Annotated in this window: 47 protein-coding genes and 1 pseudogene (2 of these 48 cut by a window edge); 23 read left to right on the top strand and 25 right to left on the bottom strand. The window is 63.7% G+C overall.

Annotated features, from left to right (window positions below):
• The 7 genes from GA0004734_RS19680 to GA0004734_RS19650 all read left to right on the top strand — a co-directional run.
• Window positions 1–1,287, top strand: partial view of an ABC transporter ATP-binding protein gene (locus GA0004734_RS19680; protein WP_092937197.1) — the 3' portion only. The gene continues 243 nt to the left of window position 1, outside the view; only the last 1,287 of its 1,530 coding nucleotides appear in the window; its start codon lies beyond the left edge, outside the window; the stop codon is at window positions 1,285–1,287.
• Complete coding sequence (locus tag GA0004734_RS19675; RefSeq protein ID WP_245292553.1) at window positions 1,284–2,354, top strand: ABC transporter permease; 1,071 nt, start codon at window positions 1,284–1,286, stop codon at window positions 2,352–2,354. Before GA0004734_RS19680 ends, GA0004734_RS19675 begins: the two co-directional genes overlap by 4 nt.
• Window positions 2,342–3,340, top strand: a complete 999-nt coding sequence (locus GA0004734_RS19670) for an ABC transporter permease (protein ID WP_092937195.1) — start codon at window positions 2,342–2,344, stop codon at window positions 3,338–3,340. The genes GA0004734_RS19675 and GA0004734_RS19670 overlap by 13 nt, the downstream gene beginning before the upstream one ends.
• A gap of 25 nt (window positions 3,341–3,365) precedes the next feature.
• Entirely contained in the window at window positions 3,366–4,400 is a 1,035-nt protein-coding gene (locus GA0004734_RS19665; protein WP_092937193.1) for a nucleoside hydrolase, read from the top strand.
• 13 nt (window positions 4,401–4,413) lie between these two features.
• Window positions 4,414–5,355 carry a nucleoside hydrolase gene (locus tag GA0004734_RS19660; RefSeq protein WP_092937191.1) on the top strand — a complete coding sequence of 314 codons (942 nt, stop codon included), beginning with the start codon at window positions 4,414–4,416 and terminating at the stop codon, window positions 5,353–5,355.
• A gap of 54 nt (window positions 5,356–5,409) precedes the next feature.
• Window positions 5,410–6,630 carry an L-2-hydroxyglutarate oxidase gene (gene lhgO / locus GA0004734_RS19655; RefSeq protein WP_092937189.1) on the top strand — a complete coding sequence of 407 codons (1,221 nt, stop codon included), beginning with the start codon at window positions 5,410–5,412 and terminating at the stop codon, window positions 6,628–6,630.
• A 515-nt stretch (window positions 6,631–7,145) separates the two neighbouring features.
• Window positions 7,146–9,434: a TonB-dependent receptor gene (locus GA0004734_RS19650; RefSeq protein ID WP_092938192.1), complete on the top strand. Its 2,289-nt coding sequence runs from the start codon at window positions 7,146–7,148 to the stop codon at window positions 9,432–9,434.
• Between the two features lie 273 nt (window positions 9,435–9,707).
• On the opposite strand, the gene GA0004734_RS19645 is transcribed toward GA0004734_RS19650, so the two are convergent.
• Window positions 9,708–11,045, bottom strand: a complete 1,338-nt coding sequence (locus GA0004734_RS19645) for an MFS transporter (RefSeq protein ID WP_245292552.1) — start codon at window positions 11,043–11,045, stop codon at window positions 9,708–9,710.
• 320 nt (window positions 11,046–11,365) lie between these two features.
• Between GA0004734_RS19645 and GA0004734_RS19640 the strand changes: the two genes are divergently transcribed.
• Complete coding sequence (locus tag GA0004734_RS19640; protein ID WP_092937185.1) at window positions 11,366–13,927, top strand: GcvT family protein; 2,562 nt, start codon at window positions 11,366–11,368, stop codon at window positions 13,925–13,927.
• 24 nt (window positions 13,928–13,951) lie between these two features.
• Here GA0004734_RS19640 and GA0004734_RS19635 read toward each other — a convergent pair whose 3' ends face one another.
• Genes GA0004734_RS19635 through GA0004734_RS19625 form a run of 3 tightly spaced genes read right to left on the bottom strand, consistent with a single transcriptional unit; the run spans window position 13,952 to window position 16,787 of the window.
• The gene (locus GA0004734_RS19635; RefSeq protein ID WP_245292551.1) at window positions 13,952–14,968 is read right to left on the bottom strand and encodes a FecCD family ABC transporter permease; all 1,017 of its coding nucleotides are present in this window, start codon (window positions 14,966–14,968) and stop codon (window positions 13,952–13,954) included.
• A gap of 2 nt (window positions 14,969–14,970) precedes the next feature.
• Window positions 14,971–15,918 carry an ABC transporter substrate-binding protein gene (locus GA0004734_RS19630; RefSeq protein WP_092937181.1) on the bottom strand — a complete coding sequence of 316 codons (948 nt, stop codon included), beginning with the start codon at window positions 15,916–15,918 and terminating at the stop codon, window positions 14,971–14,973.
• A gap of 17 nt (window positions 15,919–15,935) precedes the next feature.
• Window positions 15,936–16,787: an ABC transporter ATP-binding protein gene (locus GA0004734_RS19625; RefSeq protein ID WP_092937179.1), complete on the bottom strand. Its 852-nt coding sequence runs from the start codon at window positions 16,785–16,787 to the stop codon at window positions 15,936–15,938.
• 234 nt (window positions 16,788–17,021) lie between these two features.
• Between GA0004734_RS19625 and GA0004734_RS19620 the strand changes: the two genes are divergently transcribed.
• Both GA0004734_RS19620 and GA0004734_RS19615 read left to right on the top strand, forming a co-directional pair.
• Window positions 17,022–17,399: a hypothetical protein gene (locus GA0004734_RS19620; RefSeq protein WP_092937177.1), complete on the top strand. Its 378-nt coding sequence runs from the start codon at window positions 17,022–17,024 to the stop codon at window positions 17,397–17,399.
• A gap of 146 nt (window positions 17,400–17,545) precedes the next feature.
• Entirely contained in the window at window positions 17,546–18,913 is a 1,368-nt protein-coding gene (locus GA0004734_RS19615) for a PepSY-associated TM helix domain-containing protein (protein WP_092937175.1), read from the top strand.
• 68 nt (window positions 18,914–18,981) lie between these two features.
• On the opposite strand, the gene GA0004734_RS19610 is transcribed toward GA0004734_RS19615, so the two are convergent.
• The 5 genes from GA0004734_RS19610 to GA0004734_RS19590 form a co-directional block, all read right to left on the bottom strand.
• Window positions 18,982–20,865 (bottom strand): bifunctional sugar phosphate isomerase/epimerase/4-hydroxyphenylpyruvate dioxygenase family protein, encoded by a 1,884-nt coding sequence (locus tag GA0004734_RS19610; protein ID WP_092937173.1) that lies wholly within the window; start codon window positions 20,863–20,865, stop codon window positions 18,982–18,984.
• Between the two features lie 44 nt (window positions 20,866–20,909).
• Window positions 20,910–21,815 carry a shikimate dehydrogenase gene (locus GA0004734_RS19605; protein ID WP_092937171.1) on the bottom strand — a complete coding sequence of 302 codons (906 nt, stop codon included), beginning with the start codon at window positions 21,813–21,815 and terminating at the stop codon, window positions 20,910–20,912.
• A 79-nt stretch (window positions 21,816–21,894) separates the two neighbouring features.
• A complete protein-coding gene (locus tag GA0004734_RS19600) occupies window positions 21,895–22,905 on the bottom strand; it encodes a TRAP transporter substrate-binding protein (RefSeq protein WP_092937169.1) in 1,011 nt (336 codons plus the stop codon).
• A 98-nt stretch (window positions 22,906–23,003) separates the two neighbouring features.
• Window positions 23,004–24,287: a TRAP transporter large permease subunit gene (locus tag GA0004734_RS19595; RefSeq protein ID WP_092937167.1), complete on the bottom strand. Its 1,284-nt coding sequence runs from the start codon at window positions 24,285–24,287 to the stop codon at window positions 23,004–23,006.
• 12 nt (window positions 24,288–24,299) lie between these two features.
• Window positions 24,300–24,866, bottom strand: a complete 567-nt coding sequence (locus GA0004734_RS19590) for a TRAP transporter small permease (protein WP_092937165.1) — start codon at window positions 24,864–24,866, stop codon at window positions 24,300–24,302.
• Between the two features lie 354 nt (window positions 24,867–25,220).
• On the opposite strand from GA0004734_RS19590, the gene GA0004734_RS19585 reads away from it, so the two are divergent.
• The 6 genes from GA0004734_RS19585 (at window position 25,221) to GA0004734_RS19560 (ending at window position 31,548) form a co-directional block, all read left to right on the top strand.
• Window positions 25,221–25,943, top strand: a complete 723-nt coding sequence (locus GA0004734_RS19585; protein WP_092937163.1) for a TetR/AcrR family transcriptional regulator — start codon at window positions 25,221–25,223, stop codon at window positions 25,941–25,943.
• 87 nt (window positions 25,944–26,030) lie between these two features.
• Window positions 26,031–27,176 carry an AAA family ATPase gene (locus GA0004734_RS19580; RefSeq protein WP_092937161.1) on the top strand — a complete coding sequence of 382 codons (1,146 nt, stop codon included), beginning with the start codon at window positions 26,031–26,033 and terminating at the stop codon, window positions 27,174–27,176.
• Window positions 27,177–27,317: 141 nt separating this feature from the next.
• Window positions 27,318–29,084 carry an alkaline phosphatase gene (locus tag GA0004734_RS19575; protein ID WP_092937159.1) on the top strand — a complete coding sequence of 589 codons (1,767 nt, stop codon included), beginning with the start codon at window positions 27,318–27,320 and terminating at the stop codon, window positions 29,082–29,084.
• A gap of 49 nt (window positions 29,085–29,133) precedes the next feature.
• Window positions 29,134–29,595 (top strand): hypothetical protein, encoded by a 462-nt coding sequence (locus tag GA0004734_RS19570; RefSeq protein WP_092937157.1) that lies wholly within the window; start codon window positions 29,134–29,136, stop codon window positions 29,593–29,595.
• A 4-nt stretch (window positions 29,596–29,599) separates the two neighbouring features.
• Complete coding sequence (locus GA0004734_RS19565; RefSeq protein WP_092937155.1) at window positions 29,600–30,283, top strand: ABC transporter ATP-binding protein; 684 nt, start codon at window positions 29,600–29,602, stop codon at window positions 30,281–30,283.
• On the top strand, window positions 30,280–31,548 hold the full coding sequence (locus tag GA0004734_RS19560; RefSeq protein ID WP_092937153.1) for an ABC transporter permease: 1,269 nt from the start codon (window positions 30,280–30,282) through the stop codon (window positions 31,546–31,548). The genes GA0004734_RS19565 and GA0004734_RS19560 overlap by 4 nt, the downstream gene beginning before the upstream one ends.
• A gap of 89 nt (window positions 31,549–31,637) precedes the next feature.
• On the opposite strand, the pseudogene GA0004734_RS26715 reads toward GA0004734_RS19560, so the two are convergent.
• Together GA0004734_RS26715 and GA0004734_RS19550 are read right to left on the bottom strand one after the other, a co-directional pair.
• Window positions 31,638–31,901 (bottom strand): annotated as a pseudogene (locus tag GA0004734_RS26715) (hypothetical protein); the annotation flags it as partial.
• Window positions 31,828–32,298 (bottom strand): PaaI family thioesterase, encoded by a 471-nt coding sequence (locus GA0004734_RS19550; RefSeq protein ID WP_092937151.1) that lies wholly within the window; start codon window positions 32,296–32,298, stop codon window positions 31,828–31,830. The pseudogene GA0004734_RS26715 and the gene GA0004734_RS19550, both read right to left, overlap by 74 nt.
• A gap of 440 nt (window positions 32,299–32,738) precedes the next feature.
• Here GA0004734_RS19550 and GA0004734_RS19545 point away from each other — a divergent pair, with 440 nt between their 5' ends.
• A complete protein-coding gene (locus tag GA0004734_RS19545; protein ID WP_092937147.1) occupies window positions 32,739–35,114 on the top strand; it encodes a glycoside hydrolase family 3 N-terminal domain-containing protein in 2,376 nt (791 codons plus the stop codon).
• A gap of 24 nt (window positions 35,115–35,138) precedes the next feature.
• Here GA0004734_RS19545 and GA0004734_RS19540 read toward each other — a convergent pair whose 3' ends face one another.
• The 6 genes from GA0004734_RS19540 to GA0004734_RS19515 form a co-directional block, all read right to left on the bottom strand.
• Window positions 35,139–36,359, bottom strand: coding sequence for an MFS transporter (locus GA0004734_RS19540; protein WP_092937145.1), 1,221 nt, complete (start codon window positions 36,357–36,359; stop codon window positions 35,139–35,141).
• Window positions 36,360–36,490: 131 nt separating this feature from the next.
• Window positions 36,491–37,783, bottom strand: a complete 1,293-nt coding sequence (gene glcF / locus GA0004734_RS19535) for a glycolate oxidase subunit GlcF (protein ID WP_092937143.1) — start codon at window positions 37,781–37,783, stop codon at window positions 36,491–36,493.
• 6 nt (window positions 37,784–37,789) lie between these two features.
• On the bottom strand, window positions 37,790–39,034 hold the full coding sequence (glcE, locus tag GA0004734_RS19530; protein ID WP_092937141.1) for a glycolate oxidase subunit GlcE: 1,245 nt from the start codon (window positions 39,032–39,034) through the stop codon (window positions 37,790–37,792).
• Window positions 39,031–40,470 carry an FAD-linked oxidase C-terminal domain-containing protein gene (locus tag GA0004734_RS19525; protein ID WP_092937139.1) on the bottom strand — a complete coding sequence of 480 codons (1,440 nt, stop codon included), beginning with the start codon at window positions 40,468–40,470 and terminating at the stop codon, window positions 39,031–39,033. Before GA0004734_RS19525 ends, glcE begins: the two co-directional genes overlap by 4 nt.
• Before the next feature lie 110 nt (window positions 40,471–40,580).
• Window positions 40,581–41,657, bottom strand: coding sequence for an aldehyde dehydrogenase family protein (locus GA0004734_RS19520; RefSeq protein WP_092937137.1), 1,077 nt, complete (start codon window positions 41,655–41,657; stop codon window positions 40,581–40,583).
• Entirely contained in the window at window positions 41,654–42,112 is a 459-nt protein-coding gene (locus GA0004734_RS19515) for a GMC oxidoreductase (protein WP_280949525.1), read from the bottom strand. Before GA0004734_RS19515 ends, GA0004734_RS19520 begins: the two co-directional genes overlap by 4 nt.
• Before the next feature lie 2 nt (window positions 42,113–42,114).
• Between GA0004734_RS19515 and GA0004734_RS26485 the strand changes: the two genes are divergently transcribed.
• Window positions 42,115–42,435 carry a hypothetical protein gene (locus GA0004734_RS26485; protein ID WP_245292550.1) on the top strand — a complete coding sequence of 107 codons (321 nt, stop codon included), beginning with the start codon at window positions 42,115–42,117 and terminating at the stop codon, window positions 42,433–42,435.
• A gap of 378 nt (window positions 42,436–42,813) precedes the next feature.
• Here the strand turns inward: GA0004734_RS26485 and GA0004734_RS19505 are convergent, their stop codons facing one another.
• Both GA0004734_RS19505 and GA0004734_RS19500 read right to left on the bottom strand, forming a co-directional pair.
• The gene (locus tag GA0004734_RS19505) at window positions 42,814–43,422 is read right to left on the bottom strand and encodes a J domain-containing protein (RefSeq protein WP_092937135.1); all 609 of its coding nucleotides are present in this window, start codon (window positions 43,420–43,422) and stop codon (window positions 42,814–42,816) included.
• 121 nt (window positions 43,423–43,543) lie between these two features.
• Window positions 43,544–44,491: a DUF808 domain-containing protein gene (locus tag GA0004734_RS19500; protein ID WP_092937133.1), complete on the bottom strand. Its 948-nt coding sequence runs from the start codon at window positions 44,489–44,491 to the stop codon at window positions 43,544–43,546.
• Between the two features lie 267 nt (window positions 44,492–44,758).
• Between GA0004734_RS19500 and ppk2 the strand changes: the two genes are divergently transcribed.
• Window positions 44,759–45,724 (top strand): polyphosphate kinase 2, encoded by a 966-nt coding sequence (gene ppk2 / locus GA0004734_RS19495; protein WP_092937131.1) that lies wholly within the window; start codon window positions 44,759–44,761, stop codon window positions 45,722–45,724.
• Window positions 45,725–45,848: 124 nt separating this feature from the next.
• On the opposite strand, the gene GA0004734_RS19490 is transcribed toward ppk2, so the two are convergent.
• A complete protein-coding gene (locus tag GA0004734_RS19490; protein ID WP_092938190.1) occupies window positions 45,849–47,015 on the bottom strand; it encodes an esterase in 1,167 nt (388 codons plus the stop codon).
• A gap of 204 nt (window positions 47,016–47,219) precedes the next feature.
• On the opposite strand from GA0004734_RS19490, the gene GA0004734_RS19485 reads away from it, so the two are divergent.
• Window positions 47,220–48,662 carry a phospholipase D-like domain-containing protein gene (locus GA0004734_RS19485; RefSeq protein WP_092937129.1) on the top strand — a complete coding sequence of 481 codons (1,443 nt, stop codon included), beginning with the start codon at window positions 47,220–47,222 and terminating at the stop codon, window positions 48,660–48,662.
• Window positions 48,663–48,718: 56 nt separating this feature from the next.
• Here GA0004734_RS19485 and GA0004734_RS19480 read toward each other — a convergent pair whose 3' ends face one another.
• The 4 genes from GA0004734_RS19480 to GA0004734_RS19465 all read right to left on the bottom strand — a co-directional run bounded on the left by GA0004734_RS19480 (window position 48,719) and on the right by GA0004734_RS19465 (window position 50,878).
• The gene (locus tag GA0004734_RS19480) at window positions 48,719–48,982 is read right to left on the bottom strand and encodes a hypothetical protein (protein WP_092937127.1); all 264 of its coding nucleotides are present in this window, start codon (window positions 48,980–48,982) and stop codon (window positions 48,719–48,721) included.
• A 33-nt stretch (window positions 48,983–49,015) separates the two neighbouring features.
• Entirely contained in the window at window positions 49,016–49,441 is a 426-nt protein-coding gene (locus GA0004734_RS19475) for a DUF3429 domain-containing protein (protein ID WP_092937125.1), read from the bottom strand.
• Complete coding sequence (locus tag GA0004734_RS19470) at window positions 49,438–50,433, bottom strand: NAD(P)/FAD-dependent oxidoreductase (protein WP_092937122.1); 996 nt, start codon at window positions 50,431–50,433, stop codon at window positions 49,438–49,440. Before GA0004734_RS19470 ends, GA0004734_RS19475 begins: the two co-directional genes overlap by 4 nt.
• A 97-nt stretch (window positions 50,434–50,530) precedes the next feature.
• Window positions 50,531–50,878, bottom strand: a complete 348-nt coding sequence (locus GA0004734_RS19465) for a thiol-disulfide oxidoreductase DCC family protein (protein WP_092937120.1) — start codon at window positions 50,876–50,878, stop codon at window positions 50,531–50,533.
• 234 nt (window positions 50,879–51,112) lie between these two features.
• Between GA0004734_RS19465 and GA0004734_RS19460 the strand changes: the two genes are divergently transcribed.
• The 3 genes from GA0004734_RS19460 to GA0004734_RS19450 are packed head-to-tail and all read left to right on the top strand — an operon-like array spanning window position 51,113 to window position 55,839.
• On the top strand, window positions 51,113–52,759 hold the full coding sequence (locus GA0004734_RS19460) for a type I secretion system permease/ATPase (protein ID WP_175386563.1): 1,647 nt from the start codon (window positions 51,113–51,115) through the stop codon (window positions 52,757–52,759).
• Window positions 52,760–52,765: 6 nt separating this feature from the next.
• A complete protein-coding gene (locus GA0004734_RS19455; RefSeq protein ID WP_092937116.1) occupies window positions 52,766–54,274 on the top strand; it encodes an HlyD family type I secretion periplasmic adaptor subunit in 1,509 nt (502 codons plus the stop codon).
• A 2-nt stretch (window positions 54,275–54,276) separates the two neighbouring features.
• Window positions 54,277–55,839, top strand: coding sequence for a TolC family protein (locus tag GA0004734_RS19450; protein ID WP_175386561.1), 1,563 nt, complete (start codon window positions 54,277–54,279; stop codon window positions 55,837–55,839).
• A 15-nt stretch (window positions 55,840–55,854) separates the two neighbouring features.
• Here the strand turns inward: GA0004734_RS19450 and GA0004734_RS19445 are convergent, their stop codons facing one another.
• Window positions 55,855–57,671, bottom strand: the final stretch of a protein-coding gene (locus GA0004734_RS19445; protein ID WP_092937112.1) for a VCBS domain-containing protein. It continues 5,293 nt past the right edge of the window; only the last 1,817 of its 7,110 coding nucleotides appear in the window; the start codon falls outside the window, past its right edge; its stop codon occupies window positions 55,855–55,857.

Here is a 57,671-nt window from a genome sequence, read left to right as displayed (position 1 = left end):
GGCATGGTGCACCAGCACTTCAAGCTGGTGCCGTCGCTGACCGTGGCCGACAACATCTTTCTCGGCATGGAAATCCGCCGGAACGGGCTCATCGATCGCGCAGCGCAGGTGGAGCGCACCCGCGTTCTCTCGGAGAAATTCGGCCTGCGGGTCGATCCGCAGGAGCGGGTGGCGGGACTTTCGGTCGGCATCGAGCAGCGCATCGAAACCCTGAAGGTGCTGGCGCGCAACGCCCGTACCGTCATTCTCGACGAACCCACGGCCGTCCTCACACCCCAGGAAAGCCGCGACCTGTTCCAGACGCTGCGCAGCTTCGTTAATGACGGCATGACCGTGATCTTCATCTCGCACCATCTCGAAGAGGTGATGGCGGTGTCGGATACGGTTACGGTGCTGCGCGATGGCCGCGTCGTCGCCACGAAGCCGAAGAGCGCACTGACCAAGCGGGAGCTTGTCCGTCTTATGGTCGGCCGCGACGTCAGCTTCGACCGGCGTACCCGGACCCGGAACGAAGGCGCTGTGGCGCTTGAAGTCATCGACCTCTGGGCGCGGGACGACCGGCAGCTAACGGCATTGAAATCGGTGGATCTCACCGTTCGCGCCGGGGAGATCGTCGGCGTTGCCGGGGTCGCCGGCAACGGACAGACGGAACTTGCGGAGGTTCTCTCCGGTCTCAGGCCTGCAAGCCACGGCACCGTGCAGCTCCACGGACACGACATCCTCGACCGGACGCCGGCCGAAATCCGCAACCGTGGGCTTGCCCATGTCCCGGGCGACCGCATGGTGCGCGGCGTCGATCGCAACGCCTCGCTGTCGGCCAATATGCTGATGGGGCGCCAGAACAAGAGACCCTTCGCCCGCCTTGGCGTGATCGATTGGGCGGCCGTGCATGGAGCGATGCGCACTCTGATCCAGCGGTTCGATATCCGCGCCCGTGGCCCGAAGGATCCGGCGCGCAGCCTGTCCGGCGGCAATATCCAGAAGGTCGTGCTGGCGCGTGAGTTCACGGCCGGCGGGGACGTGCTGCTCATCGACCAGCCGACCCGTGGCGTCGATATCGGCGCTCAGGAGGCGATCCACGATGAGATCATGCGCCAGCGCGCCGACGGTCGTGCGATCCTCCTGATCTCCACCCAGCTTGACGAGTTGAAGGCTCTGGCCGACCGGATCCTCGTCATGTTCGACGGCCGCATCATGGGCGCGGTCGATGGGTCGGAGATGGACGAAGATGCAATCGGGTTAATGATGGCCGGGGTCGATCCGGCAGACATGACGGAGGCCTCATGACGAACCGAATGCCCTTCCGGGGGCTCTTCTCGAAAGGTCTGGGGCGAACGCTGGCGGGGCAGGCGCTAGCCTTCGCCATAGCCCTGGCGCTGGGCGCCATCATCATTGTTTTGATCGACGAAAGCCCGGTTGCCGTCTTCATGACGCTGATGCGCGGCGCCTTCGGCGATGCGGAGAAGATCGCCGGCACGCTCTTGCAGACGACGCCGATCCTCATCTGCGGCATCGCGGCCTGCATCGCGCTTCGCGGCGGCATGTTCAATGTCGGCATTGAGGGACAGCTCTTTCTCGGCGGGTTCGCCGCCGCCTGGGTGGGGTTCGCCTTTGCATTGCCGCCGGTGCTGCACGTGCTTGCCGCCGTGACTTTGGCGGTGGTCGCCGGTGCGCTCTGGGTGGCAATTCCCGCGTTCTTCCGCGTTCGCTTCGGCACCAACGAGGTGGTGTCCACGATTTTGGCCAATTACATTGCGACGCTGCTGACCTCCTATCTTACCATCTTCCTGTTCAAGCGCCCGGGCGGTTGGTCGGAAACGCCGCCGATCCTGACCAGCGCCTACCTGCCGGAACTCTTCTCCTTCTCGCGGCTCAACATCGGCCTTCTCATCGGTCTGGCGCTAGCCTTGGGCGTTGCCGCCTTCTTCCGCTGGACCTCTGCCGGCTATGCCGTGACCATGGTCGGCTCCGCGCCGAAGTTCGCCGAATATGGCGGCGTCGGCGTGCGCCGCGTCGGCTTCGGCGTCTTGCTCGTCTCCGGGGCCGTGGGCGGCCTTGCGGGCGGCGTCGAGACGCTCGGCGTGCATCACCGGTTCATGGAAGGCTTTGCGCCGGGCTTCGGCTTCGACGGGCTCATCGCGGCCCTGCTCGCCAACGGCTCGCCCATCGGCACCATCTTTACAGCACTCTTCTTCGGAGCTTTGCGCGCTGGTTCCCTACTGCTCGAGGTCGATACGACAGCCTCGCGCGAAATCATCACGGTCATCCAGGCGCTGATCATCCTGGCGGTTTCCGCCGATCTCATGATGCGCCGCCGCGGCGACCGCACGGGAGAGCGCCGATGGAAATTCTGACCAATCTGTTCAACGTCGCTTTGCTGGTCGCGATGATCCGCACCACGACGCCGATCCTGCTGGTGGCGCTGGGCGGCTCGTTCACCACCAAGGCGGGGATCTTCAACATCGGGCTGGAGGGCCAGATGCTGATCGCCGCCTTCTTCGCCGTCGTCGGCTCGATCTGGACAGGCTCGTCGGTGGGCGGCATGGTTATCGGCGTCGCCGCCGCGCTCGTCTTCGCCCTCATCTATGCCGTTCTCGTCGTCAGCTTCCGGGCAAACGAGGTTGTTGTGGGGTTGGCGCTCAACATCCTTGCCGGCGGCATGACCGTGTCTCTCCTCAAGGCGATCTTCGGGACACGCGGCTCTGTCGTCGGGCGAGGCATCGTTGGCCTGCCCAAGGTGCAGATCCCCGGTGCGCGCGATTTGCTCGGCCCCTCGACCGCGCAGTTGATCTCCGGCTATACACCACTCGTCTACGTTGCCTTCTTTGCCGTGCCGCTCCTCATTCTCTTCTACAACCGCACCCGGCTCGGCCTTTATATCCGCGTGGTCGGTGAGAAGCCGGAGGCAGCCGAGGCGCTCGGCATCTCGATCGTGCGGATTCGCTATGCCGCTTCGCTGCTGTGCGGCCTGTTCGCCGGTCTTGCCGGCGCCCATATGTCGCTCGGCTACATCACGATGTTCACCGAGAACATGTCCTCCGGGCGCGGCTTCATGGCGGTCGCAATCCTGATCTTCTCGGGCGGTGATCCGCTGAAGGTGCTGGCCGGCTGCCTGTTGTTCGGCTTTGCCGATGCCTTCTCGCTCCGCCTGCAGACCTTCGGCTTCCCGTCCTATCTGGTTCTGGCTGTGCCATATGCCGTGGCGCTCGTCGCTCTGTTCGCGCTCTCCTGGCGCGCACGGCCAAAGCGCATCCGCGAGACGGTCGAGACCATTCGCCGCGCTTTGTCCGTCCATCCCTCGGGGGACGCCGGCCGCGACGCGCCGCTTCCCCGTTCCTGAAAACCCGAGACCCCGAAGGCTTCCCATGCAGCGCATCATCCTCGACGTGGATTCCGCCGGCGACGACATTCTCGCCGTGCTGTTCGCCGCCGCCCATCCGGACATCAAGCTGGAGGGCGTCACCACCGTCACCGGCGCCGCCGGCCCGATCAAACAGGTGACCGACGTCGTGCTGAACACGTTGTCGCTGGCCGGTCGTGACGATATTCCGGTCCATGCCGGCGCCTGGCGGCCGATCGTCGGCCATGCCAAGGCGGCGATGGAAGCACCCGTCCATTTCGAGAAGCGGCTGACGGCGCGCTTCGGCGACCGTCTGAAGACGTTCAACCCGCCGGCGCCAGAGCCTCGCCGTAAGGCGAACCCCGGCCATGCGGTGGATTTCATCATCGACATGGCAAGGGCACATCCCGGCGAGATCACGCTGGTGACGACGGGGCCGACGACCAATGCGGCGCTCGCGATTCTGCAGGAACCGGCGTTGCCGTCGCTTCTGAAGAACATGCTGGTGCTCGGCGGCAACTTCACCGCGCCCGGCAACATGACGCCGCTGTCGGAGTACAATATCTGGGCCGATCCGGAGGCGTCGCGCATTGTGCTCAACGCCGATGTCGACAAGATCCTCGTGCCGCTCGATATCTGCGAGGACAACCGCGTGGCCGACAGCATGCTGACGCGCGACGACATCGCGGACATGGCGTCCTCCGGGGCGGACAATGCCGTCGTGGACATGATCGGGGAGGTGTTTCCGATCTACATCGATATCTGGCGCGAGTTCTTCGGGCTCGTGGGCTTTCCCATGGATGATGTCATTACCGTGGCGCTCGCCTTCGCGCCGGATCTCGTGACGACGACGGCGCCGCTCTTTGCCGATGTCGTCATCGAAAAAGGCGTCGCGCGGGGCCAGGTTGTGGCTTACCGCGGTCACCAGATCCTGCCCGGCGGTGACGGCCCGAGGACGACCCGTATCGCCACCGGCCTCGACGGCCGCCGCTTCCTTTCGATCTTCAAGACCACCATGGCGCGCTACGCCCGCGCCGGCGGTCTTGGCACTGCAGCCTGAAGGACCGTTTCCGATGCCGACACCCATCCTCTACGACTGCGACCCCGGCCACGACGACGCCATCGCCCTCGTCATGGCGCATCGCTCGCCCGATATCAAACTTCTGGGCGTGACGACCACCTGCGGCAATGCCGAGCTCGACAAGACCACCTCGAATGCCATTCGCATCCTCGACTTCATCGGTGCGGGAGACGTGCCGGTTGCGGCCGGCTGCGTCCGCCCGCTTGCCCGTCCGCTGGTGCTGGGAACGGCGGACGGCCCGAGCGGTCTCGAGGGCTCGCCCTACCTGCCCATGCCGCAACGCAAACCCCTGGCCCAGCATGCCGTCGATTTCCTCGCCGAAAGGCTTGCTGCAGCGCCAGAACCGATCATCGTGGTGGCCACCGGGCCACTGAGCAATATCGGCCTCCTCGTTCTCAAGCACCCGCAGGTGTTGCCGAAGATCAAGGAACTGATCTGGATGGGCGGGGTGTTCTATCGCAAGAGCGAGATCATCACGCCCACTGAATTCAACGCCTTCTGCGATCCCGAAGCCGTCCGGCTCGTGCTCGACAGCGGCGTGCCCGTTACCATGGTCGGGCTGGATGTGACCATGCAGGTTCTGGTCGAGGCAGAGCAATATGCGGAGCTCGCGACCATCGACACGGAACTCGGCAGGCTCGTCATGGACTGGCTACGCTTCTACGAGAAGCTGCATCGCAATTCCATGGGCGTCGGCGGCGCGATGCACGACCCTCTGGCGCTGGCGCTGGTGATCGACCCGACGCTGGTGCGCACCAGGCCCGTCCATATCGGCGTCGATCTCGATGGCACCTTTGCCTTCGGCGCGACGGTCGCCGATTTCTGGAAGGAGCGTGGCGAGCCCGATAATGCACGAATCGCCTATGAGGTGGACAGCGACCGCTTCTTCAAGCTGATGTTCGATCTGTTGCGCGATACACCGCTGGATCCGTGATCTCGTCGGTGCATCCTGCCAAGGAGGCGAGAGTGAGGAGCGGGGACAGCATCGGTGTCTTATGATCTTGCCATCATCGGCGGCGGCATTGTCGGTCTTTCCGCCGCCCTGGAAATCTCGACCCGCTGGCCCGGCCTTTCCATCGTCGTGCTGGAAAAGGAGGTCGAGGTTGCGACTCACCAGACCGGGCGCAACAGCGGCGTCATCCATGCGGGGGTCTATTATCAGCCGGGAAGCCTGAAGGCGCGTTTCTGCAAGGAAGGCGTCGAGGCGACGATCGGTTTCTGCCGCGAGCATGGCATTCCGTTCGAGCAATGCGGAAAGATACTCGTGGCAACCGCCCATGACGAGGTGCCGCGTCTTGCCGCGCTGGAAGACCGGTGCCGACAGAACGGCCTGCCGGTGGAACGGCTGGACGCCGCGGAGCTTGTCCGGCGCGAACCGCATATCCGCGGCGTCGGGGCGCTGTTCGTGCCGACCAGCGGCATCGTCGATTACGGGCTGATCGCCCGCACGATGGCCCGAATCCTCGCTGGTAGGGGCGTCGAAATTCGCACCAGCGCTACCGTGGAGACCTTGCGAGAGGAGGCGGACGGCGTTCGTCTCCAGCTTCCGCAGGAAGAGATCCGCGCCCGGCACGTCATCGCCTGCGCCGGCATCATGGCCGACCGGCTGGCGCGGCTTTGTGGCCTCGAACTCGACTTCCATATCGTGCCCTTTCGCGGCGAATATTTCAGGTTGGGCTCCGACAAGGACCGCATTGTCAACCATCTGATCTACCCGATCCCGGACCCTGCGCTGCCGTTTCTGGGCGTCCACCTCACGAAGATGATCGGCGGCTATGTGACGGTGGGGCCGAATGCGGTTCTTGCCTTTGCGCGGGAGGGCTACCGGTTTTCCGATGTCAATGTCCACGATCTCAGGGAAATGATCACCTACCCCGGCTTTCGCCGCCTGGTGCGCAAAAATCTTCGGTCCGGCCTGTCGGAAATGGGCAATTCGATCAGCAAGCGCCGCTACCTCGCGCTTTGCAGAAGATACTGCCCGGAATTGCAGCTCGACGACCTCAAGCCCTATCGGCCCGGCATCCGCGCCCAGGCGGTTCTCGCCGACGGCAGCCTCGTCCATGACTTCCTGATCCGCGAAACCCACAGGACCATCCATGTCTGCAACGCTCCATCTCCTGCCGCGACATCGGCGATGCCGATCGCCCGGGATCTCGCGGATCGCGCTGCCGCGCTGTTCGGATGGCAGGCAGAGGGCAAAAGGGTCTAGGCGAATCACCTTTTTCGCGGGGGACATCAATGTCTTTTAAAACTGCAAATCTTATGATCGCGCGTGATTTGCCGCGCCGTCGATCATCGGGTCCGCTTCGTTCCTCACCGACTTGAAGTGGTCCAGGTCGAGCACGGCGAGCGTGTGGCAGCCTTGGGTACGGTACCCTTCAGGATTCTGATCGAGCGCTCGCCGGTTAAGCAGCCCGGTCAGTTCAGAGCCTGACGGCGTACGGCATGCTTAGAAACGGATGTCGTCCCTCCTTAGAACGTCGAACGCATGACGCAATCCCCGAACGACAGGCGCATCCTGAGAGCGTCACGATCGTTGCTGCGATCAGATCAGGAGTCTCTGCGTCAGAGCACGTTTCATGACGTAGACTCAGCAATCTTGCCAATTCGAGAAAAATTTCTCGATCTGGATCGTCTCTCTGTCGTGGCAGCCGAATGGATCGGCGCCGAGTTCGAAGAACGATGCAGAGCGTCGTGCGTCAGACGCGTTACAGGGGGCATGGAATGTCAAGAGGTTGGATTGGCTGTGGATCGCGTTGGTGGGTCAACGCGGCTCTCACAAGTGTATCGTTACTCGCTATCTCCGCAGGGTCGGCGCAAGGGCAGGAAGCGCGCGATGAGCAGGCGAAACGCCAGCCCGAGGTCGCACGGTCCTCCGGTGCATCGCAGGCCACGACACTGGAAACGATTGTCGTCGTCGGTAGCTCGGGGGAGCAGGCGCCGGCGACAGGAATTATCGGTCAGCCTCCGGCACCTTATGCCGGCGGGCAGGTCTCTTCCGGTGCTCGTGTTGGTGTTCTGGGCAATCAGCCTGTTCTGAAAACGCCCTTCACCGTCACGTCTCTGACGTCGAAGTTGATCCGCGATCAGCAGGCGCGGACTGTTGCCGATCTCACGCTGAACGATCCATCCGTGCGCCAGGACGCCCCTGCGTTCAGCGAACGAGATGCTTTCATGATCCGTGGTTTCTCGGTCACCAATCTCGACACGCTCTATGACGGGCTTCCCTACATTGCCAATCCCCGGCGCAGTTTCCTTGAGGGCATCGAGCGTGTGGAGATCCTCAAGGGGCCGACCGCGTTTGCAAATGGTGGCCTCGGACGTGTCGGCGGCACGATCAATCTCGTGCCCAAACGTGCCGCCGACGAACCGCTGACACGCCTTACGACCGGCTATCGCTCCGACTCGCAACTTTGGTCGCATGCCGATGTCGGTCGCCGCTTCGGGCCGGGCGGAGAGTTCGGCGTTCGTGTGAACGGTTCCTACCGCGATGGCGATTCTCGGCTGGATAACAACGACAATCAGGTCGGTGTCGCATCGATCGGGCTGGATTATCGCGGTGACCGCGTCCGCGCTTCGCTCGATCTGAACCATTCCACGCAGAACATCGATGCGCCGACATCCCTGTTCAACGGTGCCGTACCCGGCATTGAGATACCGCGCGCACCGAACGGCAAGATCAATACGGCCAACCCGTTCGAATATCACGACAGTACATACAACATGATTTCCGGTCGCGTAGAGTTCGATGTGCTCGATAACACGACGCTTTATGCTGCCGGTGGTGCAAGCCGTTACCGCGAAGATTTCTTGACGTCGTCCTACACCATCGTCAACGCAAATGGAGATGCGACATCCAGCCTCGCCATTCAGCCGCAGCAGATCCAGGGATTTTCGGGCGAAATCGGTCTGCGCTCGGAATTCGATACTGGCCCCGTCGGTCATCAGGTCAACGTCGCGGTCGCACGAAATCTCAATGAAAACGATCGCGGCAGCTTCCTGCCGGGTAGATTGGGATTGCCTCCAGCCTATCCCACCAACATCTACAACCCGGTCTATCTGCCCGACGGCTCGGTGGATACGAGCGATTTCCCCCGCTCGGACGATCTCGTTCCCTTTGCAGATCTTCTTTCGACGAGCATCGCGCTCTCAGACACATTGTCCTTCCTAGACGAACGCTTTCTTTTAACTGTGGGCGGGCGCTATCAGGATATTCGCTCGAGAGGGTTCAATACACGTCCCGGAAATCCGCTTTTCCCGGTGGGAGACACAAACTACCTCTACGAGGAGGCGAAATTCAGCCCGGCGGTCGCCGCAGTCGTCAACGTCACCAACAATCTTTCGGTCTATGCCAACTATGTCGAGGCGCTGTCCGAGGGAGCGATTGCACCGGCGACGGTCGCGAATGCGAACGAGATCTTTCCGCCCTTCGTCCACGATCAGAAGGAAATCGGGGTAAAGTACGATTTCGGTTCATTCCTGCTGACAGCAGCCTTGTTCGAGATCCGGCAGGAGAGTGCCTTCACCGATGCGACGACGAATACCTTCTCGGTCAATGGCCTGCAGGTCAACCGCGGTCTTGAGCTTTCGGTATTCGGCGAGCCGCTTCAGGGCATCCGCGTCCTTGGTGGTGTGACGTTCATGGATGCCAAGCTTGACAGCACGGCTGCCGGCGCGTTCGACGGCAACAAGGTTCCCGGTGTCCCCACCACGACAGTCAGTCTCTATGGTGAATACGACACGCCGTGGGTCGAGAATCTGACGCTGACGGGTCGCGTGCTCTACAGTGGAAGCACGTATTACGACCGGGCAAACACGCAAAAGGTCGAGGACTGGACGCGTCTCGATCTGGGTGCGCGCTATGTCTTCGAGCGGGAAAATGGCAAGCCGATCGAAGTCCGGGCAAATGTCGAGAACGTTCTCGATGAGAAATACTGGGCGTCCTCTGCACGCGGCTTCCTCTCGGCCGGCGCGCCCCGCGCCGTTATGCTATCCGCATCGTTTGATTTCTGACAACATCGGGTTTTTTCAGTTTCAAACGAAGGTGATCCCCAAGAATACCTTGTCTCTGGTCGCACGCCTTGGCATGCGACCAGAGCTTTATTCGTTGCAGCCAACAACCGTCTTCCCACGTTCTCTGCAAAGGCAATCGCCAAGATGTCCGGCCCGGCGCCTGTTGGCGGGGCTTTCCGACCTTCGGGTTAGGCTGAAGGTGAGTATTTTCGACAATGCCGAGCGCCCCTGCCGTCCGACAGGAGCGCTCTTGGACGTGTTACACGTCGGAGTTCAGTCGCCAGCGCAGGCCGCGGCCACCTTCTTCATCGAAACAAGCCAGATGACCAGCCCGCAAAGCGCGAACCCTGCAAGGGTGAGGTAGGCGGCCGAAAAGCCGAAATGCGAGACGATGACGCCGGCGATCGCCGGGCTGAGCGAGGCGCCGATGCCCTGCACCGTCATGACCGCACCGAGACCTGCGTTGATATGGCCGGTTCCCTTGAGCATCCGTGCGACGAGACCGGGCACCGCGACACCGAGAAGGCCGGCACCGACACCATCCAGCATCTGCACCGGGATGAGGGCATAGGGGCTTGGCCATAGTCCGGCGATCAGCCCGCGAACCGGCAGTGCAACAAGGGCTGCGACGAGGAGCAGGAAGTAGCCGCGCCGCCCTGCGAAACCGGCCGCGAGAAGCGCGATCGGGATCATCGTCAGCTGGGCGATGATGACGGTCGCGGCGGTGTAGGAGACGGGATCCGACAGCAGGCTCTGGAGAGACGAATGCTGGCCGACCGGTTGCGCTGCGGGCTTCCCCGGCTTGCTCTGTCCGGGTGGCAGTGTGGTCGTGGTGCCGGTGTCCGTTGGCACGTCGGAGCTTGCCGCCTGTGTTGCCACCTGCTGTCCAAGCAGCGGAAGCATGGCGCCATTGCCGAAGTGGAACAGCATGAGCGTGGCAGCGAGGATCAGCAGTGGCGTAGACTTCCACAACACGCTGAAGCCCGAAGGCACCTCTGCGTCCTTGCCATCCTTCTTCTCGATGCCGCGTGCGGCATCGTGGTCGATATCCTCAGGTCTGATCATCATGACGGCGATGATCGACCCGACGGCCATGGCTGTCATGAGGATGAAGACCGCGGTCAGGCCGAACTCGTAGCCGAAGAAACCGGCGCCGGCGGCGGCAAAGACATTGCCGCCGTGGTTCCAGGCCTCGTTTCTCCCGAGCTGCGGGGCTAGTCCCTTCTGTCCCACGAGGCCCAGCGTCAGGCCGGCGACGGCCGGGCCGATGGCGGCACCGGCGATGCCGGTTGCGATCTGCGAGGCCGCCACGAAGGTCACGGTGGGGACGAACAGGATGGCGAGAGACGCCACGATGACGAGGGCCGCGCAGAAGCCGACCATGAAACGCTTGGCCTTGGAGGCATCCGCAAGTGCGCCGAGCGGTGTGGTCGCCAGCATGCCCGCAATGCCGCCGATCGTCATGACGACGCCGATGGTTGCCGTGCTCCAGCCCTGACCGATCAGGAAGATGCCGAGAAAGGGACCGAGCCCGTCACGGACGTCGGCAAGGAAGAAATTGACGGCGCTGAGGGCTTTGATCGACCGCGACCGGGGTTCTACAGGCGCCACGTGTGCGCTTGCCGCTATTGTACTCATCAAGGAGGTCCTGTGCTGGACGTGAAGTCGGTTCGGGAAATTCGCTTCGGAACGCGCGGCGTGATCAAAGGTTTCTCATAAAGCGCCCGTTTATCAATTATATGCTTTCATTGGAGCTTCATACCAAGCGTCGATGACAGGTTCCTATCATCGACGCTTGGTATGAGTGAAAGTTTCATGTCGTATTTGCTCCCGGCACGACCGTGATCGCGGCCAGTCCTTGTCGCTTTCAGATCAGGCGTTACGCGGCGCAGGCTCTACAATCACCCGATATCGGAGATACGAGGCAGGCAATGGCAGAGTTTCCAAGCAGAGCAAAGGTCGTCATCATCGGGCTGGGCGGCATCGTCGGCGCCTCCATTGCGCATCACCTGATCGAGCGTGGCTGGGACGACATCGTCGGTATCGACAAGTCCGGCATCCCCACTGATATCGGCTCGACGGCGCATGCCTCGGACTTCTGCTACACGACCAGCCATGATTACCTGTCGGTCTGGACAACCCAGTATTCTATCGATTTCTATGAGAAGATGGGCCACTACGCCCGCATCGGCGGTCTGGAAGTAGCGCGCACTGGCGATGATAGCTGGATGGAGGAAATCAAGCGCAAGCTCTCCTCCGCCAAGGCTTTCGGCACGCGCGCGCAATATGTCAGCCCCTCCGAGATCAAGCAGATGTTCCCGCTGATCGAGGAAGATCAGGTGCAGGGCGGCCTGTTCGACCCGGATGCCGGCCTCGTCATCCCGCGCTCGCAGACCGTTGCCGGCAAGCTGATCGATGCCGCCGAGAAATCCGGCAAGCTGAAGATCTTCGGCAATACGCCGGCGACTTCGCTGATCGTCGAGAAGGGCCGCATCAAGGGCGTCGTCACGCATCGCGGTACAATTCTGGCCGATCATGTCATCGTCTGCGCCGGCATCTGGGGCCGTCTGATTGCCGAAATGGTCGGCGAAGATCTGCCGGTCATGCCGGTCGATCATCCGCTGACCTTCTTCGGCCCCTATAACGAATTCGCCGGCACCGGCAAGGAGATCGGGTATCCGCTGCTGCGCGACCAGGGCAACTCGGCCTATATGCGCGATACCGGCGATCCGAACACGACCGAAGGCGGGCAAATAGAGTGGGGCTACTACGAGGCCGAAAACCCGCGCCTTTGCCACCCGCGCGAAATTCTTGAAAAGCACGAGGCGCGCCTGTCGCCCTCGCAGCGCGATCTCGACATGGAGCAGATCCTCGAGCCTCTGGAACGGGCGATGAAACTGACGCCGATCCTCGGCGAGCTCGGCTACAACGAGGGCCACTCGTTCAATGGTCTCCTGCAGGTCTCGGCTGCTGGCGGTCCCTCCTGTGGCGAAAGCCAGAAGGTGCGCGGCCTCTGGTACTGCGTCGCGATCTGGGTCAAGGACGGCCCTGGTTACGGCAAGTTGATTGCCGACTGGATGACGGACGGTCGCACCGAGATCGACCACAATTCCATCGACTATGCGCGCTTCTACCCGCACCAGCTCACCGAAGAGTTCATCGAAAGTCGCAGCTACGAGGCGGCGCAGAAGATCTACTTCCCGGCGATCCATCCGCGCGAACCCTATGCCTCGGGCCGCGGCGCCAAGCGCTCGCCCTTTTATGAACGCGAGGAAGAACTCGGCGGCTACTTCATGGAACTTGGCGGCTGGGAGCGCGCCCACGGCTACCAGGCCAACGAACACCTACTGGAGACATACGGCGACCGCGTCCCGGTGCGCGAGAACGAGTGGGACAATCGCCATTTCTGGCGCGTCTCGAATGCCGAGCATCTGGCGATGAGCGAGGATTGCGGGATCGTCAACCTCTCGCATTTCCACATGGTGGATATCGAAGGCCCCGACCATGTCGATCTACTCGAATGGCTCTGTGCCGCCAAGATCGGCGGCGATGGCAATATCGGCAAGGGCATCTATACCCACTTCCTCGATGACGAGGGCATGGTGCGGGCCGACTTCACCGTCATCCGCATGGCCGATCGCTGCCGCCTCATCAACGGCGCCGATGCCGGCCCGCGCGACTTCCACTACATGAAGCGCGTGGCGGAAGACCGCGGCCTCGATGTCACGATCACTGACGTCTCGGAAAGGTTCACAACCATCGGCATCTGGGGACCGAACGCACGCGAGACGCTGAAGAAGGTGGTCGCCGATCCGTCGGCGCTCGACCATGAGAACTTCGCCTTTGCCGCGATCAAGCCGATCGAGATCGCAGGCGTGACCGTCACCGCCTTCCGCATTTCCTATGTCGGGGAGCAGGGCTGGGAACTGCACATGAAATATGAGGACGGCCTTGCCGTCTGGGATGCACTGCGCGCGACCGGCGTCATGGCCTTCGGCGTTGAGACCTATGCCAACTCCCGCCGCATGGAAAAGAGCCTGCGCCTGCAGAACGGTGACCTCCTGACGCAATACAATCTGATTGAGGCGGATCTTGCCCGCCCCAAGGTCAAGGAAGCCGACTTCCGGGGCAAGGCGAAGCATCTCGAATACAAGGCCCGCGCCCATCAGCCGGCCATGCTCTGCACGCTGGTGATGACCGACAACACCGACGCCAGTGGCGTAAAGCGCTATCCCGTGGGCTCGCTGCCGGTCATCGATCCGGAAACGGGCGCGGTGCTGATCGACGACCTCGGCCGCCGCTCCTACACGACCTCGATCGCCTATGGCCCGACCATCGGCAAGAATATCGCGCTCGCCTATATCCCGCAGTCGCATTGCGAGGTCGGCCGCGCGCTGACGGTGGAATATTTCAACGAGAGCTTCCCGGTTGAGATCGCAGCCGTCGGCTACAAGCCGCTCTACGATCCGGAGAACCTGAAGCCCAGAAGCTGAGGTGTAGGTGCGGCTTTATCAACGTCAGGCCGTGCGACCTTTCTGCAGGATGACGATGACGACGAAGGCGGCGCCGATCGAGCTGGTGACGATGCCGACCGGGAGTTCCTGTGGCGGCAGGAGCGTGCGGGCGATGAGATCGCTGCCGAGGAGAAGCGCTGCGCCCAGAAGCGCGCAGAGGATCGTCAACCGCTTGTGCAGCGGGCCGACCAGCGTGCGGGCGACATGCGGGATCATGAGCCCGATAAAGCCAATGACGCCGGTGATCGAGACGAGGAGAGCGGTGGCGAAACTGGCCGCCAGAAACGTTTCACGCCGCAGGCGCCGTACGGAAACACCAAGGCTCTCGGCCGTCTGCTCTCCACCCAGCAGAGCGTCGAGATGCCGGTGGCGCGCGATTGCATAGCCGGTTGCGACGGCGGCACCCGTGATCCCGATGCCGATGTTCTGCCAGCTGGCAAGCCCGAGACCGCCCATGGTCCAGAACAATACGGAATGGGCAGCGCGCTGGTCGCCGGAGAAGACTAGGTAATTGGTCAGCGCCGTGAACAGGAACGAGACCGCGAGACCGGCAAGGATCAGCCGCTCGGGGCCAAATCCCTGCGCGCGGCGAATAAGCATCAGCACGATGCCGGTCGCACACATTCCTCCGACGAAGGCTGCAATGGGTAGTGTGAGAACGCCCAGCCGGTCTCCGAGCCGGGTGATGACGATGACCGCACCGGCCGCCGCACCCGCCGACAGGCCGAACAGGAAGGGATCGGCCAGATCGTTGCGCGTCACCGTCTGCAGGAGGAGCCCGATGACGCCAAGGCCCGCGCCCACGGCGATCGCGAGGATGGCGCGGGGAAGCCGGAGATCGACGATGATCCGGTCTATCACGCCGACCGGGTCCGTCTGGGCGATGCCGGCCGCCCGTGCGAGTGCTGTGAGAACCTGCGGCATCGGGATGACGGTGGAGCCATAGGCGATGGAGATGCAGGCAAGCGTCGCAACAGCCAGGCAGGCCGCCACGACACCCAAGGGAAATGCGGCTCGCACCGTCAGAAGGCTTCTGGGTGCAGCGCGCGGGCGATCTTGCCGATGGCCGCTATGTTGTCGGGTCCGGGCGTCAGTTCCTCGTATCGCAGCGCCACGAAGCGCTCGTTCTTCACGGCGTCCGTTTCCTTCATCGCGGGATGACTCTTCAGGAAGTCGAGGAGTTTTCGATAGCCGGTATCGGTCTGGTAGTCGAGAAGAACGAGAAACTGTGGATTGCGCATGGCGACCGTTTCCCAGTCCGTCGTGCCCCAGCTCGTTTCCATGTCGGCCATGATGTTCACGCCGCCGGCTGCCGAGATCATGGCGGTGGGAATGGCGAACTTGCCGGCGGTGAACGGCTTGTCCTCGCCGCTGTCATAGAGGAACACACGGGTGCCGTCGTTCGCCGCGACCTTGGCCTCGATACCCGCAAGCTCCCTCTTCCAGCCGTCGATCAAGGCATCGGCTTCAGTTTTGCGGTCGAAGATGATGCCGAGCTTTTCCACGTCGCCATAGAGCAGGTCCATGGAGGCGGCGGGGCGCGCCTTGTCGAGGTGGACGCAGCTTTCCGTCAGCACGAGCGTCTTGATGCCGTGGGGTGCCAGGGTCTCCGGCGTCACGTCGCCGCCGGGCTTCATGCCGTAGTACCAGCCCGCGAAAAAGAAATCGGGCTCGACGGCGACGAGATTTTCCAGCGTCGGATATTTCGGCGCGAGTTCGGGGATCGCGCCCTGTTCCCTGCGGAACGCGTCGTCCAGCTTGTACCAGCCGCTGATGCCGGTCACGCCGACCATCTGCGGCTGGAGGCCAAGCGCGAACGCCATCTTGGCCATATTGATGTCATGCACGACCGCACGCTTCGGCGCCGCGTCGAAGGTCAGCGCCTGCCCGCAGCTGTCGACCGTGACGGGAAAAGCATGGGCAGCAGAGGCTGCGAATGAGACAAGGGCGGCCAGGAGAAGACGTTTCATGGAAGAGGCTCCGAGGTTCAGAGAGGGGCTGCGATGTCGAAGACCGTGAGTTCGCGATCTTCATGCGGATGCGGCAGGCGCAGAAGATCGATGCCGAAGACGTCGCGGACGACGCTTCTCGACAGGGCGGCGGCAACCGGTCCGCTGGCCACAGGCCGTCCGTCTTTCAGCACCACGACATGGGTCGCGAAATCGGGAACGAGATGCAGGTCGTGAAGGACAGCAACGACCGTGACATCCAGTTCCGCGACCAGAGACAGCAGCGTGCGGCGTGCCAGAGGATCGAGATGGTTCGTCGGCTCGTCGAGAAACAGGATGCGGGGCGCCTGCGCCAGCGCCCGGGCGATCTGCGCCCTCTGCCGTTCTCCGCCGGAGAGCGACCCCATCGCACGCGCGGCGAGCGCTGAAAGGCCGGTGCGCTCCAGCGCGTCTTCGACCAGCTGTCGTTCCTGCGCGCGCGTCGCCCGCTGCGTGTGGGGAATGCGGCCGAGTTCGACATAGTCGCGCACGCGGATGCGGTGGTCGGGCTGGTCTGACTGTCCGACCACCGCCGTCAGCCGGGCTCGCTCCTGCGGCGTCATGGAGGCAAGCGGCCGCCCGACCAGCGAAACCGCGCCCGTCGTCGGCTGCAGCATGCCGGAGAGAAGCTGGAGCAGCGTCGTCTTGCCCGCGCCGTTGGGGCCGACGATCGCCAGCCGGTCGCCCTGACCGAGCGCCAGCGAAACACCCTGCAGGATCCGTGCATCCCGGATCGACCATCCGAGACCACGCGCTGACAGGGTCACATCGTGCACGTGGCGTCCTTCTTCTTCGGCAGACAGCGTATCGTCGTGAGCGAGGAGACGTGCCGGGAGCGATATGCGGATCATCTAGCCGTCTTTTCCCTGAAGGTAAAACATGTTGCGTCCCCCGAACCCATCTACAATCGACATAAATGTAATAACATTACGAAGCACCATCCTGTCAACGGGGTCGGGAGCGAATTGGCCTGATCACGGTTCGGATATGGTGCGGGATGATCGATGATCCCGTCCGTTCTTGCAAACAACCTGTGCACAAGATGTCGCGATGACAGATGGCGGGAACTGTGGCATTCGACAGTCATGACGTTCTGGCGCCGTATCATCGCAGACAGACAATCGGGGGCTCTCCTGGGCATCCTGCTGGCGCTGTCGTTCGCGATCCAGACGCTGGTGACGGGATGGTCGAGTGCCGTGATGGCGGCGCCGGACCCCTTTTCGGTCCTCTGCGCTGCCGACCATGGGGCGCATCGGCCCGCCGATGGCCATCAACATCAGGAATGCCCGTGCAGCAAGCTCTGTCACGCCGGCGTGCAGGCGCAGACGGTGCTGGCACCCTCCGACGATATAGGCTTTCCCATCCGCTTCTCCGTCGCCGTGGAGATACGCGCCGACGATGCCGTCATCCTGTCCGCCTCGACGGATGTCAGGCGGTATGACGCGCAGGGGCCACCGGTCTGAAAAGCACCTTGCGGGCGCTGTGCCCGCCATCGATGGCAAACACATCCTGTGCGCTCCCGGCGCATCGGCATGTCGAAGCCTCAAGCTTTTTCGGCCGTTCCCGAACGTCTCCGACGGCGGCATGCGGTCCAATCCCAGGATTGACGATGACAGACCTTACCACCTCCCGTCAGGCAAGCGTTTCCGCGCTTTCTGTCGATACCTACCGCGCCGTCTGGCGATGGCATTTCTATGCCGGCCTCATTGCCGTGCCGTTCATGATCCTGCTTGCCGTCACCGGCTCACTCTACCTCTTCCGCGACGAGATCGACCGCACGGCCTTTGCGTCGCGGACGATGGTTGCCGAGGAGACCACGCCGCAGCAGGCTCCCAGCACCTTGATTGCCAGGGCGCAGACACTCTATCCCGACGCGCGGGTAAAGGCCTATCGGCCACCCGTCAGCCCGACCGCGTCGGCTCGCGTGACATTCGCGACGGATGCGGGCGCGGCCTATGTGTTCCTCAACCCCTATACGGGTGCCGTTCTCGACACGATGCTGAAGACGCAGGAGTTCAATGAGGTCGTGCGCAAGCTGCACAGCCTTGAGTATTTCGGTGCCTATGCCAACCGCGTGATTGAGGCGATGGCGGGGTTCGCGATCATTCTCGTCGTCTCCGGCGTCTATCTCTGGTGGCCGCGCCGGCAGACCGGTGGTGTCCTGACCGTGCGGGGAACGCCGTCGCGCCGGGTGTTCTGGCGCGACACGCATGCCGTGACCGGGGCGGTCGCCGGCGGGTTCATCGCCTTCCTCGCGCTGTCGGGCCTGCCCTGGTCCTCCTTCTGGGGCGGCAAGCTGACGGAACTGACGGTGGCGACCGGCACCGGCTACCCCGCCGCACTGTGGGACAACGTGCCGACATCGAGCGAGCATGCCCAGCATGCCATGCAGACGGTCGGCTGGACGATGGAAGCCTCTCCGATGCCGATGTCGCACCACGCTATGGATGCGCCGCTCGGTATCGACAGGATCGTCGAGATCGCACACGCGCGCGGCATGGCGGCGGGATACGAGGTGACGCTTCCCACTGACGCGGCCGGCGTTTTCACCACCGCTGTATACCCCGACGATCTTTCGCAGGTGCGCACGATCCATATCGATCAATATAGCGGCCAGCCGCTGGTCGATATCGGCTATGCCGATTACGGCCCGGTCGCCAAGCTCACCGAGTTTGCGATCAACATCCATATGGGGCAGGAATTCGGCCTGTTGAACCAGTTGCTGATGCTCGCGACCTGTTTCGCCATCATCCTCTCCTCGGTCGCCGCCGTCGTCATGTGGCTCAAGCGCCGGCCGTCCGGCCGCCTCGGCGTTCCCCCCTATCCCGCGAGCCGCAGGGTCTATGGCGTTTTGTGGGGCATGGCGGTCGTCTTCGGGGTCCTGTTTCCGCTGTCGGGCCTGCTGCTCGTCGTGATGATCGCTCTCGACGTCCTCCTCATCCGCCGCGTGCCGGCATTGAGGCGGGTGTTCGCGTGACGACGAAGGGGCCTGCTCCTACATGCGGGTCCCTTTTTCGGCACTGTCAGGGCCGTCAAACCGCGTCGCTAAGCCGGCAGCGGCGACTGGCGGGCCTGCGTGGTCAGGCGGATCGCGGCGTTGGCCGCCCCGAGCCCGCGATAGCCGCGCCGCTCGACGATCTCGAAGAAGAAGCCGCCTTCCAGCGTGCCGAGATAGATCTGGAAATACTCGCCGTCTTCGTCGCGATCATAGAGGATATTGCCCGCGCGCATGGCAGCAAGCGTCTCCGCCGCGATGTCGAACTTGGCATCGAGATCGTCATAGTAATTGCCGGAGATCGGCAGCAGGGAAACGCCGCTGGCGCGCAGGGCCTCGACCGTCTTAAAAATGTCAGACGTTGCGAAGGCCACATGCTGGACGCCCGGCCCGACGAACTGCGACACGAAGCGGGACGAGAGTGTGCGCATGGATTGCGAACCGTTGAGAACGATGCGCAGGCTGGCGTCGTCGTTCTGCAGGACCTGGCTGAGCACGAGGCCACCGGGATCTGGCACCTCGACCGGCGGCAGCGGCTTCAGGTCGAAGATCGAGCGGTAGAACAGGGTCCAGGAAAGAATGTCCTCGTAGCGCACGGTCTGGGCGATATGATCGACCGCCTTCAAGCCCGCACCGGAATGTCGGTTCCAGCCGGGTTCGAGCGCAAAGTCCGTCTCCCACTGCCGGTCGAGCGCCGCATCCTCCGGTACCAGATGAAGGAGGCTGCCGCCCATGCCGAACAGGGCCGGCAGCTCAAGCTCGCCCGGCCCGACAGGTTGCTTGTAGGGGGTTGCCAGCAGGCCGGCCGCGCGGGCCATGCCCTGCCGCACGTCCGCCATGCGCAGCCCCAGCGCCGAGACGTTGGTTCCGTGCACGACATAGGCGGAATGCGCCATTCCCTCGGTTTCCGTGTTGATGACGACGCGCAGGTCGTTCTGCGTATAGAGATCGACATCCTTCGAGCGATGACGGCCAGCATGGCGGAAACCGATGGACTGGAGCAATGTCGATAGCGGCACGGCGGATTGCATGTCGGTGGCGAACTCGACAAAGGATATGCCGGCTGTGCGCGCCGGCGGTGGCAAAGGGTTCGGCTCTGACGGACCTTTCACCGCACGCCCTTCGGCCTTCAGCCGGTCCATCATGTAGATCAGCGAGCGCCGCCCATCGACGGCGGTCTGCTGTGCAGAGCCCGCGCGGAACTGGTCGTTGAAAATCTCGAGCGAGTAGTAGCCGTCATAACCGGTTGCCTCGATGGCTGCCATGAAGTCGGCGACGGGAAGGTCGCCCTGACCCGGCATGTTGCGGTAATGGCGGCTCCAGGACAGAAGGTCGAGATCGAGCTTCGGCGCGTCCGCCATCTGGACGATGAAGATCTTGTCCTTGGGGATGGAGCGGATCGAGGCGCTGTCGATGCCGCGCGCCAGCGAGTGGAAGCTATCGAGGATCAGGCCGACATGGCTGTGGTCGGCGCGCCGCACGATCTCCCAGGCATCGCGATGGTCGTTGATGTAGCGACCCCAGGCAAGCGCCTCGTAACCGATGCGGACGCCATGTTCGCGGGCGATGTCGCCGAGTGCGCGCAGATCGTCCGCCGCGCGGTCGATGCCGCCGAGGGCAAGCGGCGAGACGTTGGAGCAGATGAGGATGAGGTCGGTGTCAAGCTCGTTCATCGTCTCGAACTTGCGTTTCGCCCGTTCGAAGGCGCGGCTCCGCTGGGGTTCGGGCAGGCCCTCGAAGTCGCGGAAGGGCTGGAACAGGCAAATTTCGAGGCCCGCGTCGCGAACCATCCGGCCGACGTCTTTCGGCCCGTGATTGAAGGCGAGAAAGTCGTTCTCGAAGATTTCCACGGCGCCGAAGCCGGCAGCAGCTATCGCTGAAAGTTTCTCCGACAGGTCGCCGGAGATGGACACGGTGGCAATCGAGGTTTTCATCGGCGTGTTCCCTGTTCAGCGAGCGGCGTCATGGTGAGGATGTCTCAGGTACCGCTGGTACCCATGGCAGCGAAGTGGGCGAGCATGCGCGCAGCGTCCGGCTCGATGCCCGTGAAGAGGCGGAAGGCACCGACCGCCTGGAACACGGCCATGCCGCCGCCATCGACGGTGGCGCAGCCTTTGGCGCGGGCGAGCCGCAAAAGCTCGGTTTCGAGCGGGAAATAGACGATCTCGGCGACGAAATGACGGGTGTCGAGGAAATCGCCCGGCAGGGGCAGGCCCGGATGCGCCGCCGTACCCGTCGGCGTCGCATGCACGAGGCCGCTTGCGCTAGCCATGGCCGCCGAGAGGTCGTCGCCGACATCGACGGAAGCCTTTGGAAAGAGAGGGGAAAGCCGTTGCGCCAATGCTTCGGCGCGTGCGGCGTCATTGTCGAAGATCGTCAGTTGCTTCGTGCCGAGCTGCAGCATGGCGTGAGCGACGGCTGCGCCGGCGCCGCCGGCGCCGAGCTGGACGGCGGAGGATAGATCGGCCTGCGGCAGCGCGCGGCGGAAGCCCTCTGCAAATCCCGAGCAGTCCGTATTATGGCCGATCCGGCGACCATCCCTGAGGACGACCGTATTGACGGCGCCGAGCGCTTCGGCTTCCGGCGACAGGGCGTGGAGATGGGGGATGACGGCCTGTTTTGCCGGATGCGTGACGTTGACGCCGGCAAAGCCGCGGTTCTCGACATCGCGCAGGATGTCGCCGAGCGCTTCGACGCCGACGCCGACCCCAGCCCCGTGCCCAGCCTTCGCGCCGGCACCCAGCCGGTCGAGGTCGATCAGCTCATAGGAGAGCGCCACGCCGTTCTCCCGGCCTTCCGCCTCGTGCATGGCTGGGGAGCGTGAGAGCTGAATGCCGCTGCCGATAAGGCCGACCTGTATCGTGCGGGTGGATCGATCGAGCATGTGCCCTCCTTCGGCTCGTGGATGGGGAGTGGAAAGGCGGATCGTCCCGCCTTACCGCCTGTCTTTGCCGCTGGTCGTGTTACTGACCGCGGATCGTCTTCAGCTGCGAGAACACGGCATCGACGGTTTCCGCGCCGATCGTGTCGCGGAACTGTGCGACCACCGGCTCGACGGCCTTGCGGAAAGCGGCAAGCTGTTCGGCCGTGGGTTCAACGACCTCCATGCCGCTCTTCTTGATCTCGGCCAGGAAGCCGGCATTGGCGTCGCGCGAGGCCTTGCGCTGATAGTCGCGCGCCTGCGTGGCGGCCTCCTGCAGCAGGGCCTGCTCCTCGGCATCCAGCTTGTCCCAGAATACCTTGGAGACGATCACGATCTGCGGATTGTACTGGTGGCCCGTCAGCGTCAGATACTTCTGCACCTCGGTGAACTTGGCGTTGACGATATTGGCGAGCGGATTTTCCTGACCATCGACGGTGCCCGTTTCCAGCGCGCTGTAAAGCTCGGGATAGGGCAGGGGAATGGCGTTGGCGCCGAGCGCATTGAAGGTGGCGAGCGGCACGGCCGACTGCACGGTGCGGATCTTCAGGCCCTTCACGTCCTCGACCGTGTTGACCGCATGGCGGTTGTTGGTGAGATGGCGGAAGCCGAGTTCCCAGAAGCCGAGGCCGACGAGGCGCTGGGCGGGCAGGCGCGCTGAAAGATCGGTGCCGACCGGACCGTCCATGACGGCATCGGCCTCTTCAGGCGTCCCGAACAGGAACGGCAGATCGACCACGCCGAACTCCTTGATGGTGCCGGAGAGAATGCCGGCGTTCATCACGCTCATCTCGACGATGCCGCCCTGCACGGAGGCGAGCGTCTGGACGTCGCCGCCGAGCGTGCCGCCCGGGAACAGCTTGACCTCGATCTTGCCGCCGCTCTTTTCCTTCACGATCTGGGCGAAGCGCTCCATGCCCATGACCTGGGGATGGCCCTTGGAGTTCTGGGCGGCGAACTTGATCGTCCGCTCGCTGATCTCGGCATGGGCACCGGCCGCGCCAAAAATGGATGCTGCGGCCAGTAGGGCTGCGATGGATTGGGTCAGTCTCATGGGTTTATCCTCCGGGATAACGGCGCCTCCCGACGCCTTGGTTGCTTCTGGTTCCCCGCCGGCCCCTCCCTTGGGCACCGGCGCGGCAAGGGGCGAGATCAACGACCGGCGAAGAAGGCTGCCGGGCCGGTGACAAGAACGGGGAAGAGGACGAGCAGGATGAGCACGATCAGCTGCGCGATCATAAACGGCCAGACACCGCGGATGAGCTTTTCCATCGAGATCTTGCCGACGCCGCAAACGACGTTGAGCACGGTTCCGACCGGCGGCGTGATGAGGCCGATGGAATTGTTGATGATGAACAGCACGCCGAAATAGACGGGATCGATGCCGGCCTGTTTGATAACCGGCAGGAGCACCGGCGTCAGGATGAGGATGGTCGGCGTCATGTCCATGGCGGTGCCGACAGCGACGATCAGCACCATGATGGCGATCAGCAGCAGCGTCTGGTTGCCCATCAGCGGTTCCAGCAGGGCAACCATGGCGCCAGGCAGGTCGGCAATCGTGATCAGCCAGGCGGAAACCGACGCGGCGGCGACCAGGAACATGACGATCGCGGTGGTTTTCGCGGCCGAGGTGAAGACGTCGAGCAGCATGCCCGGCGTCAATTCGCGGTAGACGACCATAGCGACGAACAGCGAATAGACGGCGGCGACGACGCCGGCTTCCGTCGGCGTGAATACGCCGAACTTCAGGCCGAAGATGATGATGACCGGCAGCATTAGCGCCCAGAGGCTCGAGACGAGCGCGTGCCGGCGCTCCGCCCAGGAGGATTTCGCCGGCATTGCGAAGGTTTCCTTGCGGATGACGACGAGCCAGGCGATGCACAGCGCCGCTCCGATCATCAGGCCCGGCGCGATGCCGGCGAGGAAGAGCTTGGTGATGGAGACGCCGCCGACCACGCCGTAGAGAATGAAGCCGATGGAGGGCGGGATGATCGGGCCGATGATGGCGGAGGAGGCGATGAGACCGCCCGAGCGGGCCGGATCATGGCCGGACTTGATCATCATGGGCATCAACAGGGCAGCGAGCGCCGCTGCATCCGCCACCGCCGAGCCGGAGAGGCTGGAAAGAACGCAGGCTGCGAGAATGCAGACGAAGCCGAGACCGCCGCGCTTGTGCCCGACCAGCGCGATCGCCAGATTGACGATGCGCTTGGAAAGCCCGCCCTGGTTCATGACCTCGCCGGCCAGCATGAAGAAAGGGACGGCGATGAGCGTGAAGCTGTCGGCACCCTGCAGGATCGTTTGGGCGACGATCTGCCCGTCGAAGAGGTCCATGTGAACCATGAGCGCGATCCCGGACAGGATGAGCGCAAAGGCGATCGGCATGCCCAATGCCATGGTGCCGAGAAGCGAGCCGAGGAATACTGCGATGACCATTGTCGTTCCCCCTCAGCGACCGAAGCCGTGCGCAGCGGGCAGCGGCGGTACGGGCGAGGTGGTCGGCGGCGGCAGATCTTCGGATTCCTGCACCAGCACGATGTTGGAGACGTCGAGGCGGCCGGTGAGGATCGCGAGCATCTCGCCGCCAAGGTGCAGGAGCGCCGTGACCGAGAAGATGACGGCAGGAATCATGAACCACGCCATGGAGATACCAGCCGCCGGCGTGATCGCGCCCCAGGTCAGAACAGACTGCGCCCAGGCGCCCTGAAGCAGCAGCGCGCAGGCGAGCAGCATCAGGAGGTAGCCGAGGAGAACGCACGCTTTAGCGAGGCCCCGTGGCAAGGCACGGATCATCGAATCGATGCCGATATGGGCGTGCTCGCGGAGCGCGACGGCGGCACCGAGGAAGATGAGCCAGACGAAGGCCAGCCGCGACATCTCTTCCGAGACCGTCAGTCCGCTGTTTAGCGCATAGCGCAGGATGACGTTGGTGAAAACGAGGATGACCATCGCTGCGAGGAGCAGGGCGATGGAAACGCGCAAAAGCGCAAAATACAGATCGGCGATCCGTCTCATGAAAGTCCTCCCGTGCGATCGGCACTCCCTGCCGGATCGGCTGCTCCCGTCCGTCGATGCGGGGATCCCTCCAGATCCTAAAACATCGCCGTCATGTCCCGTAGCCCGATACGCCCGGCCCACAGCATTCTATGATCCGGCACCGTCTTACGTCGATGACGATCAAACTTCTGTCTCTTTCCAAAGAAAGCATCTTGGGATAAAAATGTACGAACCGGTTCGTTTAGTCAATGCGAAAATTGTGTTTTCGGGAAGATCGGTGAATGACGTGCCGGTTGGAACATGCAGAATGGACCGCGCCGGCCTTTGTGTCGGTCGTGCCCGTCATGGGCGTGTGGGAGGATGATGGGCAAAATGGCCGACACAGACGGTGTTGACGAACGGGGGGATCTTGACGCCGATGGTCTGCCCGGCAGACGTCGCGTAACGCAGCAGGACCGCACGACGAAAACGCGGGACGACATCCTGCTCGTCGCGCGCGAGGAATTTGCGGCGAACGGCCTTTCGGGCGCCCGCGTCGATGCCATCGCCGAGCGCACACGGACGTCCAAGCGGATGATCTACTATCATTTCGGCTCGAAGGAAGGTCTCTACCTCGCCGTGCTCGAACATGCCTATACCGGCATCCGAAAGGTTGAGGCGGAACTGCGGCTGGCGGACGTCGATCCGGTCGAGGCCATGCGCCGCCTGATCGGCTTCACCTTCGACTATGACGAGGCCAATCCCGATTTCATCCGTCTGGTGACGATTGAGAACATCCATCGCGCCAGCCATATGCGCCAGTCCTCCAGTCTCGGCCGGCTCAACGTGTCGATCATCGATACGATCGCCGCGATCCTCCGGCGGGGACAGGAGACCGGCGCGTTCCGCCGCGAGGTCGATCCGATCGACCTGCATATGCTGATCTCGTCCTTCTGCTTCTTCCGGGTCTCCAACCGCCACACCTTCGGCCATATCTTCGGCCGCGATCTCGGCGAAGCCACGATGCGCAGCCGCCATCGCGTCCTGTTGCAAGATGCGGTGATCGCTCTGCTGCGTGCCCCACAAGCTGTCGCGAATGGGCATGAAAAGGACTGATCGGATCCCTTATTTGCGGCGGCATCACAGGGATTTGGTCGTGCCGGATGCTTTCATCGGGCGTGATACCCGGTGTAGACAACGATCATGATGCTCCGCTCCATGTCCGCCCGGAACTACCGTTCGCTGCGCTCAATCCGCATGGATCTGGGCGGTGTCAACGTGTTCATCGGCGAGAACGGCGTCGGCAAGTCCAATCTCTATCGCGCCTTGCAGCTCGTGCAGGCCGCCGTGAGGGGCTCGCTCGCCTATGAGATCGCGGCGGAAGGAGGCATGGCGTCCGCGCTCTGGTCAGGCCCGAGACGCATCGAGAAGAATTTCCGCATCAGGCTCGATGTCGAAGTGTTGGACGAGGAGCGGGCGGTCACGTTCCGCTATCGCGTGGAGGCCGGGTTGCGACCGCCGAAGGCCGCAGCCGGCTTCGCCTTCGAGCCGCAAATAAAGGAAGAGGTCCTTTCGGTCGAAACGGGCGCGCGGCCGGTCACGATGATGAAACGGGCAGGGCCAGGCGTGATGGTGCGCGGCGAGCGTGGACGGATGGAAGAGTATCCGCAGCCGGCGATGACGTCGGAGACGGCGATCGCCATGCTCGGCGATGCCGGCCATTATCCGGAAGTCGCAACATTTCGCCGTCTGGTCGATGGCTGGCGCTTCTTCCACGGCTTCCGCACCGACCGGGATGCGGCGCTGCGCCAGCCCTGCCTTGCGGTCACGGCACCGCTTCTGGCTGAGGACGGCGGCAATATGGCGGCAGTCTTTGCAACGCTCGTCCACACCCGCGGCGACACCGTCGAACTTGACCGGGCGATCGCGGCAGCCCTCGGCGGCGCGAGGCTGCATGTGCCAGAGCCCGAAGAATTCGCTGCGTTCGGCCTGATCTTTCCCGACTTTCCGCAGCGCGTCTTTCAGCCGCGCGAACTCTCCGACGGGCAGATCCGCTTCCTCGCTCTTGCCGCCGCACTGATGTCCTATCGCCAGCCGCCGCTGATCGCGCTCAACGAGCCTGAGGCGAGCCTGCATCCCGACATGCTCCTGCCGCTCGCCGATCTGATCGCGACGGCCGCAGTCACTAGTCAGATCTGGATCGTCACCCATTCAGAAGCGCTCGCCTCTGCCGTTTTCGAGCGCTGCGGAACCCGGCCGAAGCGTGTCATCCGTAAGGACGGCGCGACGTGGATCGAGGGCATGCGGCTCACCGGCGTCGTCGACGAGGACGACGAGGACGAGGCGTAGCCGGCCGCGCCGCTGCGACACCCACAAAGAGCGGCGAACCGTCGTCTTTCTGCAACCGGCGTGACGACCATCATCCAACCGTCACACAGGGCGGTTAAGCCTGCCCGCAGACAGTCTCCTCTCTACCCGAACGAGGTTCTCATGCGGACTCTTCTTGCTGCGCTTGTCGCGACCACGATCCTTGCCGGCGCGGCCCAGGCCACGACCGTTTACCCGCTCTCCCGCGCGACGATCCTCGCGGGATCGCCGTTCGACTTTAAGATCGAGCTGCCCGGCGTGGTGAAGGCCGAGGACGTGAAGGTCACCGTCAACGGCGAGGACTATGCCGCAGCGCTCGGCTCGGCTGCCGAATTTGTGGCCGAGGAGAAGGGCAAGGAGGACAAGGTTCTCGGTTCCGCCCTGATCCTGCGCGGCGCACGAATCCTGAAGGCCGGGAGCTACAAGGTCGATGTGACCGCAGGCGGCGAGACGAAATCGGTGACGTGGGAGGTCTACGAAACCACCGCGCAGCCGAAGGCGAAGAATGTGATCTTCCTGCTCGGCGACGGCCTCTCGGTCGCGCACCGCACCGGCGCCCGGATCATGTCGAAGGGCATGACGGAAGGAAAGTCGAATGGGCGTCTCGCCATGGACGATCTCGATCACATGGCCTTCGTCGGGACCTCGGCCACGGACGCGATCGCGACCGACAGCGCCAACACCATGTCGGCCTACATGACCGGCCACAAGACGGCCGTCAACGCGCTCGGCGTCTATGCCGACCGAACCCCCGCAAGCCTTGACGACCCGAAGGTCGAGACCATCGCGGAAGCCCTGCGCCGCACCACGAAGAAGGCGATCGGTGTCGTATCCACCGCCGAGATCGAGGATGCCACGCCGGCAGCCGTCGTCGCCCACACCCGCAAGCGCGCCGACAAGGCCGACATCGTCGGCATGTTCTATACCGTTCAGCCGGAGGTCATCCTCGGCGGCGGTTCCGCCTACTTCCTGCCGCAGGCGACGCCGGGTTCCAAGCGCAAGGACGACAAGGATTATATCCAGATGTTCAAGGATGCCGGCTACGCACTGGCGACCGACAGGACCGAGCTCGAAGCCTCTTCCGGCACCAATGCCGCCAAGCTGCTCGGCCTGTTCCACACAGGCAACATGGACTCGATCCTTGACCGCAATTTCCTGAAGAAGGGCACCGTTTCCAAGTTCCCGAACCAGCCGGGCCTCGTCGACATGACCAGTGCGGCGCTGACGCAGCTGTCCAAGAACGCGGACGGCTTCTTCCTGATGGTCGAGGGCGCCACGATCGACAAGATGTCCCACCCGATGGATTGGGACCGGGCGATGTATGAGACGATCGAGTTCGACAAGGCCGTCGGGGTCGCGCGCGATTTTGCCGCCAAGAACCCGGATACGCTGATCGTCGTCACGGGCGACCACACCCACGGCGTTTCGGTCATCGGCACCATCGACGACGAAAAGCCGGGCACGGAGATGCGGCAGAAGGTTGGCATCTACGCCGATGCCGGCTTCCCGAACTACGAGGACAAGGACGGCGACGGCTATCCCGATAAGGTCGATCCGACACGCCGCCTCGCCGTGTTCTCCAGCAACTTCCCGGATTACTACGAGACGTTCCGTCCGAAGCTCGATGGCCCGTTCGAGCCGACCGTGCAGAACGAGAATAAGGAATACGTCGCGAACCCGGCCTACAAGGACGTTCCCGGCGCTGTTCTGCGCGAAGGCAACTTGCCGAAGAGCTCCGAAAGCGCCGTCCATGCCGTCGATGACGTCGTGCTGCAGGCAAGCGGGCCAGGTTCGGAAGGCTTTAAGGGCTATATGGAGGAAAGCGACATCTACCGCGTGCTCGCCGACAGTCTCGCCCTCGGCTCACCGGACAAGATCTCCGCGAAGTAAGGAATAGAAGCCCGCCGGGTTATCGCCCGGCGGCGCTCGAGGAAACGACATGACGAAATCTGAGGCCTTGCGCCGTCGCATGCTCCTCGGCTTGCTCGCATCCCTGCCGGCGGCTGCCTTTCCGCCGCTCGCTTTCGCTGCGGACACCGAGATCGGCTTTGACGATCTCTACGGCAGTGTCGGTGTGCTCGGCCTCACCTTCTCCGATACCGTGAAAGCGCTGAACGGCAAGGGCGTGACGATGAGCGGCTTCATGGCGCCGCCGCTCAAGGCCGAGGCCGCGTTTTTCGTACTGACCGAGATTCCGATGTCGATCTGCCCTTTCTGCTCGTCGGATTCCGATTGGCCCGACAATATCGTCGTCGTCTACCTCGACGAGGCACAGACCTTCGTCCAGCCGGGAACGCGCATTTCCGTGTCGGGAACGCTGGAGGTGGGCACATGGACGGATACCGAGACCGGCTTCGTCAGCCGCCTGCGCCTGCGTAATGCGCGTTACTGGTCGGTTTGAGCAGATGCTGTCGCTCACCCTCAAAGATATCGCCGTCTGCTATGCCGGGCTTGCCGCGCCCGTGCTCTCGGTTCCTGCCTTGCAGTTTGCAGCTGGGGAAAACGTGGCCGTCACCGGCGCCTCTGGCTCGGGCAAGAGCACCTTCGTCAATGTCGTCTCCGGCCTCGAGCATGTCCGCGAGGGTCGGATCGACTGGAGCGGAACCGACCTCGTGCGCTTTACCGAGCATCGGCGCGACCGCTGGCGGGCCGAGCATGTTGGCCTCGTCATGCAGGACTTTCATCTTTTTCCCGGACTGTCGGCGCTCGATAACGTCCTGTTGCCTGCGCGGCTTGCCTCCGCGGCATCGTCCGCCGTCAAGCGTCGGGCGCGCGACCTTCTTGCCGGCACGGGGCTCGAACGGCCCGACCAGTCGGTCGAGACGATGTCGCGCGGCGAAATGCAGCGCGTTGCCATCGCCCGCGCGCTCGTGCGCGCGCCGGGCATCGTCATCGCCGACGAACCTACGGCAAGTCTCGACGAGGAAAGCGGTCAGGTCATTGCCGACCTGTTGATCGGCCTGGCGGGTGCAGCCGGTGCGACACTCATCGTCGTGTCGCACGATCCCGCCCTCATTTCGCGCCTGCCGCGCCGGATCACGCTCGATCGCGGCCGGATCTCCAGCGACAGCAAGGCGGCTGTGATATGATCGGGTTCATTCTCGCCGACATCCGCCGCCATAAGGGCGGGACGATCGCCATCCTGCTGCTGATCGCCTTCGCCGTGGCGCTCGCCGTCTCCGTGACGCTGCAGGAACGCGCGCTCCGGCTCGGCAGCGCCCGTGCGGCCAACGCGTTTGATCTGGTGATTGGAGCGGCGGGCAGCGAAACGCAGCTGGTCCTATCCTCCGTCTTCCTTCAGGCAGCACCGCTGCCGCTGATGGAGGGTGCCGCGCTTCAACGTCTTGCGGCTGATCCGCGCGTGGCCTTTGCAGCCCCCATCGGCTTCGGCGATTCCTTTGCGGGCTATCCGCTGGTGGGCACATCGACCGCTCTCGTGGTGCATCTCTCGCCGCAACTGCAGGAGGGGGTGGGCTTTCGACAAGAGGGTGATGCGGTGATCGGCTCGGCGGTCGACCTCTCTATGGGCGCGGTGATCAAGCCCATGCACGGTACCGCGGAAGAGGGCGGCCATACGCATACCGGTCTTGCTTATGCCGTCGTCGGCCGGATGAAGCCGACCGGCACGCCATGGGACAGGGCGATCCTTGTCCCCATACAGGCTGTGTGGGAGCTGCACGGTATGGGGCATGATGAGGCCGAGCATAGCAAGGCAAGCCATGAGGAAGCGGGCCATGCCGGAGCTGGCTATGCGGGTGGCGAGCATGAGCATAGCGCCGATGCCACGGCGCCGATCGACGAAGACTGGGCGGAACATTCGGCCGGGGTGCCGGCCGTTCTGGTCAAGCCGAAGACGATTGCCGACGCCTATAAGCTTCGCCAGGAATATCGCAGCGGCACAACGCTCGCCGTCTTTCCCGGCGAGGTTCTGACGCGGCTCTACGCGACGCTCGGGGATGCCAAAATTCTGCTGATGGCGGTGGCGATCGGCACGCAGGTTCTCATTGCGGCCGCCCTTCTGCTCGTCACCATCATGCATGTCGGGCAGCGCCGGCGGCAGATCGGCGCGTTGCGTGCTTTCGGTGCATCGCGCACCGTCGTGTTCCGGATCGTCTGGCTGCAGCTTTTCGCCATCAGCCTCGCCGGCATCCTCCTCGGTTTCGGCCTCGGCTACCTCGTCTCGGACGTCATCGGCGGCATCGTCTCGCGGCAGAACGGCTTCACGATGCCCGTGGCCTTCGCACGCGGAGACCTCGTCTTCGCAGCTTCCGTCACGGCTTTCGCGGCCGTCCTTGCCGTCGTGCCAGCCGTCCTCGCCTATCGCCAGTCGCCGGCCGCAGCCCTCAAGGGCTGAGACCCGCGGATCAAATCATCTCGAGTGCGAGAGCAATGCCTTGTCCGCCGCCGATGCAGAGCGTGACGATCCCTCTGGAAAGCGCGTCCCGCGGCACTGTTCAGCCCCGGCGCATTGCCGGCCGTGATCGTGCCGTCCGGGCGGAAGGCCGGCTTCAGCCATGCCAGCGGCTCTACCGTCGTTTCCGGTCGCGTTCCTGCGCGGCTGCGAAACGCTGCGATGTCGGGCCGGCGCATGGGGGCGCCCGTCGGTTTGGAAGACGTCGGTTGGTGCTTGCTGTCAGGCGGTCGTGGCGGGTCGCTCGAGCGGAAAGACGAGCAAGGTGGATGTCGCGCTGGCACAGAGGCGGCCATCGCGATCCGTCAGCGTCGCCTCGGCAAAAGCCGCACGTCGCCCCATCGAAAGAATGCGCCCCTCGGCGCGAACGGGACCACTCGCCTCCGTCAGCGGACGATGATAGGCGACCTTGAGTTCCAGCGTCGTGTAGCCCTGGTCGGCCGCCAGCTTGGAATGGACTGCGCAGCCGCACGCGCTGTCGAGGAGCGTTGCCGCATATCCGCCATGCACCGATCCGATCGGATTATAGACGCTGCGGTCGGGATTGCCTTCGAACACCGCGCGACCTTCTTCGATCTCGATCAGGACGAACTTCATCGTTTCGTTGATCGGCGGCGGGCTGTTGGCCGCTATAAGAACCTGCAACTGAGCAAGACCAGAAAGACCGGCCTGGTTATTCCTGAGAACGTCCATTGTTTTACCTCCTCCTAAAGGTGCAAAGACTTTAATATGACAAACATCATAAAACAAGGCGTCTGGCTGGTCGGCGTGTTCGTCGTCAGGGGTCGTCCGGTCGCGGTGACGATGTTGTACGAGATCTCGCTATTGTCCTCCGTGTTCGAAGAATTTAACGAAGTCGGCCGGGCTTTCCGCAAGAAACATACGATACCGATACGAAAGCGTCCCGTTTTCAGACAGGTTTCCGGGTAAGGCGCCATCTCCGGCTATCACAGTCGCGCAGGAATCCCTTTTTTAGGGATAGAGTGAGAGCTTAATTATAAAAGACCTATCAGACACAAACCATTGTTATAATAGTGATACACTACCATGGTAGATTGACTTTAATGATTACTGACGCTAACGCTTGCGACACCTGACGCAATGTCGTCTCATTCAATTCTGGACCTGCAGCCATGACGGATATCTATAAGGATTCTGCCCAGTCTATCGATAACCGCGTTGCCGATCTTCTCGGCCGTATGAGCATCGAGGAGAAGATCGCGCAGATGCACGCCTTCTGGCTGCTGCTGTCGGAAGATGGCCGCCACGAGGTGCGCACCGATGCGTTTACCGGCGCTGATGATGGGGATCGACTGAAGGCGAAGCTGTCGTTCGGTCTCGGGCAGATCACGCGCCCTCTCGGCAGCCGCCCGGTCGATCCCGCTGCCGGTGTACGAGCTTTGAACCGGCTGCAGAAATTCCTCGTGGAAGAAACCCGGCTCGGCATTCCCGTCATTTCGCACGAAGAATGCCTGTCCGGCATCATGGCGCAGGGCGGCACGCTGTTTCCTTCATCGCTGGCCTTCGGCGCGACGTTCGATCCCGCCCTCATTGAGGAGGTTGGCCGGGTCATAGGCCAGGAGGCGCGCTCCATCGGTTGCCGCCAGGGGCTGGCCCCCGTGCTGGACGTCGCCCGCGACGCGCGTTGGGGACGCACGGAAGAAACGTTCGGCGAGGATCCCTATCTCGTCGGGCTCCTGGCTTCCCGCTATGTCCGCGGCCTGCAGGGGCGCGACCGCGACTTCCTGGCGACGCTGAAGCATTATGCGGGGCACTCCCTCTCGGAAGGCGCGCGCAACCATGCGCCGGTCAATCTCGGCTGGCGGGAACTGAACGACACCTTCTTGCTGCCGTTTGAAATGGCCGTAAGGCTGGCGGATGCGGGATCGGTCATGCCCGCCTATCACGACATCGACGGCGAGCCGTGCCATGCCTCGCATCATCTGCTGACGAAGGTGCTGCGAGACGATTGGGGCTTCGACGGCTTGGTCGTCGCAGACTATATCGGCATCAGCCTGCTCTACAAGCATCATGGCGTGGCGTCCGATCCGGCGGAAGCCGCCGCACTCGCCTTCAAGGCCGGCCTCGACGTGGAACTGCCGGGCGACGACTGCGCATCTCATCTGAGGCAAGCACTGGCGCGGGGCCTGATCGGCATCGATACCATCGATGCGATCGTGCACCGTATCCTGACCGAGAAGATGCGCCTCGGCCTGTTCGAAAATCCCTATACGGATGAGGCCGCCATCGCGCTGCAGACCCCGGAGGCGATCGATGTCGCCCGTCGGGTTGCCCAGAAATCAGTCGTCATCCTCGCCAATGACGGCATTCTTCCCCTGGCGGAGACCAAGACCATCGCCCTGATCGGCCCAACGGCCGACGATCCGCTGGCGTTGCTCGGTGACTATTCTTTCCCCGTGCATCTGATCGTCAGCGATCTCAAGGACGCCGCGACGTCCGTGATCACGCCGCGGACTGCCTTCGAGGCGCGATTCGGCACTGAGCGTGTCCTCTACGCCAAGGGCTGCCACATCCTGGAGGCCCGTCAGTCGGGCGCGCCTGTTTTTCCCGGCGACGTCCCCGACATGACGACGCTGTCCCAAACCTCTCCGGTGTCGACAGGCCTCGACCTCATTCCGGCGGCCGTCGAGGCCGCCCGACAGGCCGATGTGGCGATCGTCTGCGTCGGGGATCTCTCGGGCATCTTCCAGACCGGCACCGTCGGCGAGGGTTCGGATACCGATACGCTGGTGCTCCCCGGCGTTCAGCAGGCCTTGCTGGATGCGGTCGTGGAAACGGGAACGCCCGTAATCGTCGTCATCACCTCCGGCCGGCCCTATACGCTCGGCGGTCTGGAAGATCGTGTGGCCGCACAGGTCATGGCCTTTTTCGGCGGGCAGGAAGGCGGTGCGGCGCTTGCCGACGTGCTCACCGGCGTCGTTGAGCCCTCCGGACGCCTGTCCATTTCCGTGCCGCGCAGCGGCGGCGCATCGCCCTATTTCTACAATCACAAATTCAAAAGCTCGGGGACCCCGGTGGCCCGTCATTTCGGGAGCCGTTATCCCTTCGGACACGGGCTTTCCTATACGGACTTCGTCTACGAGGACCTCACGCTCGACCGGGCCTCGGTGCAGAGCGAGGAGGGCAGTGTCGGCGTCTCCTTCACGCTGCGCAATGTGGGACAGCGCGGGGGAACGGAGACCCCCCAGCTCTACGTCCGCGACCTCGTCTGTTCGGTGGTCCGCCCGATCAAGGAGTTGAAGGCATTCCGGCGCATTTTCCTCGAACCCGGCGAAAGCGCCTGCGTCACCTTCCGCGTCCCGACGGATATGTTCTCGTTCACGGGACAGGAGGGTTTCCGGATTGTCGAGCCGGGCATGTTCGAGCTGATGATCGGCTCTTCCAGCGCGGCCATTCACCTGCGCAGTCAGATCGAAGTCACGGGTCCCGTGCGCCGCATAGAAGGCGACTGGAAGATGGTCAGCAGGGCGTTCGTCAGTCATCCCTGAGACAAGCGGCATGGTGGCGGGTGGCTAGTCGGCAATCGGCGGCTTTGACATCCAGACGAAAGCCGCGCCCGCAAGGAGCAGAATGCTCGTGCCGATGAAGACGACGGGCATGCCGATATGGCCGCCGATGAAGCCGCCGAGCAGCGGCCCCGCCACCTGACCGACATATTGCGCGGAGACGGAGAGGCCGAGTGCGGTGCCGGCGGAGCGATCGGGCACGCCATGCCGGATGACGGCGGCGACGCAGGGGAGAAGACCGCCCAGCGCCACGCCCATGAGGAAGCGCAGGAGGATGAGCTGCCAGGCGCTGGTGACAAAGGCCTGCGGTACGAGCAGGATGCCCGCCGCGACGAGCGCGCCGGCGATGACCGGCCAGTGGCCGATGCGATCGGCGAGCCGTCCGAGCCGCGAGGCTGAAAGGATGCTGCCGAGGGCCGCCGCGGACATCACGAGGCCAGCCCAGAGGGTCACGATGTCCGACCTATCGACCAACTGGGCGACATAGACCGTGATGATCGGCTCGATCGACATATTGGCGAGCATGAGCAGCATGCCCGTGGCGAGCATCGCGACGACCGGTGCCTTGTCCGGTATTGCGGCCCACCCCCCGCCGGCCTTCGCGGCCTGCCTGCGGCCGGGCACCGTCTCCTCCTTGATGAGGAATGTCGTGGCGAGGAAGGCCAGGAAGATGAGCCCGCCGGCGGCCAGAAACGTGTTGCGAATGCCGATCAGCGGCGGCAGCACGCCACCGATCAGCGGCCCCACGAGATTGCCGGCCATGATGCCGGACGAGAGCATGCCCAGTGCCCAGGCCGAACGGTCCCGCGGCGTCTGCGTGGCCACCAGAACCATGGAGCCCGAGGAATAGCCGCCGGCGAGCCCGACGAACAGCCGCAGGGCGACGAGTTGCCAGACGTTTTCGGCGACGCCCATCAGCGCGATGGCGACCGTCATGCCGAGGCTTGCCCGCACCAGCATCAGCTTTCGCCCATAGATATCGCCGAGGCGACCCCAGAGAGGTGCGACCAGAGCCGCCGCAAAGAAGGTGGCCCCATAGGCAATTCCTGACCACTGCACGATGGCCGCGTGATCGCGGACACCAAGTTCCTCCACGTAGAGCGGCAGGAAGGGCAAAAGCAGCGTCATGGCGATGATGGTGGTGAACGAGCCGGCGAGCGATACCCCGAGGTTTCGCTTCCAGTGGATCGAGCCGCCTGCTGCCGCATCGGGTTTTGCGTCGGCCATCGTTTCCGCCTGTTTGAGATAGGCATCCCCTAAGTCCGGCGCGTTGGTGCGTCAAGCGTGGTGCTTGCTGGAAGGCTGAGCCATCGCCAGTGCGGGGAAGATCCGATCCTTGGCGAAATACGCCTGGGGTATCAGCCGTGCAATTTCGCGGGCTTCGGTCCGCCATAGGCCCAGTCGAGCAGTTCCACGGTATGGACGATGGGGATGGCTGTTCCGGAAGCGATCTGGGTGAGGCAGCCGATGTTTCCCGCCGCGATCACGTCCGGCTTCGTCGCCTCGATGGCCTTCACCTTGCGTTGCTTGAGCGTGGCGGAGATCTCGGGTTGCAGGATGTTATAGGTTCCGGCCGAGCCGCAGCAAAGATGGCCTTCTGCCGGATCGCGCACGGTGAAGCCGGCCGTCTTCAGGAGAAGCTTCGGCAGGGCCGTGATCTTCTGTCCGTGCTGTAGGGAGCAGGCGGAATGATAGGCGACCACGAGATCGCGTTTCGGCAGGGCTCTAAGGTCGAGCGTCGACAGGTATTCCGTGATGTCCTTTGCCAGCGCCGAGATCGTCGCGGCTTTTTCGGCATAGAGCGGATCGAGGCGCAGCATGTGGCCATAGTCTTTGATGGTGGTGCCGCAGCCCGATGCCGTGATGAGGATGGCGTCGAGCCCGCCTTCATCGACCTCGCGCATCCAGGCATCGATGTTGCGGCGGGCGAAATCGAGCGCCTGCGGCTCGCGGCCCATCTGATGCACCAGCGCACCGCAGCAGCCTTCGCCTCTCGGCGTGGCAACGGCGATGCCGAGCCGGGTCAGCAGCCGCACCGTGGCCGCGTTGATGCCCGGATCGAGCGTCGGCTGGGCGCAGCCTTCCAGCAGGATGACGCGGCCGCTCGTGGGGGGAAGGGCGGCCGGAACGGTCTCGGCGGGTCGCTTTGCGGCCCGGCGCGGCGCGAGATCGAGCATGGCAGCGAGCGGGGCCAGCGGCTTTATACGCCGCAGGAGCGGGGCGAGTGGTCGGGAGATACGGGCGAGTGCCAGTGCGGCGCGGAACCGGCCGGGGTACGGCAGGATGGCGGCGAGCAGGCCGCGGATCATCCGGTCTGCGAGCGGACGCTTGTACGTCTGCTCGATGTGAACACGGGCATGGTCGATCAGGTGCATGTAATCGACGCCCGACGGACAGGTCGTCGTGCAGGCAAGGCAGGAGAGACAGCGATCGATATGCGTCACAACCTCGCGGTCGGCAGGGCGGTCGTTCTCAAGCATGTCCTTGATGAGGTAGATGCGCCCGCGTGGGCTGTCGAGCTCGTTGCCGAGCGTGACATAGGTCGGACAGGTGGCGGTGCAAAAGCCGCAATGGACGCAGCGCCGCAGGATCTTCTCGGATTCCGCCACATGCGGATCGGACAGTTGCTCGAGTGTGAAAGAGGTCTGCATCCGTCGCTATCCCGCCCTGTCTGCTATCCGTATATTCGCCCCCGCGTCGGGTGCCATCCTGCCCGGAGAGAAGATGCCGAGCGGGTCGAGCTTGGCCTTGATGCGCGCCGACAACGCCGCGATCGGCGCCGGCTGCGGCTCGAAGGCGGAGATGCCGGCCCGCTGATCGGCGGATGCGCGTATCAGCGTGGCATGCCCGCCGCCGACGGTTGCGATGGTCCGGCGCAGGACATCGGCCTGTAGCTCGCCACCTATCTGCAACCAGACGAGCCCGCCCTGCCAGTCGTAGAGCGCATCGACATCGGCCTGTCGCCGGAGCGCCGCGATCAACCGATAACCCGCGGTCGGCGCGACGGATATCCGCCAGAGCGGCCGATTCTGAAGCGCCTGCAAAGGCGTGACATCGCGGATCGCGCGCCAGAGCCGGGCGCTTGCAGCAGACTCCACCATCGCGGCCGACGCAAACGCCGACAGCCTTGCGGCCAGCGAGGCGGCCCGCACGGCAACGGAAGCCGAGAGGCCCTCCAGTCGCAGAGCCGTCAAGGCTCCAGCCTTCCCGACAGCATCCGGGAGCGTCTGCGCCAGTGCCTGCGGGATATGCGCGGCGCCGGAAACATCGGCAGGCTGCGCCATGGCCGCCGCCATCGCCCGCGCGGCCGTGGCATCGTCGAGGCCGCTGAGCACGATGGTTGCCTCGCTCTCCGGCCGCGGCAGGACGCGGAATGTAACCTCCGTGACGAAGCCGAGCGTACCGTGGGAGCCGGCCAGAAGCTTGACGAGATCGAGCCCCGTCACGTTCTTCATCACCCGCCCGCCGCACCGGATCGCCTCGCCGCGACCGTTGACGAAACGCAGGCCCAACAGGCTGTCGCGCGCCGCGCCGGCCGACAGGCGGCGCGGGCCGGAGGCGTTGGAGAGGAACACGCCGCCGATGGTCGGTTCACCCTGCGTGCCCATCATGCCGCGGTGATCCACCGGCTCGAAGGCGAGAATCTGGTTGTTGGCGGAAAGGGCCGCCTCGACTTCCGAGAGCGGCGTACCCGAGCGCGCCGTCATCACCATTTCGCCGGGCTCGTACTCCACGATGCCGGCGAGACCGGTGGAACAGAGGACGACATCGGCTGAAACCCGGTTGCCCAGACCCGCGCGGGTGTTGCCGCCGATGAGGGAGAGCGCCGTTCCCGTGTCCGCTGCCTGCCGGATTAGGTCGCAGGCTTCTGCTTCGATCTTGGGATAGTGGACATCGTTCATGCGGCGGGCCGTCCGTCGAGCGGGAAGACCTTGGACGGGTTCAGCAGCCAGTCGGCGTCGAAGGCATAGCGCACGGCCATCTGCTGGGCGAGGTCGGCGTCGGAGAACTGGAACCGCATCAAATCGCGCTTCTCGATGCCGACGCCGTGTTCGCCTGTCAGGCAACCGCCGGCTTCCACGCAGACCTTGAGGATCTCGTTGCCGGCCACCTCGGCCTTTGCCGCTTCCGCGGGGTCGTTGGCATCGAACAGGATCAGCGGATGCATGTTGCCGTCGCCAGCATGGAAAACGTTGGCGACACGCAGGCCGAGCCCGGTGCAGATCTCCTCCGTGCGCTGGAGCACGTGGGAGAGCTTGCCGAGCGGCACGGTGCCGTCCATGCAGATATAGTCTGCGATACGCCCGGTTGCGCCGAAGGCGGACTTTCGGCCTTTCCAGATCAGGGCAGCCTCGGTCGCCGACTGGCTCTCGCGCACCGTCATCACGCCGTGGCGGCGGGCGATGGCGACGATGGCAGCCAGCATCGCCTCCATCTCGGCCTCCGAACCCTCGACCTCGATGATCAACAGCGCGCCGACATGCAGGGGATAGCCGGCCTTGGCGAAGGCCTCGCAGATCTCGATGGCCTGTTTGTCCATGAACTCGATGGCGACCGGGATGATGCCGGCCGCGATGACATCGGCAACGCAGGCGCCCGCCTCGTGCGAGGTCGCGAAGCCGAAGAGGACCGGCCGGGCACCTTCGGCTTTCGCGAGGATTCGCACCGTCGCCTCCGTCACGACGCCGAGCTGCCCCTCCGAGCCGCAGACAAGGCCAAGCAGATCGTAGCCTGCCGCATCGAGGTGGCTGCCGCCGAGCGTGATCACCGTGCCGTCCATCAGCACCAGCGTCACGCCCAGCAGGTTGTTGGTGGTCACGCCATATTTCAGACAGTGCGCGCCGCCCGAGTTCATGCCGATATTGCCGCCGATGGTGCAGGCAAGCTGGGAACTCGGATCCGGCGCATAGAAGAATCCCTCCGGCCCGACGGTCTCCGAGATCGACAGGTTCGTCACGCCGGCCTGCACCCGCGCGACCCGGTTCTCGAGATCGACGTCGAGGATGGCGGACATGCGCGACAGGCCGAGCACCACAGCATCCGGCTGGGGAATGGCGCCGCCGCAAAGCGAGGTGCCCGCCCCGCGCGGGACGACGGGAATGCCGTGGCGGTTGCAATATTCCAGGACGGCAGACACCTCCTGCGTCGTTCGGGGCAGGGCAACGGCCAGCGGCAGTTGCCGGTAGGCGACATAGGCATCCGTTTCGAACGGCACCAGCTCGCGCACCTCATGCACCAGACCGCCCTCCGGCAGAAGGGTGGCAAGATCCGCGATAATCCTGGCCCGCTGCGACAGCACATCGGCCCGCGGCGGCAGGAAGGCAATGGTTTGCGACACGGTCTCTCCTCCCCGTGGGTCATGCTCCTCGCATCAACGGTGCGACTATAAGCATCCCTGCGTCTTGCGCGAGCAATAATGCGGAAACCGCGATAAAAGAACCTGCCGCGTCAAGGGTCTTCGCCCGGCGCCTGTCCTTTTCTCCCTCGCGTGCGTCCGATCTTCTGCCGGACAGACAGACGCGAGAACAAGCCGTAAGGTGGCATCTTGCGACCGTTTGCGGCGGAAAAATTCTCGTTCACAGGATTGACGACCTCCACACGCGCGCCTTTCGCGCGGGCGTCGTCCACAAGCCCCTTCAGCCGCGCGACATGCCGGTCGCTGATGATCGAGGTGTAATCCGGATTGTCGAGAACGGTCGGGTACATCCTGATAACCGCGGCCTTCCATCCGGCAACGACAGCCTCCTTGTCCGCGTCCCGCACCAGCATGTAATCGGGCGCGAGGCAGACCTGTCCCGCATTGAGCATCTTCCCCAACGCCACGCGTCCGGTTGCGCGCCCGATGTCGGCGCTGCGGCCGACGATCACGGGCGACTTGCCTCCCAACTCCAGCGTGACGGGTACGAGATTATCAGCGGCGGCGTGCAGGATGTGACGGGCGATGCCTGTCGCGCCGGTGAAGATCAGGTGGTCGAAGGCGAGGCCGGCAAAGGCCTGACCGAACTCCGGGCCGCCGCTGACGAAGCAGAGTTCGTCTTGTGCGAAATACTGGCCCACGACCGCTTCGAAGACGGCATTCGTTGCCGGCGTATACTCGCTGGTCTTGACCATGACGCGGTTGCCGGCCGCAAGTACGCCGGCCATGGGCGTCATGATGAGGTTGATCGGGAAGTTCCACGGCGCGATGATACCGACGACACCCTTCGGCTGGTATTCGACATGCGCCCGCGCGCCGAGCAGCGTGAGCGGAAACGGAAGCGGCCTGCGCTCCGGCTTCGACCAGGCGCGCAGATGTCTGGCGGCGTGATCGAGCGCGCCGATGGAAACAGCGATATCGGTCAGCATCGATTGCTCGATGCTCCGATGTCCGAAATCCTCCGAAAGCGCCGCACAGAAGGCTTTGGCATTATCGCGGATCAGCGATGCGGCGCGCTTCAGCCGGTCGATGCGCAAGGCATATGGCTCGGGCAGGGTGGCCGTGAAGGCCTGGCGTTGTGCCGAGAGCAGGGCGTGGAGGTCGGTCATCGCGCGTTCCACCCGTTCGCCGATCGAAGGATCAGATCTGCGGCGCGCTCGCCGATCATCGCGCTCGGGGCCTGGGTATTGCCGCTGACGATCGTCGGCATGATCGAGGCGTCGGCGATGCGCAGACCGGTGACCCCGCGGACGCGCAACTCCGGATCGACCACGGATGCCGCATCGCTGCCCATGCGACAGGTGCCGACGGGATGGTAGATCGTATCGGCATGCGCGCGGATGCTTGCTGCTATGGCTGCATCGTCCTGCGGGTCGAGGGTACGATAGGGGCGGCCCTTGTGCTGCGCCAGAGCCGGTTGCCGCAGAATATGCTCGGCGCTGCACACGCCTTTCACGAGCGTCTGCATGTGGCCGGCATCCGAGAGATAGCGGGGGTCGATGAGGAGCGCGCTTGCCGGGTCCGCAGTCGCACCGAGCCGCGGCTCGCGGGACGCAGAACGCAGACATGGAGGGATATGCCGGTCTTCAGAATGATGCGGCGGGCGTGGTTTTCGACAAGGCCGATGGTGAAGTGAAACTGGAGATCGGGCCGATCGACGGACGGCGAGGACCGCACGAAGCCGCCGGCTTCGGCGAAATCGCTGGAGAGGTTTCCGCGCTTGCCCGGCAGGAAGGGCAGGACCCCGCGAAGAAGCGGGATCGAGCCGACGGGGGTCGTTCCGATGACGCCACCGCCGCGCACGAGCCGGCTGCTGATATGGTCGAGATGATCCTGAGATTGGCGCCCACCTTGTTCCGATCCGCCACGACGGCGATGCCGTGCTGACGCAGTTGCTCCGCCGGGCCGATGCCCGGAAGCATCAGAAGTTGCGGCGTGCCGAAGGCGCCGCCGGCCAGCACCACCTCCCGTCGTGCCGTGAGGATGCGCGTCCGCCCGCGATGGACGACCTCCACGCCGGTAGCCCTGTTATCCTCGAAGGACAGCCGGAGGGCCTGCGTATCCGGAAGACGCCTGAGGTTCGGGCCATGCCGTGTGTAGATGTAGGCGGTGCCGGCGTCGCGCGTTCGGTGACGAAGGTGTTCGCGAGCGCATGACGCAGGCGCTCTTCGCCGTGGTGACGGTCTACCGTGCGGCCGGCACGACCCCGCAACAGGCGTCATTCACCGATCCGTGAGACTTGCAGGATTGGAGAGGGCTAACGGCCTATCCACAGAAGCCGTTGAGCTTGAGGATCTTGTGCGCCTCAATCGTCGCCTGAAGCTCCGCCTCGGACGCCCGGTTTCCAGCGTTACTATCCGGGTGGTGCAGCTTGATGCGTTCCTTGTAGCGCCGGTTGATCTGGTCCGGCGTGGCGTCGTGCGGGAGCCCCAGGGTTTCGAAGGCCTTCGCCTCGAGCACCTTCAGTTTTCGCGCCTGTGCCTCCCGCTTTTGCATCAGGCGTTCGGCCGCACTTTTCCGGGCGTTCAGCGACTTTGCCGAGCCCGAGCGCACAGTGAACGGCATCGGCAATTCGGTGGCTTCCACGATCGGCTTGCCGAAGCTCGGCCGCGCACCGCTGATCGCTTCGCGCTGGTAGCGCGCAACGATCGGGTCGGACAGATCCGGTGAGAAGTTGTAGCCCTTGTTGTATTCCTTGATGTGGTCGAGACAGAACATCAGGAACAGGCCTTCGCCTCCAAGACCGACCGGCGCGCGATGCGTGCCGACCTTTTCGCACCCATGCCATTGACACTGCGGCCCCGTGGGGGCCTCGGCGGCTTTGGACTTCTTCTTGGCAGACTTGAGGCCAACGAAAATACGTGAATCAGACATGCACGGCTTATGCGATCAGATGCGCAATCCCGCAAGACCGCTTTGCATGGTGATGATCATTCTGTGTATGAGGCACGCATCACATTTCAGAAAACAGGCCGCAGACGCTTGCTTTTGCCGCCTAAGCCTTGCTTCCGGCGAAGAGCGGCTTGAAGGCCTGGAGGAGCAGGATGACGATGCCGCCGAGGATGGCGCCGAAGATCGCCTGCACCAGGGTCGCCACCAGCCAGTGAACGACGTGTGGCAGGACGGGTATGAGCATGACCGCGAAGCCCGCGGCACCTTCCACGATATGTTCCGGCTGGTGCAACCCGAATTCGGCAAGGCCGTGAATGACGATGCTGCCGCCGACCCAGAGCATGGCGGCGGTTCCCACGATCGCAAGGATCTGCAGGAAGACCGGAACGCCCTTGACGAGACCGTGCCCGATTGTCTTGCTGATGTCCCCGCCCGTCGCTACCAGATGGAGGCCGATATCGTCGGCTTTGACGATGAACGCGACCACGCCGTAGACAGCAACCGTGATGAGAATGCCGACGGCGGCGAGGACTGCGACCTGTGTCGCGAAGTTCGAGGTGGACACGCCTGCAAGCGTCAGCGCCATGATCTCGGCCGAGAGGATGAAGTCCGTGCGGATGGCGCCCGCGACCTTCTGTTCTTCGAGTGTAGCCGGATCGAGGGTCGCAGCGCCGGCGGTGTCGGCGTGGCCATGGCCCGATAAAGCGGAGTAGATCTTCTCGGCGCCCTCGAAGCAAAGATAGGTGCCGCCGATCATCAGCAGCGGCGTGATCAGCCACGGCACGAACGCACCCATGAGCAGGCAGGCCGGCAGCAGGAAGACGAGCTTGTTGCGGAGCGACCCCTTGGCGATCCGCCAGATGATCGGCAGTTCGCGGCTTGGCGATAGCCCGACGACATAGGTCGGCGTGACCGCCGTATCGTCGATGACGACGCCTGCAGCCTTGATGCTGGCCTTTGCCGTTTGCGCGCCGACATCGTCGAGGGATGCGGCCGCGAGCTTCGCAATGGCCGCGATGTCATCCAGTAGCGCTATCAAGCCTGTCGCCAACGCAAGGTCCTTTCAAGGCCGATGTCAGGGCTTACCCGGCCATCGACGTGGTGCTTCTCTCGGAATCGTCGTGCAGCGCTCACGGCTGCACGCCCGAACAGGGCCGGAAGACGCATTGCGTGTCAATGCGTTTGCGGAATGGCCCGCAAAATGAGCGATAGCTGAACATCTTACCGTCGCAACATTCCGCGATCGTCATCCTGCTGACACAGGGCATGTATTAAGCTCCAGCGTTGATCAATGCCTTCCTTCCGTCACGGAGCCTTCATGAATATCAACGACCCAGCCCAGCTCGCGCGCATCAAGGCGGAAATTGTCGACAGTTTCGACGAGGAACTGGAAATGCAGATGGAAGAGGATCGTCTGGACGACCTCCTCGAGGAGGGCACGAACCCGACAGCCGAACCGCTTCTCGACCGCAAGGTCTATTTCCAGGAACTTTTCCGTCTCCAGCACGAACTCGTGCGCCTGCAGGATTGGGTCCAGCACAAGAAGCTTAAGGTCGTCGTGCTGTTCGAGGGCCGCGACTCCGCCGGCAAGGGCGGTGCCATCAAGCGCGTGACCCAGCGGCTCAATCCCCGCGTCTGCCGTGTGGTCGCGCTGCCCGCGCCGTCCGAGCGCGAACGCCACCAGTGGTATTTCCAGCGTTACGTCCAGCACCTGCCCACGGCCGGCGAAATCGTGCTGTTCGACCGCAGCTGGTACAATCGCGCCGGTGTCGAGCGGGTGATGGGGTTCTGCACCCCCGACGAACTGGAAGAGTTTTTCCAGTCCGTGCCGCAGTTCGAAAACATGCTCGTGCGCTCCGGTATCATCCTGATCAAATACTGGTTTTCGATCACAGATGAAGAGCAGGCCTTCCGCTTCAATATGCGCATCCGGGATCCGTTGAAGCAGTGGAAGCTGTCCCCGATGGATCTGGAAAGCCGCATTCACTGGGAATCCTACACCAAGGCCAAGGAGGACATGCTAGAGCGCACGCACCGCCCGGAAACGCCCTGGTGGGTGGTCGATGCCGTGGACAAGCGCAAGGCGCGCCTGAACTGCATCTCGCATCTCCTGCAGCAGATCCCTTACGAGGACGTTCCCAAGCCCTCCGTCCAGCTGCCGGACCGCGCACGCAACGCGGACTACTACCGCAAGCCTGTCCCGGCGGACATGTATGTGCCGGATGTCTATAATGCCGCGCCTGAGGCCGGAGTGCCACGCCTGGCCGGTAAGAGCGGTCAGTAAGCGTCCCGATATCTAACCAATGCCCGGCAGATTGGCGAGAGGAGCACGTCGAAGGCTCGTCTCGCCACAGCCGGGTTCTTGCACGGCCTCGATATGGCGGCCCGAACGTCTACTTGCCGAGCGTCTACTGGAAAGCCTTCTCCAGGAAAGTGACCAGCGAAGGTCGCCAGACGTCCATCTCGTGCTGGAGGTCCTTGTATTCGTGGTACTCGTGGACGATCTTCTTCTCGTCCAGCGTCTTTTTCAGCCCGGCGATATCCTTGCCCGTGACCGTATCTTTCGACCCGACCGTCACGGTGAAGTTCCGCAGCGCCTTGTTCATCGTGTCCGGCGCGTTCAGCGCCGCATCGACCGCCGTGTTGGGCACCGTCGTGGTGGAGACGCCGCTGAAGGTCGCAATCCAGCCGAAGGTGCCGAGGTGCGAGAGACCGGAAACCAGCGCCTGATACCCGCCCTGCGACAGCCCGACAATGGCGCGGGCGTCGGCATCCGTGCGCACGCGGTAGGTTTTTTCCATGTAGGGAATGAGATCCTCGATCAGCTCCCGGTCGATAGCGTCGGCATTGATCGGATAAAAGTCCTTGCGGCGCTGGGCCGCCGGAAAGTTCTCGGCGATGGCCTCGGGAATGTCGGCCTCCGTATCCGGGATGACGACGATCATCGGCTTGATCCTGTTTTCGGCCAGCAGATTGTCGAGAATTTGGGGTGCGCGCCCCTGGGTGACCCAGGAGTCCACCGTGTCGCCGAACCCGTGATAGAGATAGACGACGGGCAGAGGCTCCACGGTATCCGTATAGCCAGGCGGCGTGTAGACATGCATCTGACGCTGGGATTTCAGCGCCTTGGATGACAGCGTCACCAGACGCAGGTCGCCATGCGGCACGTCGCGTGTGTCGAGAATGCTGCCGGGAACGAGAACGAGGCTCGTGTTCACCTGTCGTTGTGGCTTCGGCTGATGGGAGCCGGGATCTATGCTGCGAAAGCCGTCGATGTTGAAGTAATATTCATAGAGGTTCGGTGCGAGAACGTCGCTCTTCGCCGTCCAGACACCGTCCTCGCCACGGGCCATCATCATCGGCTCTCGCTGGCCGAGCACGACGGCCACCGATTTGGCGGCCGGAGCGAAGAGCCGGAAGGTGATCGACTTATTCGCTTCGACCGACGTCACGAATGCCTTCAGAGGCGTGTCGGCCGGCGGGGAGGCGGGCGGCTCAAGAGCGAAAGCGGGCACGCTTACCATGATAGCTGCCACGCAGCCTGCCGCGACGAGCGCGGGCAACAGTTTGACCATGATGAATTCCTCCACATTGCATCTACCTCATCCCGTCAGGAAGCTACACCCCGGCGGCCCGTTTTCAACGGCCATTTCGTAAGTTCTTCGTAGCGCTTCCGTTTTCCGTCTGCCGGCGCGAAGGTTCTTGTGCAAATGGAGATGGCCGGGCGGCGATCGAGCCCTATCTCCGCTGCTCCGACCGTGTAGGGAATGTAAGAGGCGATGCAGACACTTCTGGTGGAACGGCAGACCTGTTGGCGGGTTGCCCGGGCGGACCGGCTTTCGGTCATCGTTGATGCCGAGGCCTTTTTTCGTCATGCCCGGCAGGCGATGATGAAGGCAAAAAAGTCGATCCTGCTGATCGGCTGGGATTTCGATACGCGTATCGATCTCGTGCCGGGAAAGAGCACGGATGGATCTCCCGACAAGCTCGGACGCTTTCTGAACTGGCTGGCCGAGCGCAACGATGCCCTGAACATCCGCATTCTCAAATGGGATATGGGCCTGTTCGCTTCCCTCGTCCGGGGAGAGACGCCGGTCTATATGCTCGGCTGGCTGTTTTCTGACCGCGTCAGCCTGAAGCTCGACAGTGCTCATCCGCCCTTGTCGGCGCATCATATGAAGCTTCTTGTCATCGACGATGAGGTCGCCTTCTGTGGCGGTATCGACATGACGGTTGGGCGGTGGGATACGTCGGAGCATCTGGAAAAGGACAAGCGCCGCCGCTCGCCGCTGGGATTTGCGCAGGAGCCCTGGCACGACGCGACGACGTGCTTCTCCGGCAAGGCCGCCGCAACTCTTGCCGAACTCGCGCGCGCCCGCTGGCAGGAAGCGACGGGTGATACGCTGGAGCCGGTCGAGAGCGGATCGGACGCATGGCCGGACGATCTCGCCGTCGATTTCCGCGATATCGACGTGGGCATCTCCCGCACGCTGCCGCAATATGACGAGCGGCAGCAGGTCGTGGAAATCGAGACCGCAACGCTCGCCATCATCGCCGCCGCGCGCGAGACGCTCTACATCGAAAGCCAGTATTTCGCCTCCCGCCGTATCGCCGAGGCCTTAGCCAGACGTTTGGAAGAACCGGACGGACCGGAGATCGTCGTCGTCAATCCAGAAGGGGCAAACGGGTGGCTGGAAGCCAAAGCCATGGACTCCGCCCGCATCCGCCTCATGAAGCTGGTTCGCGACGCCGACCGTTTCGACAGGTTCCGCATCCTCTATCCCGTCAACGATGCGAACACGCCGATCTATGTTCACGCCAAGATCATGATCGCCGACGACCGCATCCTGAAGCTCGGTTCCGCCAATCTCAACAATCGGTCGATGGGCTACGATACGGAATGCGACGTGTTGATCGAGGCCCGCCCCGACCAACCGCAGATGGCGCAGAAGATCGCCGCCTGCCGAAACGCGCTCATCGGCGAACATCTCGGGCACCATGAGGACGAGGTGGCTGCCGCGATCGCGGAATATGGGTCCCTGGTGAAGGCCATCGAGGTGCTGACGGCAGAGACGGGACGCCGGCTGGTGCCCGTGGCGATGCGTGACCTCACCGCGGCGGAAGATCTGATGGCGGAATCGGACATGGCCGATCCCGAACGCCCGGCTGGCGTCAAATATCGGACATCCAGCTTTCTCAAGCGGAGGTTTCACAGGTCCTGACGGTTGCCTGCAACGACCGCTTCATCTCGGCCTTGTCTGCCGAGACTTTATGCCGCCTACATCTCCGACATGTCGTCCAGCAGGTTCTGGGCGAGTTCGCTGATGGCGACCTCCGCCTCCTCCAGTCCCCAGCCGACCTTTTCCGCTTCCTTTGCCAGACGCTGAAGCGGGGACGGAAGGCGGCCGGAGGCGGTCTCCACGATGTTCTCGGGCGTCAGCCCCTTGGCGATGTCGAGGAACGTCTGCTCGACGGCCTCCTGGCAGGCGATGTCCCGGTCCGGATAAGGGCCTGATCCGCGCGGTTTGTTCAGTAGCAGCATATCGTTTCGCTCCTCGCATTATTCTTTGCCGGTCTATGCCAGTCGGTAGAGCATCGCAACATAGGCAAACACGACGATGATCGTCACGCGCGTCCGAAGTCTGGCATACCACCTGTGTTCGAGATCGTTTGCCAGGATGATCCGGTCGGCAAGAAGCAGCAGAGCGAAAACGATCAATTGCAGGCCGGCGGAGAGGGCGGGTTGGCGGATCAGCAGCGTCGCGAAGGACAGCAGCGCGAACACATTGCTGGCGACGATCGCCGCAAGTCCTGCCTTGCCCATCTGCGCGACGCCCCAGAGTGTGCCCGACATGAACGCCGAGATGACGGCGCCGTAGGCGAGGAACGCCTCGCCCATATCGATGCCGAGGAAGGCGGCGGGCGCGGCCAGCAGCAGCCAGAAGGGCAAGGCGCCGGCATAGGTCAGCAGTGTCGAGGTGGTTTTCGACAGTGTCGTCATTGCGTTGTTTCCCTGACAGCGGGGAGAAGAGCGTCTGCAAGCCGGCTTGCGCTCTGGAAAGCCGCTTCGACGCGGCCGGCAATGCACCAGTCGCCGCAACTGGCAAGCTGTTGCTTCCGGTCGAGCAGGAACGGCTGGCCGGCAGATCGCGCGACGTTCGCATAGCGCCAGCGCTTGATGACGGCGCTTTCCGCCTCGGTGGTGTCCAGCGGGATGAACCGGTGCACGGCCTCGATCATCTGCTCCCGCAGGCTTTCGAGCGGCGTCTCGACATGCCGGTCGGACCATTCCGGGCCGGCATTGGCGACAAGGTTCGGCACATTATCGCGGCCGGGCTTCGTGTCGTTGCGAGAGATCCAGTTGATGACCGGATCGTCAAGGCGCGCGGCCGCGAAAGGGGTTGCCGCACCGGGCTTCAACGTGACCACCAAGGTGAAGCAGGCATTCATGCGGATCGCGCGCAGGGCCGCATGATGAGCGAAGGCGGGCGGGAGCAGCGCTGCCGACTGCGGCGCGGGCGCTGTTGCGATGACCCAGTCGAAGGCGCCGTCCTCACCGGCTTCCGTCGTCACGGTCCAGTTTCCGGGCGTACCGGAGATGAAGCTTATCTCGGCATTGAAGGTGATATCGCAGCCTCTCGCCATCCATTTCGGCAGGGCATTCATCCCGGGTTTGCCGACATATCGTGCGTCGTTTGCTCGCGCGTCGTTTTGCGGTGCTGCCGGCAGGGAGACGATATCCCGGTTCCAGTGCTCCACGGCGCCATCGGCCGCAGCCGCGTCCAGCATGTTACGGAATTGCGCGTCGCGGACCGTAAAATACTGGGCGCCGTGGTCAAAGGATATGTCCTCGATCCGGCGCGTCGCCATCCGTCCACCGATGCCCTTGCTCTTTTCGAAGATGCGGACGGTGGCATGGCCGGCAAGGGCGCGGGCGAGCGTCAGTCCTGCCATTCCCGCACCGATGATCGCTACCCGTTTCGGATCACTCATGCGTCTTCCGCTCGTTTCTGCCGTCGATATGCACAATTGCAGCGGCTGACCCACGATCTAACGCGGCCGCGCGCAAGGGCAACGGTCTGACGACGCTTCATCGAAACAGGCGCTGCAGACGCGGACGCACCCGCAGGAAACCACGATAGGCGGTGTCGAAAAGCGGCGTTGCCGGCGCCCATCCGGCAAGGATGCCGAGCGGGCGCAACAAAGGAATGGCGCGCCACATCGCGGCGAAGGCGGCAGCGCCCGTGATAAGCCGCCCCCTCTCTTCGGCGTGGAAGCGCGCGAGGATATCGCCCCTGTCGATCGGGCAGGCGGACGAGGGGTCGCAGGCATCGATGAACCGGATCGCACCACGCCTGTCGAGACGCCGCATCAGCGCGATTTCACGCTGGCAAAGCGGGCAGCCGCTATCGAACCAGACGGTGACTTTCTCGACCATGAACCGCACTCCGAAAACCTTTGGCCCTTGAGATAGCATGGACGGGCCGTTGCCGGAGAGGTACGGGAGCAGAGCTGCTCCGGTTCAACGATCCGTCCGTTCGATACGACCTCGCCATCCGCGCCGTTGATGACTTCAATGAAAATTAACCATAGCTGATTTAGGGTCGCCGAAAGAGGGCTGCGTACCATGTTGGCACCGTTACGGACATTGGCTGGGATAACGGCGACCCATATGCGCGGCATATTCGTCTATTCCATCATCGCGAACCTTCTGGTCATCGCACCCTCCATTCATATGCTGCAGGTCTATGATCGCGTGCTCGGCTCGCGGTCGATCGGGACGCTGGTCTACCTCACCCTGATCGTTCTCGTCGCGCTGGTGGTCTGGGGGCTGGCCGATGCAGTGCGCGGCCATCTCGCTGTCCGTGCTGCGGCGAAATATACGGTCACAGTGGCGCCGAAACTTTTCGCGCGGCTCGCGGCAGACCAGAAGGCCGGACCGAAAGCCGGCAAGATGCTGCGGGATTTCTCCTCCGCCCGTGCTTTTATCGGCGGACGCACCTTCGCCTCTCTGTTCGACGTGCCGTTCATTCCGCTCTACGTGCTGATCATGACGGTGCTCCACTGGAGCCTCGGCCTCCTGACCGTCATCGGCATCCTCGTTCTCGCAGCCCTTTCCTGGCTCAATATGGCCGCCACTGAAAAAGAGCGGGAGCGCAGCCGGCAGGCGGAGAATGACGCCATCAGCTTCGCCCAGAGCGCCTTCAACCGCATCGAGGACCTGCGCGCCCATGGCATGCTCTCGACGTTTCTGACCATCTGGGGACGCAAGACGGCGCTCGGCCTCAAGGAAAGCGAGGCGGCCGGCGCCACCTCCGCGCGCTATCAGGCGATCAGCAAGGCCTTCCGCCAGATGCTGCAGGTGCTGATGATGGGCTGGGGCGCGTTCCTCGTGCTCAGCAACGAAATGTCGGCTGGCATGATCTTTATGTCCTCGATGATCTCCGGCAAGGCGTTTGCGCCGATCGATCAGGTCATCGGCGGCTGGGAGCAGATCTCGCGCGGGGCAGCCTCCATCCGCGATATCGAGGAGATGATCGGCCCCGACAAGTCGATCCAGGCGCGCATGACGCTGCCTGCGCCGGAGGGCCGCCTCGCCCTTCACGGCGTGAGCTTCGCGCCCGATCCGAACAAGCCGGACCGTCACCTGCTCAAGGATGTCAATCTCCAGGTCATGCCGGGCGAAGTCGTGCTGATCACCGGTGCGACCGGTGCGGGCAAATCGACGCTGATCCAGATCATGGTCGGCGCTGTCGCTCCGACGGGCGGCGCTGTCTCGGTCGATGATATCGCGCAGGATATCTGGCCGTCTGCCCAGTGGGGCCGCACGATCGGCTATGTCTCGCAGGATATCGAGTTCTTCCCCGGCACGATCGCCGCCAATATCGCCCGGTTCGATCCGGATGCGACCGAGGACAAGATCATCGCGGCTGCCAAGGGCGCAAGCGTGCATGAGCTGATCGTCGGCCTGCCCGAGGGCTACCGGACGATGGTCGGCAACCGGTCCTTCCTTTTGTCCACCGGACAGAAGCAACGGATCGCGCTGGCGCGAGCCCTCTACGGCGATCCGAAAATTCTCGTGCTCGACGAGCCCAATGCCAGCCTCGACCAGAAAGGCGAACGCGCACTTCTGGTTGCGGTCGCCGAGGCGCGCCACCGCAAGGCAGCGGTTGTCATCGCGGCGCACCGCACCTCCATCCTTCGGGTGGTTGATCGCGCATTCACGATTGCGGACGGCACGCTCCAGCCGCTGACCCTCGTCGCCGAGCAGCCTGCTGTGCAGGCTGCTTCCCGGCACGACCAGACACAGGTGGCTTGACCCAGGATGACAAACAGCCGCCCTGTGAACGTGCTCCCCGCCAATGGCAGCAGCAGCCCCATCCCGGCACCGTCCGACGATGGGCTGTGGTCGGGGATGTTCCGCCCCGAGACACCCGTCGCCGTCGCTGCCGCGAAGGTGCCCGACGACATGCAGGGCAGCTGGGCAGACGGCGTGAAGACCGAGACGCGCGACATTCTCTCTCTATCGAGCCGCGGCCTGCTTGCCGGCGCCGCTGTCTTCGTTCTCTGGTCGCTGCTCTTCCCCATCGGTTCTGCCGTCGTTGCCGAAGGCGTGCTCGTCTCCAACGGTCGCAACAAGGTGCTGCAGCACCGCACCGGCGGCGTGGTCACTGATATAGCGGCCCGTGACGGCGAGGTGGTGCAGGCAGGTGCGTCCGTGCTGCGGCTCGATCCGGTCAACGATCAGGCAGATCTTATCCGCTTCAAAGCCCGTTTCGCCATCCTCGATGCCATGCGGCGCAGGCTGGAAGCGGAGAATGCCGTCGCGGCGAACGCAGGTCGGACATTGACGGAAGATTTCGGCCTGATGGATATGCGCCAGGGCTTCGACACGATGCCGGCATCGATCGATGATCTTCAAACCGGCGCGACGGGCGAGGCCGATCCGCTTCTCGCCGAACAGCAACGCCAGTTCGAGCGCGGCCGCGGTGCCGCGGATGCGGAGATCGACGCGATGCTTGCACGCAAGGATGCGCTGAACCGCCGCCGTCAGGGCGTCGAGGAGCGGCTGGGTGTCATGGAAGCCCAGCTTGCTTCTCTGAAGCGTCAGGCAGACGCGCTGCAACCGGCCGTCAACAGGGGACATATCGCCCGCAAGGTTCTCTGGGATACGGAAGACCAGTTGCTGGCCCGCACGTCCGAACTCGCCAACCTGAAGGCCGAGCATGAGGCGCTTTCCGACGATGCCGGCGAGATCGACTCGCGAATTCGTCAGGCGAAACTGACCGACCAGCGCGAGACCTCGATGAAGCTGACGGAGGTGCTGGCGGAAATGCGACAGATTTCCGGACAGATGCAGGCGGCAGAGGCTGCGGTTCGCTCGTCGGACCTGCGCGCGCCCGTCACCGGCACGGTCGTTCATTCCAAGCATACGACGATCGGCGCCGTGATCGCTCCCGGCGAAGTGCTGGCGGAAGTCGTGCCGTCCGGCAGCGATTTCGCGGTCAAAGCACGCATCGCGCCGCATGACATTACCCATGTGCGCACCGGCCAGACCGCGCGCGTGAAGATCGCTGCGCTGAACGCGCGGATCTTCGACGATATCGACGCACGCGTGACGCGGGTTGCGGCGGACACGACGGCGGATGAAAAGACCGGGCAGCATTATTTCGAGGTCGATCTCCTTTTGAAACAGGCCGCACCTGCCGAGCAGGCGCTTCTCGGTCCCGGCATGACGGCGCAGGTCTATATCGAGGGCGAGAGCCGGACCTTTGCCGATTATGTCATGGCGCCGTTTATCGACAGTCTCTCCCGCAGTTTCCGGGAGCCATGATCATGGCGCGCTCCTGGCTTGCTCTCGCCTGCACCTGTCTCATGGCCGGCACCAGTCTTGCCGAAGACCTTCGCCCGGCAGGCGATAGAGGTCTGCGGCTGATGACGATCGATCCTCTTCAGACGGGAGGAACGCCGTCCGGCCTCGACCTGCGGCTGACGATGATGGACCAGATGGGCTCTGCCTCTTTGCCCATCCGCCGCCCGCAGGCGGCGCGCGATATCGCGAATGAACCATCGCTGCTCCTTCGGGAAGGCATCGGCAGCGTTTCTGCGGATCTCATGGATGCCGTCTCCGTGGCGATCGAGGAGAGCGACCTCGTGCGCAGCCTTTCGGCGGAAAAGCGGGCCGCGCAGGCGGGTGTCAGCCGCGCCAGCGCGGCGTTTCTTCCGACCGTCTCCGGCAATGCCTGGGTCGGTGGGGACCGCGACTCGTCATTGTCCGTGAACGATCCCGGCATGAATGCCGGCATCTCCATCGCCCTGCCGCTGCTGGATGGCGGGCAACGTCTCTATACGAAGCGAAGTGCGGAGAGCCGGGCACTGGCCGCGGCTGCCGAACTGCGCAGCGTCACGGAAAGCGTGGCGCTGGAAACCATCAACGCCGCAATCGACCTGAACCTTGCGACCCGGCAGGCCAAGGTGCTGGAGGACAATCTGCGCGATCTTGGCACCTTGCGGAAGGCCGTGCGCGGTCGCGTCGATGCCGGACGGGCGACCGAAGGCGATGCTGCGGAATTGGAAGCGGAACTGAGCGATGTCGCCCGCACGCTGGTGATCACCAGCAGTTCGGCGGCGAAGTCCAGGGCCATCCTGTCCTCCCAGCTACGGCAGGCTGCACCCGGCGGCTTCAAGCTTCCCAACCTCGAAGCCGTGCCGCGGCGAGGCCTCGATGCGCTTGTCGATTTGACCCATTCGCGCAATTCGGGGCTGAAAGCCAACTGGCACCGTTTCGATGCGGCGGAAAACGGGCGCAAGGTGGCCAAGGGCCGCTACTTTCCGCGTCTCGACCTGAAGACGGACTACAAGACCTCCAGGACCACGCGCACCAGCCGCAATACGGACGGGTGGAGCGTCGGGCTGCAACTGACCGTGCCTCTGGTGGATCTCACGACCACGGCCGATGTGCGGGAGGCCGACGAACTTGCCAATGCGGCAATGCATCGGGCGCTTTCGGAAGACCGGAAGGCCGAGACGCAGTTGCGCGTCGACTGGATCGAGGTTCAGTCCGCAACGAAACAGGCAGACCTTTCGCGGCGCAAGATCAAAGCGCTGCGCACATCCTATGCGGCCAAGGTGGACCAGTACCATGCCGGCCTCATTCCCATCGACGACGTTCTCCTGACCCGTCGCCAGCTGACGATGGCGACCAGTGAAGAACTGGAAGCCGTGGTCACGCGCTTTGCCGCCATTACGCGTCTTGCTGCGACCTCGGGCCTCCTCGCCGAAATCGTCGGTACGGAAAGCGGGAAGGAACCCCGCAGACGCAGTAAAGGGGAAACCACCGGAATCCCCGATGGGGGCGAACCGCGTCCATCTCTACCGGGCGTCGTCATCGCCCGGTAGCCTATCGTCAGGCCATCAGTTCGTCAGATGGTCGATTGCCGTCGGCTGTGCGGAGTCGTGGAACCAGACGGCTTCGACATTGTGCAGGACGTCATGGCCGTCGTGAGCGCTGGTCATGAGAATGCTGCCATCCGCTTCCTTGACGAAGCTGTAGTCGGCGGCATTGCCTGAAAGACGGAGCACATCATAGCCCTGTGCGCCATCGACCGTATCGTTCCCGCCACGGGATTCGAGGATGTTGTCGCCGGCATTGCCGAGGATGAAGTCGTCGCCGTCGGTGCCGTAGAATGTCGCGGTGTCGAGTGTGACGGCCTTTGCCATGCCTGTCGACATGGCAGAGGCGGCGAGGCCCTGGATATGCCCGTCCCCTGCCGCAACAGCGATGACGGCCACCGGCTCGATGGAGGCCTTCGCCGTCTCGAAGGTTGTGTAGGTCACGCCATGCCAGGTGACGGCGCGGCCGAGCGTGTTCCAGCTTCCATCATCGAGCATCTGCCAGCCCGCTGCCTTGGCAACTGCTGCGAAAGCGGTCTTCTCGGCGGTGCTGGCAAGGACCAGCTCGATGCTGTCTGTGCCCGCGCCACCGGCGATGGTGCCTGCGCTGTCGCGGTCGGTGCTGCCGATCCGCAGCTTGTCGTTACCAGCGCCGAGATTGACGGCGCCGTCGATCTGCCAGTTCTTGCCGATTTCGACGATTTCGGACCCCGAGCCCGCGCCGATGAAAGCGCCTTTCAGCGTCAGATCGTCACCGATCTTCACCGTCGTGGTGTTGTTGATGCCCTGAAGAGACATGGCGCCGTCGATCGTGACGTTGTTTCCGAGCGTCACGGTCTTCGTGGCATTGCTGCCGTTGGCGTAGAAAACGCCTCCAATGGACGACCCGTTGCCAATCCTGACGTCGATTTCCATCACATCCGCCGCCGTGCCGCTGCCGTCGATGACCATGGCATAGTCGGTCGTGACCTTCTCGCCCAGCGTCAGCATCTGCGATGCCTTGGCGCCGCCGCCGTTCATCAGGACGTAGCTGATCTTCGAGCCATCGCCGACGGTCACCGCATTGGCAGCGCCCGCATTGCTCATCAAGATATCGCCGCCGTTGAGGTTGGCGTTCTTGCCGAGCGTCAGGTTGGAGGCGCCCGAACTGCCATCGAAGTTGAGTGTGCCGGCCTTCAGGGTAAAGTTGTCACCGGCCGTCAGGCTGTTGGCGCCGCCGGCAAAATAGGTGCCGTTCTGTAGGGTAACGTCCGAGCCCAGAATGAAGGCGTCGGCGCCGGCCGTCGCCTGCAGGCTATCGATCGCCGTCTTCACGGCGACCGCCGACGTGCCAGCCACAAACGTCGTCTTCACGGCTTCGAAGCTCGTATAGGTGTTGCCCTGCCAGCTCAGCGCACGGCCCTGCGGATCCCAGGACCCGTCCGCCTTGCGAACCCAGTTTGCGGCGGATGCCGCGCTTTCGAACGAAGCGCGCAGGTCGTCCGTCATGACGATGTCGAGGCTGTCCGTGCCGGCGCCGCCGGAGATGATGCCCGCGCCGTCGCGGGTCGTGGTGCCGATCCGCAGCGTGTCGTTGCCGCCACCCAGATCGACCTGACCATCGATCTGCCAGTTCCGGCCGATCTCGACGGTTTCCACGCCCGAGCCCGCGCCGTTGAAGTTACCCTTCAGAGTCAGGTCGTCGCCGATCTTCACCGTCGTCGTGTTGTTCGTGCCCTGGAGGGAGAGCGCGCCGTCGATCGTGACGGCATCACCGAGCGTCACCCGCTTCGCCGCATTGTTGCCGTTCGCAGTGAGAGCGCCGCCGACCAGGGAGCCGTTGCCGATCGTGACCGCGA

The sequence above is a fragment of the Rhizobium sp. 9140 genome, from assembly GCF_900067135.1.
GTDB lineage: Bacteria > Pseudomonadota > Alphaproteobacteria > Rhizobiales > Rhizobiaceae > Ferranicluibacter.
This window is presented reverse-complemented; position numbering and strand designations above follow the sequence as displayed.

Excerpts from the sequence above, each read along its gene's own strand:
- GA0004734_RS19570 (WP_092937157.1), top strand. The coding sequence starts at position 29,134 with ATGACGAAATCTGAGGCCTTGCGCCGTCGCATGCTCCTCGGCTTGCTC.
- GA0004734_RS19670 (WP_092937195.1), top strand. The coding sequence starts at position 2,342 with ATGGAAATTCTGACCAATCTGTTCAACGTCGCTTTGCTGGTCGCGATG.
- GA0004734_RS19545 (WP_092937147.1), top strand. The coding sequence starts at position 32,739 with ATGACGGATATCTATAAGGATTCTGCCCAGTCTATCGATAACCGCGTT.
- GA0004734_RS19565 (WP_092937155.1), top strand. The coding sequence starts at position 29,600 with ATGCTGTCGCTCACCCTCAAAGATATCGCCGTCTGCTATGCCGGGCTT.
- GA0004734_RS19485 (WP_092937129.1), top strand. The coding sequence starts at position 47,220 with ATGCAGACACTTCTGGTGGAACGGCAGACCTGTTGGCGGGTTGCCCGG.
- GA0004734_RS19590 (WP_092937165.1), bottom strand. The coding sequence starts at position 24,866 with ATGAGACGGATCGCCGATCTGTATTTTGCGCTTTTGCGCGTTTCCATC.
- ppk2 (WP_092937131.1), top strand. The coding sequence starts at position 44,759 with ATGAATATCAACGACCCAGCCCAGCTCGCGCGCATCAAGGCGGAAATT.
- GA0004734_RS19575 (WP_092937159.1), top strand. The coding sequence starts at position 27,318 with ATGCGGACTCTTCTTGCTGCGCTTGTCGCGACCACGATCCTTGCCGGC.
- GA0004734_RS19450 (WP_175386561.1), top strand. The coding sequence starts at position 54,277 with ATGGCGCGCTCCTGGCTTGCTCTCGCCTGCACCTGTCTCATGGCCGGC.
- GA0004734_RS19455 (WP_092937116.1), top strand. The coding sequence starts at position 52,766 with ATGACAAACAGCCGCCCTGTGAACGTGCTCCCCGCCAATGGCAGCAGC.
- GA0004734_RS19650 (WP_092938192.1), top strand. The coding sequence starts at position 7,146 with ATGTCAAGAGGTTGGATTGGCTGTGGATCGCGTTGGTGGGTCAACGCG.
- GA0004734_RS19470 (WP_092937122.1), bottom strand. The coding sequence starts at position 50,433 with ATGAGTGATCCGAAACGGGTAGCGATCATCGGTGCGGGAATGGCAGGA.
- GA0004734_RS19600 (WP_092937169.1), bottom strand. The coding sequence starts at position 22,905 with ATGAGACTGACCCAATCCATCGCAGCCCTACTGGCCGCAGCATCCATT.
- GA0004734_RS19610 (WP_092937173.1), bottom strand. The coding sequence starts at position 20,865 with ATGAAAACCTCGATTGCCACCGTGTCCATCTCCGGCGACCTGTCGGAG.
- GA0004734_RS19560 (WP_092937153.1), top strand. The coding sequence starts at position 30,280 with ATGATCGGGTTCATTCTCGCCGACATCCGCCGCCATAAGGGCGGGACG.
- GA0004734_RS19585 (WP_092937163.1), top strand. The coding sequence starts at position 25,221 with ATGGCCGACACAGACGGTGTTGACGAACGGGGGGATCTTGACGCCGAT.
- GA0004734_RS19665 (WP_092937193.1), top strand. The coding sequence starts at position 3,366 with ATGCAGCGCATCATCCTCGACGTGGATTCCGCCGGCGACGACATTCTC.
- GA0004734_RS19550 (WP_092937151.1), bottom strand. The coding sequence starts at position 32,298 with ATGGACGTTCTCAGGAATAACCAGGCCGGTCTTTCTGGTCTTGCTCAG.
- GA0004734_RS19520 (WP_092937137.1), bottom strand. The coding sequence starts at position 41,657 with ATGACCGACCTCCACGCCCTGCTCTCGGCACAACGCCAGGCCTTCACG.
- GA0004734_RS19615 (WP_092937175.1), top strand. The coding sequence starts at position 17,546 with ATGACAGACCTTACCACCTCCCGTCAGGCAAGCGTTTCCGCGCTTTCT.
- GA0004734_RS19475 (WP_092937125.1), bottom strand. The coding sequence starts at position 49,441 with ATGACGACACTGTCGAAAACCACCTCGACACTGCTGACCTATGCCGGC.
- glcF (WP_092937143.1), bottom strand. The coding sequence starts at position 37,783 with ATGCAGACCTCTTTCACACTCGAGCAACTGTCCGATCCGCATGTGGCG.
- GA0004734_RS19675 (WP_245292553.1), top strand. The coding sequence starts at position 1,284 with ATGACGAACCGAATGCCCTTCCGGGGGCTCTTCTCGAAAGGTCTGGGG.
- GA0004734_RS19595 (WP_092937167.1), bottom strand. The coding sequence starts at position 24,287 with ATGGTCATCGCAGTATTCCTCGGCTCGCTTCTCGGCACCATGGCATTG.
- GA0004734_RS19540 (WP_092937145.1), bottom strand. The coding sequence starts at position 36,359 with ATGGCCGACGCAAAACCCGATGCGGCAGCAGGCGGCTCGATCCACTGG.
- GA0004734_RS19605 (WP_092937171.1), bottom strand. The coding sequence starts at position 21,815 with ATGCTCGATCGATCCACCCGCACGATACAGGTCGGCCTTATCGGCAGC.
- GA0004734_RS19630 (WP_092937181.1), bottom strand. The coding sequence starts at position 15,918 with ATGAAACGTCTTCTCCTGGCCGCCCTTGTCTCATTCGCAGCCTCTGCT.
- GA0004734_RS19505 (WP_092937135.1), bottom strand. The coding sequence starts at position 43,422 with ATGTCTGATTCACGTATTTTCGTTGGCCTCAAGTCTGCCAAGAAGAAG.
- GA0004734_RS19625 (WP_092937179.1), bottom strand. The coding sequence starts at position 16,787 with ATGATCCGCATATCGCTCCCGGCACGTCTCCTCGCTCACGACGATACG.
- GA0004734_RS19465 (WP_092937120.1), bottom strand. The coding sequence starts at position 50,878 with ATGGTCGAGAAAGTCACCGTCTGGTTCGATAGCGGCTGCCCGCTTTGC.
- GA0004734_RS19460 (WP_175386563.1), top strand. The coding sequence starts at position 51,113 with ATGCGCGGCATATTCGTCTATTCCATCATCGCGAACCTTCTGGTCATC.
- GA0004734_RS19660 (WP_092937191.1), top strand. The coding sequence starts at position 4,414 with ATGCCGACACCCATCCTCTACGACTGCGACCCCGGCCACGACGACGCC.
- glcE (WP_092937141.1), bottom strand. The coding sequence starts at position 39,034 with ATGAACGATGTCCACTATCCCAAGATCGAAGCAGAAGCCTGCGACCTA.
- GA0004734_RS19480 (WP_092937127.1), bottom strand. The coding sequence starts at position 48,982 with ATGCTGCTACTGAACAAACCGCGCGGATCAGGCCCTTATCCGGACCGG.
- GA0004734_RS26485 (WP_245292550.1), top strand. The coding sequence starts at position 42,115 with ATGGAGGGATATGCCGGTCTTCAGAATGATGCGGCGGGCGTGGTTTTC.
- GA0004734_RS19580 (WP_092937161.1), top strand. The coding sequence starts at position 26,031 with ATGATGCTCCGCTCCATGTCCGCCCGGAACTACCGTTCGCTGCGCTCA.
- GA0004734_RS19490 (WP_092938190.1), bottom strand. The coding sequence starts at position 47,015 with ATGGTCAAACTGTTGCCCGCGCTCGTCGCGGCAGGCTGCGTGGCAGCT.
- GA0004734_RS19640 (WP_092937185.1), top strand. The coding sequence starts at position 11,366 with ATGGCAGAGTTTCCAAGCAGAGCAAAGGTCGTCATCATCGGGCTGGGC.
- GA0004734_RS19620 (WP_092937177.1), top strand. The coding sequence starts at position 17,022 with ATGACGTTCTGGCGCCGTATCATCGCAGACAGACAATCGGGGGCTCTC.